General features: G+C 38.6%; 54 protein-coding genes, 2 tRNA genes and 1 pseudogene. 3 read left to right on the top strand and 54 right to left on the bottom strand.

Annotated elements, in window-relative coordinates:
• Window positions 1–235 precede the first annotated feature (235 nt).
• The 17 genes and pseudogenes from lysS to spoIIE all read right to left on the bottom strand — a co-directional run bounded on the left by lysS (window position 236) and on the right by spoIIE (window position 17,374).
• Window positions 236–1,720, bottom strand: a complete 1,485-nt coding sequence (gene lysS / locus RGU12_RS13485; protein ID WP_309536574.1) for a lysine--tRNA ligase — start codon at window positions 1,718–1,720, stop codon at window positions 236–238.
• Window positions 1,721–1,871: 151 nt separating this feature from the next.
• Window positions 1,872–2,306, bottom strand: a pseudogene (locus RGU12_RS13480) (tRNA-dihydrouridine synthase); the annotation flags it as partial.
• Between the two features lie 144 nt (window positions 2,307–2,450).
• Window positions 2,451–2,663: a helix-turn-helix domain-containing protein gene (locus tag RGU12_RS13475; RefSeq protein ID WP_116354389.1), complete on the bottom strand. Its 213-nt coding sequence runs from the start codon at window positions 2,661–2,663 to the stop codon at window positions 2,451–2,453.
• Window positions 2,615–3,139, bottom strand: a complete 525-nt coding sequence (folK, locus tag RGU12_RS13470) for a 2-amino-4-hydroxy-6-hydroxymethyldihydropteridine diphosphokinase (RefSeq protein ID WP_309536573.1) — start codon at window positions 3,137–3,139, stop codon at window positions 2,615–2,617. Before folK ends, RGU12_RS13475 begins: the two co-directional genes overlap by 49 nt.
• Complete coding sequence (folB, locus tag RGU12_RS13465) at window positions 3,132–3,500, bottom strand: dihydroneopterin aldolase (RefSeq protein WP_116354391.1); 369 nt, start codon at window positions 3,498–3,500, stop codon at window positions 3,132–3,134. The genes folK and folB overlap by 8 nt, the downstream gene beginning before the upstream one ends.
• Window positions 3,501–3,502: 2 nt before the next feature.
• Window positions 3,503–4,348, bottom strand: a complete 846-nt coding sequence (gene folP / locus RGU12_RS13460) for a dihydropteroate synthase (RefSeq protein ID WP_309536572.1) — start codon at window positions 4,346–4,348, stop codon at window positions 3,503–3,505.
• A 39-nt stretch (window positions 4,349–4,387) separates the two neighbouring features.
• Entirely contained in the window at window positions 4,388–4,987 is a 600-nt protein-coding gene (gene pabA / locus RGU12_RS13455; RefSeq protein WP_309536571.1) for an aminodeoxychorismate/anthranilate synthase component II, read from the bottom strand.
• Window positions 4,988–5,171: 184 nt separating this feature from the next.
• Window positions 5,172–6,101: a cysteine synthase A gene (cysK, locus tag RGU12_RS13450; RefSeq protein WP_309536570.1), complete on the bottom strand. Its 930-nt coding sequence runs from the start codon at window positions 6,099–6,101 to the stop codon at window positions 5,172–5,174.
• Between the two features lie 114 nt (window positions 6,102–6,215).
• Window positions 6,216–7,136, bottom strand: a complete 921-nt coding sequence (locus RGU12_RS13445) for a peptidyl-prolyl cis-trans isomerase (protein WP_309536569.1) — start codon at window positions 7,134–7,136, stop codon at window positions 6,216–6,218.
• A gap of 20 nt (window positions 7,137–7,156) precedes the next feature.
• On the bottom strand, window positions 7,157–8,035 hold the full coding sequence (gene hslO, locus RGU12_RS13440) for an Hsp33 family molecular chaperone HslO (protein ID WP_309536567.1): 879 nt from the start codon (window positions 8,033–8,035) through the stop codon (window positions 7,157–7,159).
• 40 nt (window positions 8,036–8,075) lie between these two features.
• Window positions 8,076–8,849 (bottom strand): type III pantothenate kinase, encoded by a 774-nt coding sequence (locus RGU12_RS13435; RefSeq protein WP_309536566.1) that lies wholly within the window; start codon window positions 8,847–8,849, stop codon window positions 8,076–8,078.
• Window positions 8,850–9,006: 157 nt separating this feature from the next.
• Entirely contained in the window at window positions 9,007–10,944 is a 1,938-nt protein-coding gene (gene ftsH / locus RGU12_RS13430) for an ATP-dependent zinc metalloprotease FtsH (protein WP_309536565.1), read from the bottom strand.
• A 129-nt stretch (window positions 10,945–11,073) separates the two neighbouring features.
• Entirely contained in the window at window positions 11,074–11,613 is a 540-nt protein-coding gene (gene hpt, locus RGU12_RS13425; RefSeq protein WP_309536564.1) for a hypoxanthine phosphoribosyltransferase, read from the bottom strand.
• Between the two features lie 14 nt (window positions 11,614–11,627).
• A complete protein-coding gene (gene tilS / locus RGU12_RS13420; RefSeq protein ID WP_309536563.1) occupies window positions 11,628–13,019 on the bottom strand; it encodes a tRNA lysidine(34) synthetase TilS in 1,392 nt (463 codons plus the stop codon).
• A 57-nt stretch (window positions 13,020–13,076) separates the two neighbouring features.
• Window positions 13,077–14,105, bottom strand: a complete 1,029-nt coding sequence (gene prkT / locus RGU12_RS13415; RefSeq protein WP_309536562.1) for a serine/threonine protein kinase PrkT — start codon at window positions 14,103–14,105, stop codon at window positions 13,077–13,079.
• Window positions 14,071–14,811 carry a vWA domain-containing protein gene (locus RGU12_RS13410; RefSeq protein WP_116354402.1) on the bottom strand — a complete coding sequence of 247 codons (741 nt, stop codon included), beginning with the start codon at window positions 14,809–14,811 and terminating at the stop codon, window positions 14,071–14,073. Before RGU12_RS13410 ends, prkT begins: the two co-directional genes overlap by 35 nt.
• A gap of 76 nt (window positions 14,812–14,887) precedes the next feature.
• Window positions 14,888–17,374, bottom strand: coding sequence for a stage II sporulation protein E (gene spoIIE, locus RGU12_RS13405; protein ID WP_309536561.1), 2,487 nt, complete (start codon window positions 17,372–17,374; stop codon window positions 14,888–14,890).
• A 341-nt stretch (window positions 17,375–17,715) separates the two neighbouring features.
• On the opposite strand from spoIIE, the gene RGU12_RS13400 reads away from it, so the two are divergent.
• A tRNA-Met gene (locus RGU12_RS13400) sits at window positions 17,716–17,792 on the top strand.
• Window positions 17,793–17,801: 9 nt separating this feature from the next.
• Window positions 17,802–17,873: transfer RNA gene (locus RGU12_RS13395), tRNA-Glu, on the top strand.
• A 169-nt stretch (window positions 17,874–18,042) separates the two neighbouring features.
• Here RGU12_RS13395 and RGU12_RS13390 read toward each other — a convergent pair.
• From RGU12_RS13390 to metG, 26 genes are all read right to left on the bottom strand, one after another.
• The gene (locus RGU12_RS13390; RefSeq protein ID WP_309536560.1) at window positions 18,043–18,474 is read right to left on the bottom strand and encodes a S1 domain-containing RNA-binding protein; all 432 of its coding nucleotides are present in this window, start codon (window positions 18,472–18,474) and stop codon (window positions 18,043–18,045) included.
• A gap of 81 nt (window positions 18,475–18,555) precedes the next feature.
• Window positions 18,556–18,930 (bottom strand): FtsB family cell division protein, encoded by a 375-nt coding sequence (locus RGU12_RS13385; RefSeq protein ID WP_116354405.1) that lies wholly within the window; start codon window positions 18,928–18,930, stop codon window positions 18,556–18,558.
• Window positions 18,931–18,945: 15 nt separating this feature from the next.
• A complete protein-coding gene (yabQ, locus tag RGU12_RS13380) occupies window positions 18,946–19,581 on the bottom strand; it encodes a spore cortex biosynthesis protein YabQ (RefSeq protein ID WP_309536559.1) in 636 nt (211 codons plus the stop codon).
• Window positions 19,578–19,883: a sporulation protein YabP gene (gene yabP, locus RGU12_RS13375; RefSeq protein WP_116354407.1), complete on the bottom strand. Its 306-nt coding sequence runs from the start codon at window positions 19,881–19,883 to the stop codon at window positions 19,578–19,580. The genes yabQ and yabP overlap by 4 nt, the downstream gene beginning before the upstream one ends.
• Window positions 19,884–19,990: 107 nt before the next feature.
• Window positions 19,991–20,251, bottom strand: a complete 261-nt coding sequence (locus RGU12_RS13370) for an RNA-binding S4 domain-containing protein (RefSeq protein ID WP_116354408.1) — start codon at window positions 20,249–20,251, stop codon at window positions 19,991–19,993.
• Window positions 20,252–20,469: 218 nt separating this feature from the next.
• Window positions 20,470–21,918, bottom strand: coding sequence for a bifunctional methyltransferase/pyrophosphohydrolase YabN (gene yabN / locus RGU12_RS13365; RefSeq protein WP_309536558.1), 1,449 nt, complete (start codon window positions 21,916–21,918; stop codon window positions 20,470–20,472).
• Window positions 21,915–23,540 carry a putative polysaccharide biosynthesis protein gene (locus RGU12_RS13360; RefSeq protein ID WP_309536557.1) on the bottom strand — a complete coding sequence of 542 codons (1,626 nt, stop codon included), beginning with the start codon at window positions 23,538–23,540 and terminating at the stop codon, window positions 21,915–21,917. Before RGU12_RS13360 ends, yabN begins: the two co-directional genes overlap by 4 nt.
• Window positions 23,541–23,907: 367 nt before the next feature.
• On the bottom strand, window positions 23,908–24,444 hold the full coding sequence (spoVT, locus tag RGU12_RS13355) for a stage V sporulation protein T (RefSeq protein ID WP_309536556.1): 537 nt from the start codon (window positions 24,442–24,444) through the stop codon (window positions 23,908–23,910).
• 232 nt (window positions 24,445–24,676) lie between these two features.
• Window positions 24,677–28,213 carry a transcription-repair coupling factor gene (gene mfd / locus RGU12_RS13350; RefSeq protein WP_309536555.1) on the bottom strand — a complete coding sequence of 1,179 codons (3,537 nt, stop codon included), beginning with the start codon at window positions 28,211–28,213 and terminating at the stop codon, window positions 24,677–24,679.
• Between the two features lie 126 nt (window positions 28,214–28,339).
• Window positions 28,340–28,570, bottom strand: a complete 231-nt coding sequence (gene fin, locus RGU12_RS13345; protein ID WP_309536554.1) for an anti-sigma-F factor Fin — start codon at window positions 28,568–28,570, stop codon at window positions 28,340–28,342.
• A gap of 219 nt (window positions 28,571–28,789) precedes the next feature.
• On the bottom strand, window positions 28,790–29,356 hold the full coding sequence (gene pth / locus RGU12_RS13340) for an aminoacyl-tRNA hydrolase (protein ID WP_116354414.1): 567 nt from the start codon (window positions 29,354–29,356) through the stop codon (window positions 28,790–28,792).
• Window positions 29,357–29,458: 102 nt separating this feature from the next.
• A complete protein-coding gene (locus tag RGU12_RS13335; protein ID WP_309536553.1) occupies window positions 29,459–30,088 on the bottom strand; it encodes a 50S ribosomal protein L25/general stress protein Ctc in 630 nt (209 codons plus the stop codon).
• 113 nt (window positions 30,089–30,201) lie between these two features.
• Window positions 30,202–31,155 carry a ribose-phosphate diphosphokinase gene (locus tag RGU12_RS13330; RefSeq protein ID WP_116354416.1) on the bottom strand — a complete coding sequence of 318 codons (954 nt, stop codon included), beginning with the start codon at window positions 31,153–31,155 and terminating at the stop codon, window positions 30,202–30,204.
• An 18-nt stretch (window positions 31,156–31,173) separates the two neighbouring features.
• A complete protein-coding gene (gene glmU / locus RGU12_RS13325; RefSeq protein WP_309536552.1) occupies window positions 31,174–32,553 on the bottom strand; it encodes a bifunctional UDP-N-acetylglucosamine diphosphorylase/glucosamine-1-phosphate N-acetyltransferase GlmU in 1,380 nt (459 codons plus the stop codon).
• Window positions 32,554–32,933: 380 nt separating this feature from the next.
• Window positions 32,934–33,224, bottom strand: coding sequence for a septation regulator SpoVG (gene spoVG / locus RGU12_RS13320; protein WP_010285377.1), 291 nt, complete (start codon window positions 33,222–33,224; stop codon window positions 32,934–32,936).
• 142 nt (window positions 33,225–33,366) lie between these two features.
• Complete coding sequence (locus RGU12_RS13315) at window positions 33,367–33,741, bottom strand: RidA family protein (protein ID WP_116354418.1); 375 nt, start codon at window positions 33,739–33,741, stop codon at window positions 33,367–33,369.
• Complete coding sequence (gene purR / locus RGU12_RS13310; protein WP_309536551.1) at window positions 33,738–34,598, bottom strand: pur operon repressor; 861 nt, start codon at window positions 34,596–34,598, stop codon at window positions 33,738–33,740. The genes RGU12_RS13315 and purR overlap by 4 nt, the downstream gene beginning before the upstream one ends.
• A 242-nt stretch (window positions 34,599–34,840) precedes the next feature.
• Window positions 34,841–35,707 carry a 4-(cytidine 5'-diphospho)-2-C-methyl-D-erythritol kinase gene (ispE, locus tag RGU12_RS13305; RefSeq protein WP_309536550.1) on the bottom strand — a complete coding sequence of 289 codons (867 nt, stop codon included), beginning with the start codon at window positions 35,705–35,707 and terminating at the stop codon, window positions 34,841–34,843.
• Between the two features lie 177 nt (window positions 35,708–35,884).
• Entirely contained in the window at window positions 35,885–36,073 is a 189-nt protein-coding gene (locus tag RGU12_RS13300; protein WP_309536549.1) for a small, acid-soluble spore protein, alpha/beta type, read from the bottom strand.
• A 241-nt stretch (window positions 36,074–36,314) separates the two neighbouring features.
• Window positions 36,315–36,584 carry a biofilm formation stimulator Veg gene (gene veg, locus RGU12_RS13295; RefSeq protein ID WP_116354422.1) on the bottom strand — a complete coding sequence of 90 codons (270 nt, stop codon included), beginning with the start codon at window positions 36,582–36,584 and terminating at the stop codon, window positions 36,315–36,317.
• A gap of 247 nt (window positions 36,585–36,831) precedes the next feature.
• Window positions 36,832–37,719 (bottom strand): sporulation peptidase YabG, encoded by an 888-nt coding sequence (yabG, locus tag RGU12_RS13290; protein ID WP_309536548.1) that lies wholly within the window; start codon window positions 37,717–37,719, stop codon window positions 36,832–36,834.
• 613 nt (window positions 37,720–38,332) lie between these two features.
• On the bottom strand, window positions 38,333–39,226 hold the full coding sequence (gene rsmA, locus RGU12_RS13285; protein ID WP_309536547.1) for a 16S rRNA (adenine(1518)-N(6)/adenine(1519)-N(6))-dimethyltransferase RsmA: 894 nt from the start codon (window positions 39,224–39,226) through the stop codon (window positions 38,333–38,335).
• The gene (gene rnmV, locus RGU12_RS13280; RefSeq protein WP_309536546.1) at window positions 39,223–39,783 is read right to left on the bottom strand and encodes a ribonuclease M5; all 561 of its coding nucleotides are present in this window, start codon (window positions 39,781–39,783) and stop codon (window positions 39,223–39,225) included. The genes rsmA and rnmV overlap by 4 nt, the downstream gene beginning before the upstream one ends.
• A gap of 249 nt (window positions 39,784–40,032) precedes the next feature.
• Complete coding sequence (locus tag RGU12_RS13275) at window positions 40,033–41,229, bottom strand: resuscitation-promoting factor (RefSeq protein ID WP_309536545.1); 1,197 nt, start codon at window positions 41,227–41,229, stop codon at window positions 40,033–40,035.
• 225 nt (window positions 41,230–41,454) lie between these two features.
• Window positions 41,455–42,222, bottom strand: a complete 768-nt coding sequence (locus RGU12_RS13270; RefSeq protein ID WP_309536544.1) for a TatD family hydrolase — start codon at window positions 42,220–42,222, stop codon at window positions 41,455–41,457.
• A 175-nt stretch (window positions 42,223–42,397) separates the two neighbouring features.
• On the bottom strand, window positions 42,398–44,401 hold the full coding sequence (gene metG / locus RGU12_RS13265) for a methionine--tRNA ligase (protein ID WP_309536543.1): 2,004 nt from the start codon (window positions 44,399–44,401) through the stop codon (window positions 42,398–42,400).
• A 419-nt stretch (window positions 44,402–44,820) separates the two neighbouring features.
• Between metG and abrB the strand changes: the two genes are divergently transcribed.
• On the top strand, window positions 44,821–45,105 hold the full coding sequence (gene abrB, locus RGU12_RS13260; RefSeq protein ID WP_229142056.1) for a transition state genes transcriptional regulator AbrB: 285 nt from the start codon (window positions 44,821–44,823) through the stop codon (window positions 45,103–45,105).
• Window positions 45,106–45,150: 45 nt separating this feature from the next.
• Here the strand turns inward: abrB and rsmI are convergent, their stop codons facing one another.
• From rsmI to RGU12_RS13205, 11 genes are all read right to left on the bottom strand, one after another.
• Window positions 45,151–46,026, bottom strand: coding sequence for a 16S rRNA (cytidine(1402)-2'-O)-methyltransferase (gene rsmI, locus RGU12_RS13255; RefSeq protein ID WP_309536542.1), 876 nt, complete (start codon window positions 46,024–46,026; stop codon window positions 45,151–45,153).
• Window positions 45,992–46,291, bottom strand: a complete 300-nt coding sequence (locus RGU12_RS13250) for a GIY-YIG nuclease family protein (RefSeq protein WP_116354431.1) — start codon at window positions 46,289–46,291, stop codon at window positions 45,992–45,994. Before RGU12_RS13250 ends, rsmI begins: the two co-directional genes overlap by 35 nt.
• Window positions 46,278–47,021 carry a tRNA1(Val) (adenine(37)-N6)-methyltransferase gene (locus tag RGU12_RS13245; RefSeq protein ID WP_116354432.1) on the bottom strand — a complete coding sequence of 248 codons (744 nt, stop codon included), beginning with the start codon at window positions 47,019–47,021 and terminating at the stop codon, window positions 46,278–46,280. The genes RGU12_RS13250 and RGU12_RS13245 overlap by 14 nt, the downstream gene beginning before the upstream one ends.
• Before the next feature lie 305 nt (window positions 47,022–47,326).
• On the bottom strand, window positions 47,327–47,680 hold the full coding sequence (gene yabA / locus RGU12_RS13240; protein WP_116354433.1) for a DNA replication initiation control protein YabA: 354 nt from the start codon (window positions 47,678–47,680) through the stop codon (window positions 47,327–47,329).
• Between the two features lie 13 nt (window positions 47,681–47,693).
• Complete coding sequence (ricT, locus tag RGU12_RS13235; RefSeq protein ID WP_116354434.1) at window positions 47,694–48,521, bottom strand: competence/sporulation regulator complex protein RicT; 828 nt, start codon at window positions 48,519–48,521, stop codon at window positions 47,694–47,696.
• The gene (holB, locus tag RGU12_RS13230; protein ID WP_309536541.1) at window positions 48,514–49,518 is read right to left on the bottom strand and encodes a DNA polymerase III subunit delta'; all 1,005 of its coding nucleotides are present in this window, start codon (window positions 49,516–49,518) and stop codon (window positions 48,514–48,516) included. The genes ricT and holB overlap by 8 nt, the downstream gene beginning before the upstream one ends.
• Before the next feature lie 19 nt (window positions 49,519–49,537).
• A complete protein-coding gene (locus RGU12_RS13225) occupies window positions 49,538–49,978 on the bottom strand; it encodes a YaaR family protein (protein WP_309536540.1) in 441 nt (146 codons plus the stop codon).
• 210 nt (window positions 49,979–50,188) lie between these two features.
• Window positions 50,189–50,518, bottom strand: a complete 330-nt coding sequence (darA, locus tag RGU12_RS13220) for a cyclic di-AMP receptor DarA (protein ID WP_077620134.1) — start codon at window positions 50,516–50,518, stop codon at window positions 50,189–50,191.
• A gap of 165 nt (window positions 50,519–50,683) precedes the next feature.
• A complete protein-coding gene (tmk, locus tag RGU12_RS13215; protein ID WP_309536539.1) occupies window positions 50,684–51,316 on the bottom strand; it encodes a dTMP kinase in 633 nt (210 codons plus the stop codon).
• 16 nt (window positions 51,317–51,332) lie between these two features.
• Window positions 51,333–52,766 (bottom strand): aminotransferase class I/II-fold pyridoxal phosphate-dependent enzyme, encoded by a 1,434-nt coding sequence (locus tag RGU12_RS13210; protein WP_309536538.1) that lies wholly within the window; start codon window positions 52,764–52,766, stop codon window positions 51,333–51,335.
• Between the two features lie 123 nt (window positions 52,767–52,889).
• Window positions 52,890–53,108, bottom strand: a complete 219-nt coding sequence (locus RGU12_RS13205; protein ID WP_309536537.1) for a sigma factor G inhibitor Gin — start codon at window positions 53,106–53,108, stop codon at window positions 52,890–52,892.
• Window positions 53,109–53,653 lie beyond the last annotated feature (545 nt).

The raw sequence follows: 53,653 nt of genomic DNA, 5'->3' as shown, positions 1-53,653 counted from the left end.
AAGAAATTATTAGCGTTGCTCTCTCGAAGCAACTTTATAATAATATCATCTTTCGTTTTGTTAGTCAATAACTTTTTTGTTTCTTTTTTACTCCATCGCCACATCTCAGCGGCAGGTACTTAATATACCACCTATTAAATATTTAGGCAAGACTTTTCGACAAAAAAATTATACTAGGAAAGTTTTTTAACAAAAAAGCATAAAAAAGAGTGGAGATCCACTCTTTTTCAAAAAATTACTTATGGCGCATTTGTGGGAAAAGTAATACATCTCTAATTGATGGAGAATTCGTTAAGAGCATAACAAGTCTGTCTACTCCGATTCCTAACCCGCCTGTCGGTGGTAAACCGTATTCTAGTGATTCAACAAAATCTTCATCCATCATATGTGCCTCGTCATTTCCTTGCTCTCTTTCTTTGAGCTGAGCTTCGAATCTTTGACGCTGATCAATAGGGTCATTTAATTCTGTAAATGCATTGGCGTGTTCTCTACCCACGATGAATAGCTCAAAGCGATCTGTAAATCTAGGATCTTCAGGATTTTTCTTTGCAAGTGGTGAGATTTCTACTGGATGTCCATAGATGAATGTTGGTTGAATAAGCTTGTCTTCGATTTTTTGTTCGAAGAACTCATTCACAATGTGACCATATTGCATATTATCGTTAATTTCAACATTATTTTCTTTCGCAAGTTGTCTAGCTTCTTCAAGGCTCATTTCCTTCCAGAAGTCTACCCCTACGTATTCTTTAATTGCATCTACCATGTGAAGTCGTTTCCACTCAGGCTTTAGGTCAATTTCATGTTCACCATAGGTTATCGTTGTAGTGCCTAATACTTCTTGAGCAATATGAGCGACTAGATTTTCAGTTAGGCTCATGATGTCTTTATAATCTGCATAAGCTTCATACAATTCGATCATTGTGAATTCAGGGTTATGACGTGTAGAGACACCTTCATTACGGAATACACGGCCAATTTCATATACCTTTTCTAATCCACCTACGATTAGACGCTTAAGATGTAGTTCAATCGCAATACGCATATATAATTCGATATCTAGTGCATTATGATGGGTAATGAACGGGCGTGCGGATGCACCACCAGGAATAGAATGCATCATTGGCGTTTCTACCTCTAAATAGCCATGATCATCTAAATAACGTCTCATTGCTCTGATGATTTTACTTCTTGTAATAAAGGTTTCTTTACTTTCCGGGCTCATAATTAAGTCCAGGTAACGTTGACGATAGCGTTGCTCAACATCTTTTAATCCATGAAATTTGTCAGGTAATGGACGTAGTGCTTTTGATAAAAGTTCTAAAGAACTTGCTTTAATTGAAAGTTCTCCTACTTTTGTTTTGAAGACAGTACCCGATACACCGACAATATCCCCAAGATCCGCAAGATTGAATACTTCATACGGTTCTTCTCCAACTGCATCAAGACGTACATATAGTTGAATTTGACCAGTTAAGTCTTGGATATGAGTAAATCCCGCTTTACCTTTACCGCGCTTTGTCATAATACGACCCGCAATGGTTACACTAACCTCTTTTTCGTCTAATTGTTCCTTTGTAAATCCATCATATAAATCGATAAGCTCACGTGTACTATGTGTTCTTTCGAATCTTTTACCAAATGGGTCTACTCCCATTTCACGCAATGTATGTAACTTTTCTCTTCTGACAATCAATTGGTCATTTAATTCCTCATGATTCATTTTTATCAACTCCTATATTGTTACATGATCTATCATAATACGAATACCTATAACTTGTCCTATTCCAATATAAACGTAAAGCAGAAAAACTGCCAGCAAAAAACTGGCAGTGGGCTACTTACGGGTATTATAGAGTAGGGAACTTTTGATGTCAAACAACCATCTCACTGTTTTGTTGCTTTTCTTCTATTACTTCAACAAAGTTTTGTAATAGTGATACCAATTCATTTCGAGTGTTGCAGCTGTTAATCCCATTCCGGACTATTGCATTACCGCAGATTCCTTTTAGATACCAAGCGGCGTGCTTTCTAAATTCCCTTACTGCAATATCCTCATTCTTCAAAATTATTAATCGATCTAAATGAAGAATAGAAACATCAATTTTCTCTCTTACTCCTGGCTCCTCAGTTAGTTCACCGGTTTCTAAATATTTCACTGTTTGATAAATCATCCATGGATTTCCTAGTGCTGCACGGCCAATCATGACACCGTCACAACCAGTTTCATCTAGCATCCGTCTTGCATCCTGTGGAGACTTAACATCTCCATTGCCGATTATAGGGATTTTTACAGATTGCTTCACCTGTGTGCACCAAATTCCTTAACAGTTAGACGGAATGCTGAGTTACATACGCCAGCCATCGGAGCAAGAACTACTTGGTTTTTCATTTGGATATCGCCAATTTTTAGCACAGTTACCCTCCCTCTTCATTTAATAAAAATCCGTATACTAATCTAACCCTTTTGGGGTTAAGTCTTCAATTGGTACTTTCAGTATATCTGAAACTTTCTCTAAAAACGTTTTACTTGGCATTCGTGTTCCCCGCTCAACTTCCCCAACCAGGGATACGGATACTCCAAGGTCTTTTGCTAGACCTTCTTGTGTATATCCTTTTAATTTTCGAAAAGCACGAATACGTCTTCCCCACTTCTCCGCTTCCATATACGTACACCTTCTCTGTCTTGTAATTCGTCTAGTAGTAAGGATATTGGCTTCGTTACTGCTGGAATTTGTAGATTCTGGTCGATTTCAACCAAAGGCACTAGCACAAAGGCCCGCTCTGTCATTCGGGGATGTGGAATGATAAGACGCTCTGTTTCAACATTTTCATGATTATAAAGCAAGATGTCAAGGTCTAACGTTCTTGGACCCCATCTTATTTTCCTTTCCCTTCCTGACTCAAGCTCAATTTCTTGTAAAACCTGCAATAACTCAAATGGTGATAAATCAGTACTTACTTTGATTACCATATTTAAAAATAAATCCTGATCCTCATATCCAACGGGGTCTGTTTCAAAAATGGATGAAAAATCAATTATCAGAACACCCCGTTCTTGAATCCCCTTTAATGCAAAACGCAAATACTCTTCTCTTTCCCCTATATTCGTTCCAAGAGCGATATATGCTGTATTATTCATGTTGTCGACTCCTTGAGATTTCCACAGCAACTGATTGAAGTTGCCCAGGTATAGGTGGGTCTGGTTTAATGACTTTAATGGTGCAACTTGAGACCAATGAAAAGTGCCTTAAAATTTCCGCGGCAATTTTTTCAGCTACAGCTTCTAATAGTTTATATGGTTGTCCCTCTACAATTTCCTTACATAGGTTATAAAGCTCTCCATAGTGAACGGAATAATCCAGGTTATCGGTTTCCCCAGCTTGTTTGACATCCACTTCCACCATCAAGTCGACAAAGAAACGTTGACCTAATTTGGTTTCTTCCGAAAACACTCCGTGATAGCCGTAAAATTGCATTTGGTTCACATAGATTTTGTCCATTTTCACACTTCACCTTTACCAACAAGGACATCCATCATTTTAGCAAGCCTTGCGTTCATCTTTACATTATGGACACGGACAATATCGCAGCCTTTTTGAATTCCAAGGCAGGTAGTTGCACCGGTTGCTTCATCACGTTCCTGTGGTGGCATATCAAAAATATGACCGATAAAGGATTTCCTTGAGGTTCCAAGCAAAACTGGATAGCCAAGTTCTGAAAAACGGTCTAGTTGACGAATTGTTTCGATATTATTCTCAAAGGTTTTGGCAAATCCTACTCCGGGGTCTAGAATAATATTTTCATCCTTCACACCGGCTGCCTTTACAATTTGAATGCTTTCTTTTAAATCGCTAATCATATCATCGATAAGATTCGTATAGTTTTTATTATCCCTGTTATGCATCAGAATAATTGGGACATTGTAAGCCGCCGCAACCTCGGCCATTTTCGGATCTGCTTTGGCACCCCAAATATCATTAATAATATGCGCTCCGGCTTCAATGGCTTGCTTTGCTACCTCGGATTTATAGGTGTCAATGGAAATGGGTACGTGAACTTCCTTAACCAATTCCTTAATGACAGGCACTACTCTAGCAATCTCTTCTTCATCAGAGAGTCTTTCATATCCAGGTCTGGTCGATTCACCGCCCACATCAATCATATCTGCACCTTCAGTGACCATTTTTTTCGCATGATTGATAGCGGCCCCTAAATCAGTATAAGAGCCGCCATCTGAAAAGGAATCAGGTGTGATATTGAGAATTCCCATAATCATTGTTTTCTTGGAAAAATCTAATTGATAGGGACCACATGTTAGCGATGGTCTTGTTATTCTGTCTTGATTCATTTTCAATCTCCTTTTACTCTGTTTACCAGTAAGTCGATCTTATTTGGGTAGTACTGATTCATTTTTACTTCTGATATATAATTCAATTACATTATTAATTAATTGTTTACCAGCTGTCGTCATAATTGATTCAGGATGAAATTGAACACCTTCAATAGGATATTCCTTATGGCGAATTGCCATGATTTCTCCAGCATTTGTTTCAGCTGAAATCTCAAAACACTCTGGAAGTGTCTCTTTTTTTACGATTAATGAATGGTAACGTGTCGCAATAAATGGTTGTTCCACCCCTGAAAAGATGGTCTTACCATCATGCTGGATCTCTGATGTTTTTCCATGCATAAGTCTTTCAGCTTTAATCACATCCCCACCAAACGCTTGGGCTATCGACTGATGACCAAGGCACACACCAAAAATCGGGATTCGCCCTGCAAAGTGAGAAATGGTCTCTAGGCTTATTCCTGCTTCATTTGGTGTACAGGGGCCTGGCGAAATCATAATTAAGTCGGGATTTAGTTCCTCAATTTCTTGAATCGTGATCTCATCATTTCTTTTGACGATGATAGCTTCTCCTAATTCTCCAACATATTGTACTAAATTAAATGTAAACGAGTCATAATTATCAATCATTACGATCATTCTAGCTCACCTCATACTCAAATTTTTCTACTCAACTTGCTCAACTCTTTGTTTTCTACTCTAGATCGGCTATTTTAGTACCTTTGACTCTATTTCTATATTTTACATGATATACAATTTTCAGTACACCTTAGATAAAAAAAGAGTCTAACCCAGAAGGATAGACTCTTTGAGACATTTATCATTATTGCTCGTCAAATTGATAAAGAACTGTACTTAGGTACCGCTCACCATTGTCCGGAACAACTGCAAGGACTTTTTTGCCTTTACCTAATTTTTTCGCAACTTGTAGTGCTGCGTAAATAGCTGCACCTGAGGAAATTCCTACAAGGAATCCTTCTTCTTGACCTGTACGGCGTGCAGTATCAATTGCTTCCTCGTTTTTAACTGTAAACACTTCATCATAAAGTTCTGTGTTTAATACACTCGGTACAAAGTTTGCGCCTATACCCTGGATTTTATGTGGGCCCGGTTTTCCACCAGATAGAATTGCTGAGTCAGCTGGTTCAACCGCTACAATATGGATGTCTGGATACTTCTCTTTTAATACTTGGCCAGCTCCAGTGATTGTTCCACCTGTTCCAATTCCAGCCACAAACGCATCTAATTGATTACCCATTTGCTCAACAATTTCCTTACCAGTCGTTAAACGGTGAACCTCAGGGTTTGCTGGATTGTCGAATTGTTGTGGCATGTAATAGCCCTGTTCTTTTACTAGTTCTTCTGCTTTGTTAACGGCACCTTTCATTCCTTCGGCACCAGGTGTTAAAACAAGCTCAGCGCCGTATGCACGTAAAAGATTACGGCGTTCCATACTCATTGTATCTGGCATTACTAAGATTGCTCTATAACCTTTAGCAGCTGCTACCATTGCTAAACCAATACCAGTGTTTCCACTTGTCGGTTCAATGATCGTGTCGCCAGGCTTTAAATCACCATTTTTCTCAGCAGCTTCAATCATCGCTAACGCAATTCTATCCTTTACACTGCTTCCTGGGTTAAAGAACTCAAGCTTTACATATACATCTGCACTATCTTCATCAACTAAGTGATTAAGCTTTACAACTGGCGTTTGACCGATTAATTCATATATTGAATTCGCTACTCTTGTCATGATTCCACCCTCAATCCCTACTATTTTTATTGGTTTTATCTACAATTTAGCAATTCCCATCATAAAAGTCAACGAATTTACTACTACCAAATTGTGAATTTTTCCCTAATAATTTTATTGGTGATTTTCAAAGAACCACTTAACGCCAAGTTCTTTCCAGAACGGTTCTACTGATATAGCTCCATTCATCTGGTCTATTGCAATTTGACGCTTTATTTGACCCTTAACATCGTCATATGAATATGTTACTGCATCAATTACCTCATGTAGGATAATAACCGCATAGCCACCTTCAACCTCTACAGGCTCACTCCATTCATTTGGCTTTAATTGTTCAGCCACATCTAAATAATGATCGGGAGCATATCCATTTTCCGCATTGACAAATCCGAGTTCCCCACCCCGATTTGTAGAAAACTCATCCGTTGATTTCTCCATAGCAAGCGCAGCGAAGCTTGAACCATTATCTAACTCTTGTCGTACTTGTTCAGCAGCTTCTTTCGTTTTCACGACAATATGAGAAATGTGGTACGACTTTGGAATTTCGTATAGATGCTTGTTTTCCTCGTAGAAATGTTTCATTTCTTCCTCAGATATGATCGCATCCTTTGTTAAGAGCTCTTCTAATAAAATACTTAACTCAATTTGCTCTTGCCAATGCTTATCATCAATATTTTCATTATCGATGGTATTATACATGGTCTTAATTAACGTCAATTCACGTTCAACGGCATCCTCTGACAAAGTGATGTCATACTTTTTGGTCATTTGACGAACAACTTCCTCATCAATCATTCCCTCTAAAATTTGTTTCCCATATCTGTCTTCAAGTTCATGTAACCATTGTTGTCTTGTAATGCCTGTTTCTCCAATTGTAGCTACTACCTCTTCTTCACCACTAGCGACAACGGGTTTGGATGCTTCAATCGTCTTTTCCTGAGACATCCCTGATTTATCAGTCATAAAGTACACAACCGACAAACAGTTTGTGATAACGAGAGCAATTATAACTGACCATAATATCTTTTGATTCATTTTTCCCATCTCCCATTACCTTACTTTGCTTGGTCTTTTAATTCTATTAACTCTTCTTTTGAAAAATGATATTTTTCGTTACAAAAATGGCATTGTGCCTCTGCTTTTCCATCTTCCTCAATCATCGCTTCAATTTCTTCTGTACCTAGACTAATAATGGCACTTTCAATTCGTTCTCTAGAGCAAGGACAAACAAAAGATACTGGCATCTTTTCAAGAATTTTAAGGTTTCCTTCGCCAACAATCTCTTTTAAAATGGCTTCAGGTGTAAGACCTTTTTCAATCATTTTAGAGATCGGTTCGATTTCTTGAAGTCTTTTTTCAATTTGCGAAATGGTTTCCTCATCTGTACCAGGCATAAGCTGAATCAGGAAACCACCAGCAGCTAAAATGGAGTTGTCTGGGTTCACTAAAACACCTACGCCAACAGATGAAGGTGTTTGTTCAGAAGAAACAAGATAATACGTAAAATCCTCTCCAAGTTCTCCTGAAACAATCGGTACCTGTCCGGAGAATTGGTCTCTCATTCCAATATCTTTTACAATTGTTAATGTTCCGTCTGTTCCGACTGCTCTTCTCACATCAAGTTTCCCATGCTCATTTAAATCAAAATGAGTTTGAGGGTTGGTCACATATCCTCTTACTTCCCCTTTTGCGTTTGTATCTACCAGAATAACGCCGATTGGTCCTCCACCTTCAACCTTGATGGTGAGTTTTACATCGCCCTTTAGAGTGGCTCCTAACATGACCCCTGCTGTCATCGTTCTACCAAGAGCTGCTGACGCAGTAGGCCATGTATAATGGCGTCTTTGGGCCTCGGCAACTGTTTCTGTTGAATTAATTGCATATGCACGAACCTGTCCATCAAAAGCTAACGCCTTAACTAAATAATCACTCATTTTTTTACTCCTTTTCGTGTCATCACATCTGATGTTATTTTCATTTTGTTTCTTTATTGCGCTGATAAATAAGCTGTAGCCCTTTTAACGTTAATAATGTGTCGACAATATCAATCGCGGTTGATTCTCCAGCAATCAGTGAAGCAAGTCCTCCTGTTGCAATGACTTTTGGCTTTTCCACAGCTTGGGCTTTTATGCGACTGACGATACCCTCAACTTGACCAACATACCCATATAATATACCTGCCTGCATCGCACTAACAGTGTTTCGCCCAATAACACCTTCTGGACGAGCTATTTCGATTCTTGGTAATTTTGCAGCCCTTGAATATAAAGCTTCAGTTGAAATGGCAATTCCTGGTGCAATCGCTCCACCCATGTATTGCTTTTTCTCATTTATGTAACAGTATGTAGTGGCAGTACCAAAATCAACAATGATAAGTGGACTTCCATACAGATGGATTCCTGCAACAGCATTGACAATACGATCTGCACCCACTTCTTTTGGATTGTCGTATTTAATGTTTAATCCCGTTTTCATACCTGGTCCTACGACTAACGGTTTAATTCCAAAATACTTTACACACATTCGTTCAAGTGCAAACATAATCGGTGGAACGACAGAAGACATAATAATCCCATTAATATCTTTAAAAGTTAATCCTTCGTGTGCTAATAGTGATTTTATAACGAGACCATATTCATCCTCTGTTTTATTTCGGCTGGTTTCTATTCTCCAATGATGTTTTAGCTCATCATTTCCATATACCCCTAAAACCATATTTGTATTCCCAACATCAAAAACAAAAATCATGTGGTACCCCCTACCCCCAAATGCAAAAGCACAGTTACGAATTTGCGACTTAATGCAAACATCATACCATACCTCGTTTTTATTATTCCACAATTAAAGAATCAAAAACGACACAAAAAAGGTGCCTACGATAGGGTGTAGACACCTTTTGCTGTTACTATTCTTTATCTTTATTTTCGCCTTCCGTTACATCCTCTTCTTTTTTAGAGTTAATCGTAACTTTTACATCGTCTTTTGGTTTAACTGTATCCTCAGAAGCTTCTGGTCGGTCAGGTAGTTTACCTTCTTCGAACAAGCTCTTAATTTGGGCAGCATCTAAGGTTTCAACCTCAAGTAATGTTTCTGCGATTAGTTTAAGTTTATCTTGATTCTTTGTAAGAATTTGTCTTGCTTTTTCATAGCTTTCTTTAATAAAGCGTTGGATCTCAAGATCAATTTCATGCGCAATTGCGTCACTATAGTTTTGCTCGTTGTGGATATCGCGTCCTAAGAACACTTGACCACCTTGTGCTTGACCGAATTGGAGTGGACCTAACTTTTCACTCATTCCATATTCGGTAACCATTTTACGAGCAATACCTGTAGCACGTTGGAAGTCATTATGAGCACCTGTGCTCACTTCTCCAAATGTGATTTCCTCAGCCACACGACCTCCTAAGAGACCTGTAATTTTATCCAATAGTTCAGGCTTTGTCATGAAGTAACGGTCTTCCTTAGGAAGCATTACTGCATAACCACCCGCTTGACCACGTGGGACAATTGTAACCTTATGAACCATATCCGCTTCATCAAGCACCATTCCAATAACAGTGTGCCCTGCTTCGTGGAAGGCCACGATATTGCGTTCTTTTTTCGAAATAACACGATTCTTTTTAGCTGGACCTGCAATGACGCGGTCTGATGCTTCATCCAGATCCGTCATATCAATTTTCTTCTTGTTCCGTCGAGCAGCAACAAGCGCTGCTTCATTCAGTAAGTTTTCTAAGTCTGCCCCAGAAAACCCTGGTGTTCTTGCTGCAATTGCTTTTAAATCTACCTCTTCAGCAAGAGGCTTATTACGGGCGTGAACATGTAATACCGCTTCTCTTCCTTTGACATCTGGACGATCGACTGTAATTTGACGGTCAAAACGTCCTGGACGTAAAAGGGCAGGGTCTAGAATGTCTGGGCGGTTTGTTGCAGCAATGATGATGATTCCTTCATTTGCACCGAATCCGTCCATCTCAACTAGCAATTGGTTCAAGGTTTGTTCGCGCTCATCATGACCGCCTCCAAGACCTGCACCACGCTGACGTCCAACTGCATCAATTTCATCTATAAAAATGATACATGGCGCATTCTTCTTTGCATTCTCAAATAGGTCACGTACACGTGAAGCACCAACCCCAACGAACATTTCAACGAAATCCGAACCACTGATGGAGAAGAATGGAACTCCCGCTTCACCAGCACACGCACGGGCTAGCAATGTTTTACCTGTACCAGGAGGACCAACAAGGAGGATCCCTTTTGGAATTCTTGCACCTAGTTCAGCAAACTTACGTGGGTCTTTTAAGAAATCAACCACTTCAATAAGTTCTTGCTTCTCTTCATCCGCACCTGCAACATCTTTAAATCGAACCTTTTTCTTTTCTTCGCTATATAACTTTGCTTTACTCTTACCAAAGTTCATAACCCTACTACCGCCGCCTTGGGCTTGATTAAGTAGGAAGAAGAATAAAATAAAGATAATAACAAATGGAATAATCGACGTAAAGAAGGTTACCCAACCACTTGTTTCCTTTGCTTTAAGTATATCTACGTCTGCGGCTTTTGCAGCCTCAGTAATCCGATCAACTTCATTTTGGCTACCGATAATGTTAGTGACAAAGAATTTATCTTTATCGTAGGAATTTAACTGACCTCTAACCTCATAGACGCCTCTTTCAGGTTGTATCGTAATATTTTTTACATCTCCGGCTTCGAGATGTTGAACAAACTTGCCATATTTCATCACTTCAGGCTGGCCACCTGCTCCTTGGAAAAAGCTAACCACACCGATAATGACTAAAAATATGAGTAAATAGAATATGACATTTCTAAAAATTCGATTCATCCCTTACCTCCTCCCGCGGTGAACAAACTATAGTAAATAGTATCATAGATAATTATGGCTATTCAAATGATATACGTGTTTTCAACAAAAAGGTTTCAAAAATGTCCGAGTTTTTCTCTCGGAATGTGACTATTCTGAGTAGACCTCGGGTTTTAACACACCGATATACGGTAAATTACGATATTTTTCAGCAAAGTCTAGACCATAACCTACAACAAACTCATCGGGAACAATAAACCCAACATAGTCTGCCTGAATATCCGCTTTTCTTCCTGATGGCTTATCCAAAAGTGTAACAATTTTAATGGACTTTGCTTTACGGTAACGGAATAATTCAACAAGATAGCTTAGTGTAAGACCACTATCAATAATATCTTCAATGACAAGAATGTCTCTTCCTTCTACAGATGTATCTAAGTCCTTAATGATTTTTACTTCACCGGATGAAACCGTTGAGTTTCCATAGCTTGACACATCCATAAAATCCATTTCTAAGTATGTATCTACTCTTTTTAACAGATCGCCCATGAAAGGCATAGCTCCTTTTAAAATTCCAATTGCTAAAGGAAATTTGTCTTTATAGTCCTCTGTTAAAGTATTACCTAATTCCTTGATTTTTTTCTGAAGTTCTTCCTCACTGAATAAAACCTTCTCGATATCCTGCTTCATTCTTTTAAAGCCCCCTAAACATTCTGCGTGTATTGTAATACGATATAGTGCGATTTTGTTTTACATGATGCTTCATATGATGATTTTTTCAATCCTGGAAGCCACAAAATCTTTCCTTGTTCATCCTCAACAATTGGCCAATGGTCACGTCTGTTAAGTGGTATTTTTTCATCAATGAAAATATCCTTCACTTTTTTTGAACCATTCATTCCTTTTAGCCTCATTTTATCTCCAATTTTTCTCGTTCGGACATAAATTGGTAATTGGATATTGTCTGGGTCAATGACGAAACAATCATTTCCGACCAAGTCATTAGGATAGTTCTTCCACACTTGACTCTTTATTTCACTACCATCTTCAAGTTTATAAAGCCCAGGTGTATCAATGTGAAATCGATAGGGGCTTACGTTTTCCTTACGATCTGTATAAGTATATGTACAACTCTCATAAGATTTTACAATTCGCAAACCAGCTGGAAAATGCAATTCTCCAGATGGATGATTATTCGCCAAGAAGGTTAACAAATTGTCGATATGTACGGCAGAAAGAGAAGGAGGAAGTTCTTTGTAGAGATAGTTTAATATTAGTTGAATCCCTCTTCTTTGTAAAGATTTTGGCATCGCTAATAAGGGGGGAATTTCAATCTCTATTTCATTGTCTTCATTCCTTTTCATTACTTTATTCATTTTTTCGATGGTTAATTCATCTAAAACTTCATTGTCCTCTGTCATGTACTGGTTAAACTGTAGAAAATGTTCATGTACTGCAGGATTTTCTTGTTTTAAAAATGGAAGAACATGATGCCTGAATCGGTTCCTTGTATAGTCGTCTTTTTCATTTGAAGGATCGCGTCTTGGAGATAACCTCCATTCCCTGCAGTATTCTTCAATATCAGCTTTTGTCACAGATAAAAACGGGCGAATAATTTCCCCACATGAAAAAGGGCGTTTTATCTGCATGCCCGCATAGCCAATTCCCTTACTACCTCGAACTAAACGCATTAATATCGATTCTATTTGATCATCTCCATGATGCCCAAGTGCTAAATAATCTGCTTTATGTTTTTGCATGACTTCATTAAAAAATTCATACCTCACTTCCCTCGCGGCTACTTGGGAACTTAAACCATGTTCCTTTTTATAGGATGTCACATCAATTTGGATTGATTCAAAAGGAATCTGAAATGATTCACAAAAATCTTTTACATATAATAAATCCTCTTCAGACTCTTTCCCACGAAACATATGGTCAACATGGGCAGCGATTAGAGTTACTTCTTTATAGTGGTGAAATAAATAATGAAGTAAAGCGAGGGAATCCGGACCACCGGACACCCCTACTATTATCGTTGAGCCTTTTTTAATTAATTCATGCTTTTTTATAAACCTGTTTACCTTTTCGATCATTGTCGGACCAATCCTTTTTATAAATCTAAATATATCGTAGCATTTTCCTATTTATTTTTACAGAATTTGTCCATACAGATAAAGCAAATACCCAAGTGATACAAATAGCAGTAATAGTACAGTTTCAAGTACCCCGCCTTTTTGTTTCTTCGGTTTTAGCCGGCTATTTGCCCGTAATACATTAGATCCAGCTTGGGATTGGCTAGTTGCCTTTGGCCTAGCCTGTGACTTTCTTGCTGCACGTGTTTTTTGTACAGGTGTGTGGTCCTTATTTGCTTGACTTAACTTCATAACTAAATCTTTACGCATTTCAGCTGCTCGCTGATACTTCCCATCAATCGCATGATATAGGACAGTATCAAATTTTCTTAGCGAATCCGTATTTGCAATAATAGATTTTAATTGTTTCACCGGTTGATCTGTTTTTGTAAATCGGTTTGGGTAGGCAGCATTGATGATAATCATTGCAACTGCAAATAAGTCATAGGAGGCTTCCGCTTTTCTTGAGCCTGCTCCCCAATAGCCACGATCAAAGAATTCAGTAAATTCTTTGATTGCCCTTCCTTGTACAGTTGTTCCACCGACATCAATACAGCGGATTTTTGGCGGATTTCCCGCAACCAGTAGATTATCAGGTTTTAAGTCACCAAAAACCCAGCCTTCCTGATGGAGCCTGTCTAAATCAGAAAGCAATTGTAAGCATAAGATGCCTGTCCATTCTTTTCCCCTTTTTTCAATAAAAGATAAAAAGCTTTCACCACGAATATATTCCATAACGTAAAAGGAAATAGGACTTGAAAATCCAGGTCTAATCCAATCATCGACATCTATAAAAGAAGGCCCAAGGGCAGAGCCTTGGACCTTAGAGAAGTGTTTTAGTACATTTACTTCCGACGTAATTGTCACGCCATTTTCACTAATTTTTAACGCCACAGGGCCATCAATACTTTCAGCTAAGTAGACAATTCCATTGGCACCTTGTCCTAAAGGTCTCACAACGCGATATGATTTTTTATGCCACTTTCCTGTAATAACTGTACCAGGGGAAACCTTACATACCTGACTCTTCGTAGTATTGTTCATCATCACGAGACAACAAACTCCTTAATGATCTTTTTTTCTTGAAGTAGGTAAGTGCCTCACGGATTGCCGGACCTGTTGGTGTAATTCCACCAGTTGTAAGCTTTGGAAAAATACTAGACAAGGATTCTAGTCTCGGCGTCCAATCTAATACCCTTTCAACTTCAACTCTTTTCCCCGGAAATACGAAAACAGAAAATTGATTGTCTCCCATTCTCGCATTTAAGCTTATTGATAGGTCCAACAAGGCTTCTTTTACAGTTGGTAATTTATGCTTCATACTCGCGCTTGTATCCACTAGAACGAGAACCTCTAAATCAACCGTTTCTCCAAGTTCATCTACAACCTCCATTACTTCTCCGCGTTTTTCCGGAGGAAGGTCTTCCATTGATGTCTTAGCTCCCAGGATTTGCTGGAGCTCCTTGTTGACGACCCCTTGTAAAGTTTGGGTCATTGCTTGTCTTGTTACCATTTGAACCGTTTGAGACAGTTGAGTAGAATAAACGATTTGGCTCACTCCACCACCAGCCGTAGCGATTCCTTCGATTTCCTGCATACCTTGTTCATCAATCGTATCCTGCTCCACTACGCCAATGACATTGATCGTTACGCCTTGCTCTCTAGCAAGTGCAGCCATTGCAATCGGATCTTCCCCTTGATTTGAGCAACCGTCTGTAATTAATAGAATTTGCTTCAATGTGCCTTTTTGCACGTTTCATCCCCTCCAACTAGGTAAAATTAGTATAAGGATGGACGAAATTATTACTTTTTAAACCCTTTTAATAGAATCAAATTGCCTTCCTTTTCGTTTTATGATACCCGTACGCAGGGATGGCTGCCCATTTTGGTGTATTATGATTAATCTTTGTCACAACAACAGTCATATCATCTTCAATTTGACCAGATCTTGTGCGAATGACCTCCTCCATAATGAGATCCGCTACCTCTTGAGGATCTTTTGTCTGAATCTCATTGATTTTACGTTTCATCCACATATCATAGTTTTCAACATGCTTTGGCCCTTCGAAAATCCCATCACTCATCATGATTAATAGGTCTCCTGCCTTCAATTGTTCATCAACTACCTCCACTTCAAAGTCTTCAATGATTCCCATCGGTAGATTACTTGCCTGTATTTTACTAATCTTATCTCCTCTCTTAATATAACTTGGCGTAGAGCCTATTTTTAAGAACTTCGCACTTGCATCCTGTAAGTCAATTACTGCTAAATCGAGCGTCGAGAAAATCTCATCTGTTGTACGTAAGGAGAGAATGGAGTTAACGGATTTAATCGCCACCTTCTCTTCAATGCCTGATTGAAGAATCTTCTTTAACAACTCCAAGGTTTCATTGCTTTCATAGTGGGCTCGTTCACCATTCCCCATTCCGTCACTAATGGCAACCGCATGTTTTCCAACGCCTAACTCAATTGTTGAATAGCTGTCCCCTGATACTAATCCGCCTCCCTTAGCAGCGTGAGCGACACCTGTTTCAATGACATATGCCTTTGCCGAACCAAGTGTCACATGACAATACCCATTTGGATAGGCTGAGCATTCTTCATTTTTCACGAGAATGGTTTCCTCCAAAATATCCGATAGCATCGGCGCAATTAATTTTTCACACTCCCCACTTCCATTGCAATATGGAATACTCAATTCAATATCTACATTTCCTTGTTCCACACTGTAAATTTCTACATGCCCAATTTGAATACCAAACGACTGCAACGCATCTAGGATTTGTTCTTCCAATACATGATGGTTTTCACCTTCACGTTGAATTTCCTTGGCAAAATCACTCATGACCTGGGAAACGCCTAATAATTGTTCTGCTACTAGTTTTCGACTCTCCTTTACTTGTTTTTTTAGTTTTTGGTTTGCCTGATAATAGGTCAGCTCCTGTTCAATGGCATCGATTACTTTTTTCGAGCGTACACAATGCTTGTCCCAGTCTCTTGTAAGCTTGTGGTTGTACTGAAGCGAATTTGTATCACATCCATGCATAATATCTTTCATATAGTCATATGTTTTATTAAAGTTCTTGGACCAACACGCCTCCTTTTTAAAACACGATTGACAGGTCTTTTCTGTTACATTGCTTAAAAACAGATCGACTTCACGGTCTTTGTCCTCTTCATCAATGGGGTACCCATATTCCGAAAAACTATTGGATAAAGCCTCAAAAACTGTTGAAAACTGTGAAACTCGATTTGCCGTTACATCGCGAACTTTACGTAAATATTGCTGCTGTTCTGCATGATGCTCAGGTGTTCCTGGAATATTTTTAGCCACTTTACTTATTAAACTCCTAGGCGTTAATAAAAATAAGAGAATGGCTACAACAGATTCATATAATGTAGGAATGATTTGACTTGCACCTTCTCCGTAAAGGCCAATTAAAAGCGTTCCTACAATGAGACCAAGTGCAACTCCGCCTTTTTTGCCTTCTTTTAGAAGACCGCCTAATAATCCAGAAAAGGCAAGAAGACTCATTTGGTACAAGCTCGTTACATTGGCTAAACTTAAAATAAGTCCGGTTACAACTCCTACGGTTGATCCAATCGTTGCACCTGCAACAAATGCAAACAAGAGGACAACATATCTTGAGAGTATATTGGAAATGGACATCTCATAAACGAGCCATCCCATGGTACCTGTTAACACAGAGGCAATTAAGATAATCAAACAAATAACTTCTTCTGTTTTAAAGGATTGTCTCCTTCGTCTCTCTGTTAACAATGGTACGCTTTGTAGGAAAATTAAGGTTAAAATAAAGGCTAAGCCGGATCCGACACCAAGCATTACTCCGTCATGGACGGTGACTGTTCCTTGAGTAACATAGAGAACACTTACCTTCGCAATGGCGGATGCAATTAACACCAGAACTGGTAATGCTTTGATTAGATCTACTTTAAACCTTTGAAGAACTTTATAGATTACTAGAAAAAAGGAAATTGATAGAAATGTAAAAACAGTGACATCTGCTGAAAGGGTAAATGATCCCGCGATAACAGCTGCCATCGCAAGTCCAGCTTTTCCTTTTTTCATCATAAATACGCTTGCGAAAAATGGTAATGCAAAGGGGGTTAATTCATTCAGGATGAGGGCCCGCCCTAATAAAAATCCAACGACTACTAGTAAAAGCCCTTTTAGTAGAAATAGATTTACAAGCTTAGCTTGAAAACGATGAAACCATCTGGACAAAGTGTCCTGTGTTTTTCCAATGTCTACCTCTGCGATTGGTCCGCTCAGATTTCTCTCTATTCTTTCCATATATAAACACTCCCCGTATTTAATAGTTGTCTGTTATTATACAGTTGCAAGAATTCGTATTTTGTCAAAACAACAGAAGCGAAAAAGAAAAACATTCGACTGCTTGTCCAGTTTTCCAACAAAATAAATGTCATATGGCGAATTTTAGAATTGTAATTTGATAGGTTTGCCAAAAATTTCATAAGTTTGTTGTGTATATAGTGCGAATTTTTGTATTTTTTACCTTCCATACAAAATATATTGACGAACGAATAGACAGAAGGTATTATATTACTTGTGCTTACTTACTAGAGTTTGAGACAGAGATTGTCGAACACTTTTTTATTGCATTTTTTATCCATGGCGGTGTAGCTCAGCTGGCTAGAGCGTACGGTTCATACCCGTGAGGTCGGGGGTTCGATCCCCTCCGCCGCTACCATAATTTAAAGGCCCGTTGGTCAAGCGGTTAAGACACCGCCCTTTCACGGCGGTAACACGGGTTCGAATCCCGTACGGGTCATACGAACGTGCGAGTAAAACAAATGTTTTATTCGCACTTTTTTTGTGCCCATTTTAGATAGCCTTTTTACTTTTACCTTTTTGTTCTTCATCTGTATTAAAAAACAGCACACAAAAAAGCACCCGAACTCGGGTGCTTTATCTATATATATTTAAGCTACAGCAGCAGGTTATCCTCTTCTCGCTCCACGCCCACCACGTTTTGACTCAGTGTGACGCTTTAAGGAAGATAGACGATCTTCACTGTCCTTCAGAAAGCGATTCATTTTTTGTTCAAAGCTTTCAGTTTTGTTTTGATTACGTTGGTCGTTTCTGTTATTGCGTGGACCATTGTGTCGTGGACGTTGTGGTTGTTGTTGTTGTTGTGTTTCTTTTGCTTTTTTAATGGATAAACCAATTTTTCCATCTTTCTCAACATTGATAACCTTGACCTCAACTTGGTCGCCAACTTTTAAATGCTCATTAATATCTTTAACATAATTGTCAGCAACCTCACTAATATGGACAAGACCAGTTGAGCCCTCTGGCAGCTCCACAAACGCTCCGAAATTCGTAATACCTGTTACCTTCCCTTGAACCTTGCTGCCTACTTCGATTGACATAAAAAAAATGCTCCTCCTTAAATTTGAAAAAAAATCAATTTATTATATTATACATAATTTAAAAATCAAGTGTCAATAAGACTAAGACCCATCCCCAACTTTAAAGATGATTTCTCCTTCCTTAGATAGAAAATAATCCCTGCGAATTATTTTTTCGATATACTCATCACTGTTGAGTTTTACGACTTCCTCTTCAAGAAGAACTTGCTCATCTTTTAATGCGGTGAGCTGCTCTTGTAATTGTTCCTTTTTAGCAGCCTTTTCATTCATCGTCTTATGTTGGGATACAACCATTGAAATGAGCCCATAGGAAATAATGACAACCAAAACGAAAAAGGCAATCAATCTTCTAATCAAGCCTTTTCGTTTGATTTGAATGGCTTCTTCTTGTTGCTTATATTTTTCCATATAGGTCGATTGTAATTGTGTTACATTTTTCTTTCGTACTGCACTCATTGTAGAGAATGCCTCCTATTGTTTCCTTATCTTCTTCCACCATTTTATCAATATAGGTTTGATATTCTCTACCTTTTTCAAAAATCCTGCACATTTTCGAAAAATCTTTTCAACATTTTTCGTAACAGCGGATGGCAACAGCCTCCAGATCATGATTCCAATCCACTTTAGTGGGGCAAAACAAATTTTAACGATTATCCAGCAGATCTTAAGAAGGAGTCTCCCAAATACCAAAAGTACATTGAATATCCCCAAAAGAATCACAATAATAAGCTGATAGAGCATTTTTATAGGTCGAACGATGAGAAACTCTCCAGTTCGAAGTAAAAATTCATAAAAGCGTATAATAGCTTGAATAATACGTTCTAGTATCCTCACATACATTGTTTTTAAGAGGCTTTGGTATGCGGCGAATCCACATAATATCGCGATAAAGACATAAAATCGCAATTCACCCTCATTTACCAACAAAAGCGTGTAAAAGAACAACAGGCCTTGTACAATCCAAAACAGAATGTCATTGATAAAAACGAAGAAATACTTTCGTCTTGAACGTTTTAAAAAACGTTGATACGTATCAAGAGAGGCTCCTAGCCAACCCCCCATGCAAATCATTGCGAGTAATGTGTAAAACTGGGTTGACAAGGTCATCTAAATAACTTGCTAAAGAACCCTTTAGCCTTCTCCGTGGAGTGTTCGTCCAAATAGCTAATATCATAGACCCTTCCTTTGATTGAAACGATGCCTTTTTCCACATCTAGATTTTTCATTTGCAGATTTTGGCCACGAATTGCTAGGAAGCCCATAACGGTTTCAAGTAAAAACTCCTCATTATCAAAGCTTTCTACCTGTTTTACACCTGTTATGTCAAGAAGCTTGCGACTTCTCATGATCACATCATGCTCTTGTACGGTTCCTCTATTAGATGGTGTTCCATCATGATATTGGTTCATCTTTTAACCCCCACATTCATACTTTGGTAAAATAACCAATGGTTTAATAGTAAAATGTATGAATTTGTGGTGGAATTTAGAACAAGCCTTACTGAGATTATCGAATATTAAGCTTCTACTTTTTCCTCTTTCACTACAGAGTAAAGCTTATTGGCATCTTCTTTTTTTGTTGTTTCTTGAAGATCCTCAATTTTAACAGTTACAATTTTCTGGCCAAAACGGATGGTTAACTCATCCCCGATTTTCACATTGCTGCTTGCTTTTGCAGCTAGGCCATTAATCAAGATTCTCCCCTGATCTGCAACCTCTTTTGCTAGAGTACGCCTCTTAATTAATCGGGAAACCTTCAAAAATTTATCTAGTCGCATCTACCTTCACCTCTTTCTATCAAATGGACCTTGGCATATTTGCGCCTGATTTTTAGCCCCACAGGAAGTGGCGTTCTTAGTCTTCGTTCACTTTATCGGGCATTTACTGGTAGTTGCCATCCTAGAGGGCTTAATACCAGTTAATGGGGGAAAACTTCCTTTGAAAAATCATGGCATCCGCCAGAGGCTCTATAACTTTATTCAGAAGGAACTCCTACTTATAGTCCGCTTTGTTTGGCTTTCTCCCAGATGGCATCGAGTTGTTCAAGGCTTTGCTCTTCAAACGTTAACCCTTGTCTTCTGAGTTCTTCTTCTATAAATTGAAAACGTCTTGCGAACTTCTGATTGGTCATCGCAAGTGCTTCTTCTGGGTCAAATTTATAAAACCTCGCGATATTGGCTAAAGCAAATAGGATATCGCCGAATTCTTGAACAGCATCTCCTTTTTCTTTCCCAGCTACCGCTTCCTTGTATTCTTGTATTTCTTCAAAAACCTTTTCCCACATAGGTTCGACAGCATCCCAGTCAAATCCTACCTTGGCAGCCTTTTTTTGATACTGAACGGCCTTCATTAAACCTGGCAAACCCTTTGTAACTTCGTCTAAAATTGACTTTTCTTCAGCAACATTGCCTTTTTCCATTCGTTTAATTTGCTCCCAATTGGTCACGACTTCCTCTGCTGTATCAGCTGATACTTCTCCAAATACATGCGGGTGTCTTCGAATCATTTTTTCAGAAATTCCACGAATGACACCATCAATGGTAAACATTCCTTCATCCTCACCAATTTGGGCGTGAAGGAGAATTTGAAGAAGCACATCCCCTAGCTCTTCTGCTAAATGGTCATCATCTTCACTGTCAATTGCATCAAGAACCTCATAGGCTTCCTCTAGCAAATATTTTTTTAACGATTCATGGGTTTGTTTTTGATCCCACGGACATCCGCCAGGGCCTCTTAACGCTGCAATAATTCTTCTAAACGTACGAAAATCATGGTAAAGCAACTCTTCCTCTTTCACAGGCGGGACATAGACGCTTGTCAGATTATTCACTTCTCCCCCTCTATCTAATTCATATAGAGGAACTTTCGTGATTTTTTCATCTTTACTACCCGCTGCAGTTACGATATACACTTCATACTCATCAGGTAATTGCTCCATTAATGTTAACTTCACATTTGATGCAATGTATTGGTCATACACCTGACAAATGATGAGATGCTGGGTAAGCTGTAGTTCATCTTTTTCAAAGGATAAGGCATCAAGGAACTGAAACCCTTCGATTGGATCAATCTTCAACGACCCCAATAACGGGTCAATAAAGCTTTGGCCACCCTCAATTTGAACCTCGAGGTTTTCGTCTTCAAGTAAAAGTTGAGTTGTCTTTTCTGCTACCATTGGATGTCCCGGTACGGCATAGACAATATCCTTTGTTTTCGCTTCATCTTTTAAAATTGCAACAATTTCATCATAAACTGACTCAAACTGCTCATGTTTTTCGTAAATCTCATCGAACGATTGATAGGAAATTCCCTCTGCTTCTAATTCCTTAATGACAGGATGCTCCTTCGTCCGAAGAAACAAATGTTCCGTTGCTAAAAGTTTACGATAGATCCCGAGTGGGAGTTGTGATAAATCCCCCGCTCCTAATCCGATAACTGTAATCATATTCTTTTCCCTCCCTTAAGTAACCTAATAAAAAAGGTTCCTTTTGATCCTATTGGGATTTCTGAGAGCTCTACTTTCGTAAATACGCTCCCTCTTAAAATAAAAAATAGATAGGTCAACCCTCCGATAAAAACAGAGGATAATGCTTCAAAGCTTGCAAATGTTCGGGTTTCTCCTAGTACCGGGAAAAGGTGATGCAAGACCCAAGAATAACAAAAAATAACGAACGCCATTGCACCTGTTGCAAAAAGGACATGATAAGCAAATGTCCAATTGCCCAGTACCCCTGGTAGCTTCCTTTTTACGATCATCATTTGTATAACTGCAATTACCCCAAAAGCAAACAAAGTTGCAACGGCTGCCCCACTTGTTTCATATGTAGGGATAAGTAGCAGATTAAGAATCCATTTTAAGAGCATTCCACCTATAATGACGATGGCAGGTATAAAAGGGTGACCTAGCCCTTGTAAAATCGCAGTAATGGATTGCGATAATGTCGTAAATAAAATTGAAAAACCGAAGACCATTAGGACATTTGTTCCATAGTCATTTCGAAATAGCATAATATTTGTTGGCTCAAGGACACAAGCAAGCCCTACCGCCGCCCCAAGTCCCACAACAACACTTAAACGGAACGTTAAATCGACCTTTTTTTGAATAAAGGCCATATCGTTTCTTGCCTTTGCACTTGCGATTAGTGGGACAAGTGATAACGCCAAGGATGTAGCCACTATTGTTCCAAGCTGAAGCAAAGGCTGACCTCTATCATAAATTCCTTTTACCTGTTTTGCCGCCTCCTCATCCATTCCACCGGAAACTAACAAGGAATACACAGTGAAGGAGTCGACCAACTGAAAAAGAATTAACAATAACGCACTGATACAAATCGTCATTCCTTGAGTGAAAAGGATTTTGACAATCTCCATTGTGTGAATGGAAGCTTTTTTGTAGAGTCGTTTTTGATCGACTTTCTTCCTTTTGAGTAAATAAAACAACAGTACGGATATTGCTGCAACCCCACCTGTAACTGAACCAAATATCGCCCCCGCTCCTGCCTCATATACTCCATAGCCATAATCCAAGAGAATAAATGACATGAGCAGAATGGTGACAATGCGAATCAATTGTTCTGTTACTTGTGAAACGGCTGTTGGAATCATATTCTTATGCCCCTGAAAATACCCACGAAAGATAGAAATAAACGGCAGGAGTAAAAAGGAAAAGGAAATCACCTTTATTAGGGATGAAAGCTCTTTGTCACCCATCCAGCCGGCAACCACATCTGCCCCCCAATATAAAAAACTAAATAGGACAATCCCCATTCCGAGTAATGTCAGTAAAGTGATATAAAGTATTTTCACAACTGATGCTTCATCCTGTTGTTCCAACTTCTCTGCAAGAAGCTTTGAAATAATCACTGGAAATCCATATGTCGAAAACACGAGGACAATTCCGTAAATCGGATATGCCTGTTGATATATGTAAAAGCCGATATCCCCCGCAATATTTTGATATGGGATTCGGTAGCCTGCACTTAGTATCTTGGTGATCAAACCTGCAAGGGTAAGGATAAATGCCCCTTCCCAAATTTGTTTTGACCGCTCTGCGGATTGGACGTCCATCGCCCATCTCCTTCCCTCAAATCAAATACACCTTGGCGTATTTGCGCCCAGATTTTTTAGGCCCACACGAGGTGGGTTGCAAAGACGTTGCCATAGGATGTGGCGTTGTTAGTCTTTGATCTTATGCGCGAAAAGCTACCTTTGAAAATCTGTGGCATCCGCCGGAGGATTTTAACATTATTCAACTTGGTTTAAATCACTACCCAAGTTTTATTCACTTCTTAAAAATAATTGACTATTACTGAACAAAGTTAAATAATTTCCAGTGTATTATAACATACTTAATGTTCTACGTTAGACAATTCCTTCCTAACGGAAGAAAAGGCAGCTACGATAGCTACCTTTTCCATCTATTCATGCTTTTATATTACTGTTCCATTTGACGCGCTAGGAATCCAGCTGCAGTTTCGACTGCTTTTTGTTCTACTTCTCCAAGCGACTTTTCTTTTGATAAAATCACAACTGCACCGATTGGATCTCCGTTTGCAATGATTGGACCGATTGTATATGATGAGATTGTTTCATCAGCACCTTCAACAATGGATACCTGACGTTCTTCTGTTTCTAAAATAGAGGATCTATCCTCCATCGCTTTTTCGACTAGCTCACTAATATTTTTATTTAAGTATTCTTTTTTGGAGCCTCCTGCAACCGCAATAAATGCATCACGGTCACAAATAAGTACTTGATGCCCAAGGCTGTCAAAAAGAGCCTCTGCATATTCCTTTGCAAAATCGCTTAGTTCACTAATCGGAGAATATTTCTTTAAAATGACCTCACCATCTCGATCAACGAAAATCTCTAATGGATCTCCTTCTCTAATACGTAACGTTCTCCGGATTTCTTTTGGGATAACTACTCGACCTAAATCATCAATTCGACGAACAATTCCAGTTGCCTTCATTCTTATGATGCCTCACTTTCATCTGATGATTAAAGAATAGTGGTGATTAATGTACAATTTGTCTGGATTTGAATAAATCACCATTTGTTGTTGAGTTTAGTATCTTACACCATCAGAGTTCTATTCACGATGATCGTGATTTTTCATCAGAGGGAAAATTAACCATACGTCAGAACTATTGGTCACTCAGACTTTGGTATTATTCGTCAAATTGTTTTGCTAGGCCAATGAGTTAAACCGCATTTACATTTTCTTTTTTCACATCTTGTAATCCTTTAACCATATCATGGATTATACCTAGCCATTGGTTTACATCTAGTCCTTTTGTTTGGATGACAATTTTTAATTTACTGCCTTCCATCCCAAGACCGACCATTCGGCCAAATGTATTCCCTAATTTAAAGATCTTTCCACCATCAATGTGACTGCTTGCTTCTTCAGATAAAAGAATTGTAATCTCCTGTTTAACCTGTTTAATTGAGATGACTTGCTCTGCTAATGCATACACCTTTATTTGGGCTATCTTAAATAGATAGTCCACCTCAACCGGGTATTCACCAAAACGATCAACCATCTCTTCTTGAAGTTCTTCTACATCCTCCATTGAAGAGATACCTCTAAATCGCTTATACATATCAATTTTTTGGCGACCGTCTGAAATGTATGCATCTGGAATATACGCATCCACTTCAACGTCAATTTCCACACTCGTTTGTTTTACAGCTGCCGGATCCCCCTTACGTTCCTCAATTGCCTCTTTCAGCATTTGTGAGTAAAGGTCAAATCCAACAGAATCTATAAACCCGTGCTGTTGGGCTCCTAAAATATTTCCTGCACCACGAATTGATAAGTCGCGCATCGCGATTTTAAATCCTGAACCGAGTTCTGTAAATTCCTTGATTGCTTGTAGTCGTTTTTCGGCGACTTCATTCAATACCTTATCCTTCCGGTACGTAAAATACGCATATGCTACACGATTCGAGCGTCCTACACGACCTCTCAACTGATAAAGCTGAGAAAGACCCATTCGGTCCGCATCCTGAACAATCAATGTATTCACATTTGGTATATCGACACCTGTTTCAATAATAGTTGTCGTCACAAGGACATCATATTGACCATCTAGGAAATTTAAAATCACTGATTCAAGTTCATTCTCGGTCATTCTTCCATGGGCATACGCAATCCTTGCATCAGGAACCAGCATGGAGATTTCTTCTGCCTTTCGCTCGATATCCTCTACACGGTTATATAAAAAGTATACTTGACCATCCCTTGCCATTTCCCGTTCAATCGCTTCTCTTATTAGTTCACCATTGTATTCAACCACATAGGTTTGCACTGGGAATCGATTTTCAGGTGGCGTTTCAATGACAGACAGGTCGCGAACACCTAGCATGGACATGTGAAGCGTCCGTGGGATCGGTGTAGCGGTCAATGTGAGAACATCAATATTCGCTTTTAATTGTTTGATTTTTTCCTTATGTGTTACACCAAAACGTTGTTCTTCATCAATAATTAAAAGACCTAAATCTTTATACGTAATATCTTTAGATAAGAGACGATGTGTACCGACGACAATATCAATTGTTCCTGCTTTTAGCCCTTTCATAACCTCTGTTTGCTGTTTCTTGGAACGGAAACGACTTAATTGTCCAATTGAAATCGGAAAGTCCTGGAACCTTTCACGGATGGTTTCATAATGCTGTTGCGCCAAAATGGTAGTTGGCACTAGGATGGCAACCTGTTTTCCATCCATAATCGCCTTGAATGCTGCACGAATTGCAACCTCTGTCTTTCCATAACCTACATCTCCACAAAGGAGACGGTCCATTGGACGCTCGCGTTCCATATCCTTTTTAATTTCATGGATCGACCTTAGCTGGTCCTCTGTTTCTTGATATTGGAAAGAAGCTTCAAATTCTCTTTGCATTTCTCCATCTGGAGAGAATGCAAATCCCTTACTTGCTTCACGCTCCGCATATAGCTTAATTAAATCTTCCGCAATATCCTGTACCGACGATTCAACTTTCTTCTTAACACGTTTCCAGTCAGTACCACCTAATTTGTAAATCTTCGGTTCCTTGCCTTCAGAGCCAACATACTTTTGTACCTGTTCAATTTGATCTACAGGCACGTAAAGTTTGTCGTTCCCTTGATAGCGAATATGCAAATAATCTTTATGAATTCCATTGATTTCTAATGTTTCAATTCCTAAATACTTTCCAATCCCGTGGTTGATGTGAACAACATGGTCTCCGACATGCAATTCGGAATAGCTTTTGATCCGCTCAGCATTTGAAAGCTTTTGCTTTCGCTTGGACTTTTGCATTTTTTTCTTAAAAAGCTCTTCCTCAGTGATGACTGCGATTCGTTGTAATGGCAATTCAAAACCATCCTGTAAATCTCCAAGCATGATTTGTGCTTTTCCTAGCAAAATATCTCCATCTGTTTTACTAGGAATTGCTTTAATCTCATAGTCAGACAAGACCTGCTCCAGTTTTTTCACCCGCTCCTCATTTGAACCGATGAAAATAACAGAGTAATTCCCTTTTTGCCAGCGTTCAAGCTCTGTTTTTAGAACATGCATTTGACCGTGGAAATTTTGCATCTGTTTACAGGACATATTTAAAATGTTCTGTGGACTCGTATGTGGCACATGTCTTAGAAATAGAGATAAATACACATAAGGATTGGTTGATTGTTGAAGAAGCTTTGTAAACGAATGTGACAGAGTCATATTATGAATAATCTCGCCTTTTGATAATAGACTTATCACCCATTCGGCTTCTTCTTTATCTAGACTTTCTGCCATCTCCTGGATTCTACTAATTTCATCTAACAATACAAGCCCATTTTTAGGTAGATAGTCTAGCAAACTAGCAGGCTGGTCGTAGATAAGAGATAGGTATTTGAACATTTGCTGCAAAGTTTGCCCATTTCTCAATTGTTCAAGTTCGTAAGAAATATTCTCTACAAACAGTTCCTTTACTTTTTCATCCTTAACCTTTTTTAAGCTTTTCGCTAAACCTTCTTCTAATGCACTTGCACCTTTTTTCAAATGTGTGGGCGTCAATAGAATTTCAGTTGCCGGCCCGAGCACAACCGTGTTTATTTTTCCTTGTGAACGCTGATCTTCAAGTGAGAATGTGCGGATTGAATCTATTTCCGTATCAAATAACTCAATCCGTACTGGATTTTCCTCGGTTAACGGGTAGATATCTAGAATTCCACCTCTTACACTATATTCGCCAGGCGCAGATACCATTGACACCCGCTCATAGCCCATAGCAACGAGCTTTTCCAATGTTTCTGACACTTCAATATCGTCACCTACCGTAAATGTCAACTGACTTTCAGTCCATAGTTTTTTAGGTGGAAGAAGCCTTTTTAATCCCGCTATCGGAGCAACAATGACCCCTTTGGATTGATGGCTCCAATAGTTCAACGCTTCGATTCGTTGCCCTTTAAGTTCAGGGCTCGCGATTCCAATTTCTGATGCAATTAATTCATTCACTGGATAGAGGAAAACCTCGTCTTCATCTAAAAGCCCATTTAAATCTTCATAAATTTTTTGAGCCTGAAACAAATTATGTGTTACGACTAAAATTGGTCGTTTTGTTTGCCTATATAAAGCTGCTGTCAACACGGTGCGAGCAGAGCCCGATAAACCAGCAATTAACTGTTCTCGTAAGCCCTCTTCTATTCCATTTATAATTGATTTTAACTCATCATTATTTCCAACATATTGCTGTAGTCCCTTAAGCAACTCGGTTACCCCCTCTCTAAGTTCGTATTGTTTCCTTTGGTTAACCGAACTTAGGAATCTCAAGTCTCTATCTTAAAATAAATAGAAAAACGCTTTGGTGTGTGGGCCAAAGCTCTTTCTATTATTTTATTGAATAAATGATTCATATTGATGAAAATCAGGATTACGGTGTAATGCTTCCTGACAATCCTCACATATTGTCTTCACATGAATGTCCCCATTTGATTGGTATGAAATCATTTCTTGTCGCTCTTGGTCTGTTAATTGATGGAACCCGAGACTTTCGCTATGTAGGGACAAGTTATCAATGCTACCAACCTTCACACCACAATGTCGACAATGGTAATGTAGTGTCATAAGAATCCTCCTCGTGAGATTACGACTCAAAAGTTTACACTTTCTAGTATAAACCGGGAAGAGATTCTTTATTCACAACGACTTACCTTATCATACTATATTATTTCATAATCAAATATGCCTTGGCGTATTTGTGCCCGATTTTTAGCTCGAAAAATTCCCTTTGAAAGATCGTGGCATCCGCCGGAGGCTTTAACGCTACTCAGTAGAATTTTTACTTTACTGAGTAGCGTTAAATTCGTTCATTATCTGTAAAAATGGTGTTGATACCCACTTTTCTGCTGCCTCTGCTGACTTTTGAATGGCATCCTTTATATCTTGTGACTCTTCTGGTTGAAAACGTCCTAGGACATAGTCAGCGATCTTCATGCCATTTGTTGGACGGTTTATCCCAATTCGGATACGTTTAAACTCTTGTGTTCCTAAATGGTTGATAATGGACTTCATGCCATTATGACCACCTGCGCTTCCTTTTTCACGAAGCCTGATTTTTCCCACAGGAAGATCCAACTCATCATAGACAACTAGTATATCATCTACTAGAATATCATAATAATCCATAAGTGGCCTGATACTTTCTCCCGATAAATTCATATATGTAAGAGGCTTTAAAAGTAGAACCTTCTCCCCATTTACTATGCCTTGACCAAACACCCCGTTGAATTTTGCCTTATCTAGCGAGATATGTAATTTACCGGATAGTTCGTCAATAACCTTAAAGCCGACATTATGTCGTGTTTCCTCATACTGCCTTCCTGGATTTCCTAATCCAACAATTAGCTTCATGTTATTTCCCCCATTTTTTCGAATCAAAAAATTAGTGTACCTGTTACAAAAGGACGTAACCGTTTTGGTTACGTCCAACCTTTTTGTCCTTTATTTACTGCTTTACTCAGATTCGTTTGTTTCTCTGCCTTCTAGATTATCTGGTTGGCCAGGCTCTTGTTCTTCACCTGTGCTAATCTCTTCTTCCTGTCTTGGAGCTAGAACAGATGCCACAACCTGTGAAAGGTCTTGATTAATGGTATATTTACCATTCGAATCTATATCCTCGAGTTTAATAACATCCCCAACCCCTAAATGTGTCACATCGACATCAATGGTTTGTGGAATGTCTGTTGGTAGGGCTGAGATCGATATCTGATGAATTGACTGCTGAAGGACTCCACCATCCTTCACACCCACTGCTTCCCCAACTAAATTAAGATTTACGTCAACCGTTACCTCTGTTGACATATTAACAATTTGAAAATCTGCATGAATGACTTCACTTTTAATCGGATCTGTTTGAACATCGTGGAGCATGACTGAATGCTGGTTATTATTTATTGAAAGCTTAATAATCCCGTTTCGCCCAGTTTCCCGAATCGTCTTTAAAAAATCTGTACTACTTACGTAAATTGGCTGACTTTGATTTGGACCATTTAAAATGGCTGGAATATTCCCTGCTTGTCTGATTTTGGTAAGTGTTGAATTTTTATCTTTTACTCGTTCTGTCGCTTCTAAAACTGCAGACATGTTATACCACCATCCTTGGAAGATTTAGTCATATTACTAAATTTCCCCTAAAGATGATGAAGTAAACCTTATTTTTAAAAGAAAAAGCCTCTTTCGCTATTTGCACAGTTGTATTAATCAAATAGGGTACTGACAGATTGTTGCTCGTGAACCCGGATGATTGCTTCACCAATTAATGGAGCTACTGAAAGCTCTTTGATTTTATCAATCTTTTTCTCTTCAGGTAAACGAATCGTATTGGTGACAACCAATTCTTTGATTTTTGAATTTTGTATACGTTCAATCGCCGGCCCTGAAAGAACCGGATGTGTGCAACAAGCATACACTTCTGAAGCGCCGTTTTCGACTAATGCATTTGCAGCTAATGTAATTGTTCCTGCTGTATCGATAATATCATCGATTAGAATTGCGGTTTTACCTTCGATATTCCCCACAATGTTCATGACTTCAGCCACATTTGGTCTTGGTCGGCGCTTATCAATAATCGCAATTGGAGCTTTTAGACGATCCGCCATTTTACGAGCACGGGTAACCCCACCATGGTCAGGAGAAACAACGACAATGTCTTCAAGGTTTTTGCTCTTGAAATAATCTGATAGGATTGGTACACCCATTAGATGGTCAATTAAGATATCAAAAAAGCCTTGGATTTGTGGAGCATGAAGGTCTAATGTAATCACGCGGTCTGCCCCTGCTGTTTCTAATAGATTGGCGATAAGCTTAGCTGTAATTGGCTCACGTGCACGTGCTTTACGGTCCTGTCTTGCATATCCGTAATATGGCATGACGATATTAATCGTTTTTGCAGATGCACGTCTAAGTGCATCAATCATTATCAATACTTCCATGATATGCTCATTTACAGGTGCACTCGTTGATTGGATGACAAAAACATCACATCCACGAATACTTTCTTCAATGTTAATTTGAACTTCTCCATCGCTAAAACGTGTAACTGAGCATTTTCCAAGCTCAACACCAATCGACTTAGCAATTTCCTCAGCCAAAGGTGCATTCGAATTTAAGGAAAACACCTTTAAACTTGAGTCTCGGTATTCTTTAGACATGATCTTACCCGACCTCCATTAGGAATTTTTCTTTTGATTTAGACGTTCTACATAGTTCTCTTTATTAACCTGACGTGCTCTTGCAATGGCGAGGGCGTCGTTTGGCACTTCACTTGTAATGGTTGATCCTGCTGCAACATATGCTCCTTTACCGATCGTTACTGGAGCCACAAGATTTGAATTACAGCCAATAAAGGCATCATCTTCAATTTTCGTTAAAAATTTATTTTTTCCGTCATAGTTTACAGTGATAGAGCCACACCCGATATTTACGTTTGTGCCGACCTCTGCATCCCCAATATAGCTTAAATGTGATGCTTTACTTCCTTCGCCGAAAACAGCCTTTTTCAATTCAACAAAGTTTCCTACCTTTACTTTATCACTGATTTGTGATGCAGGACGGATATGTGCAAATGGTCCAATTGCTACATCATTTCCGATACTACTATCATGCGCAACTGAATGGCGGATTACTGTTCTTTCACCAATTTTACAATTCTTAATTTCTGAATTTGGACCAATCTCACAATCAGATCCAATTTCAACATCTCCAATAATCACTGTTCCTGGGTGTATCACAGTGTCTGATCCAATTTTAGAATCTGCTGAAATGTACGTATTGTCAGGGTCTATGATTGTAACACCGTTTATCATATGTTGTTTATTAATTCTTTGTTTCATTAGCTTTTCCGCCTGTGATAATGCATAACGATCATTTACTCCAAGCGTTTCCTCAAAAGAAGCTGTTTGAAAGGCAGTTACAATTTCACCTTTGTTTTTCAGAATTTCAATCACATCTGGAAGGTAATACTCGCCCTGCACATTATCATTCGAAACATTTGAAAGTGCCTTAAACAAAGCTTCGTTATCGAAACAATATGTACCTGTGTTAATTTCGGCAATCGTACGCTCTTCTTCTGTTGCATCTTTATGTTCAACAATTCGCTCAACATGTCCTTCTACATTGCGGACAATTCTTCCATATCCAGTAGGATCCGCTGCCACAGCTGTTAAAATGGATGCTTTTGCTCCAACACGCTCATGCTGTTCAAGTAAGGCTTCCATTGTTTCCGCTGTAATAAGTGGTGTATCACCACAAACAACCAAGGTTATACCCTTTGCATTTGCCAAGTGATTTGCTGCCTGCATAACCGCATGTGCAGTACCTAATTGCTCTTCTTGAAGGGCATATTCACTTTTATCTCCGATTTGTGCTTTTACTTTTTCCGCTCCATGTCCAACGATTGTCACAAGCTTTTGAAGGGATAGTGTTGAGAGTTGATCCACTACATGCTGTACCATTGGTTTTCCACATACAGGATGTAGAACCTTATAAAGCTTTGATTTCATGCGCGTTCCTTGCCCTGCGGCCAAAATTACGCCATATCGATTTGTCATGTTAGGCCTCCATATCAATTTCGCCTCGGCGATTTTACATCCAGATCGTTTCGAGTAAACTCGAAACGATTCCTTTAAAATCGCATTTATCCGTCGGCGGCTTTCATTATATCCAGTCGAGGTTTAAACCTCGATTAAATAAAATTAACCTTAATATCCATTTCGAATATATCTTAAAAACAGACCATTTTCAAGAAAACTAACGAAAGTACATGATTTTTTTGATTGGAAATTTTTATTTGGGGTTATGTTATTGCGAAGGTACATACACTATGCTTGTTAGTAGGGGATTGTACAGCAAGAAAGATTATAGTTTCTTTTTTTCATAGAAAAAGAGCCTATCATGTATGTAGGCTCTTCGATGTTATATACGTTTATTTTTAAGATGCTCCTGCTTCCTCAAACTCAACCTCAACCTCACCTAAACGATGATACTCAGCTAGTACTGCATCTTGAATCTTTCCACGTGTACTTGAGTTAATTGGATGAGCGATATCCCTAAACTCTCCATCAGGAGTCCGTTTGCTCGGCATAGCAACAAATAAACCATTGTTGCCATCTATTACACGGATGTCATGAACAACAAATTCATGGTCTAACGTAATTGATGCAATCGCTCTCATTCTACCTTCCGTATTAACGCGGCGTAATCTAACGTCTGTCACTTCCATTCTGTTCACCACCTTTATAACTATATAAAAACTTAGTTATTCATATTCAACGGAAAATCGGAATCTCCTGCTAAATATTAAATATTTTTTTAAAAAGATTCATACTTTTTTGTGAATGAACAGAATATTAGTGAAAAAAGTCTTATTTTACAAGTGCAATTACTTCGATTTCAACCAAAACATCCTTAGGAAGTCTTGCTACTTCTACAGTTGAACGAGCTGGTTTATGTCCAGCAAAGAATTCACCATAAATTTCATTTAGTTCTGCGAAGTCATCCATATTTTTGATGAATACGGTTGCTTTTACAACTGTATCTAATGATGCACCTGCTTCAGCCAAGACAGCTTGAAGGTTTTTAAAAACCTGTGCTGTCTGTTCTTTAATTCCTCCGCTCACTAATTCACCAGCCGGTGTTAACGGAATTTGGCCTGAACTGAAAAACATGTTGTTTACAACGATTCCTTGTGAATATGGTCCTATTGCTGCCGGAGCCTGGTTTGTTTGAACTTGTTTCATTCCTCTTCCCCCATCTCATCTTCAATTTCAACTTGCTTTAGGTACGATTCATAATTACCTACTGTTACTTTTATTTGCTTTTCCTTCACATCAACATCTGTTAGCTTTACTAAAGATATGTATTCATCCACAAGTCTCTCTTCGACTCCTTCAGACTCAACGAGAACACCAATCCCTTTTAGGTTTGCATTGAATTCTTCAAGAATACTAACCATACCATTTACAGTACCGCCAGCTTTCATAAAGTCATCAATAATTAAAACATTAGAACCCTCTTTCAAGCTTCTTTTTGCCAATACCATCGTCTGGATTCTCTTTGTTGATCCAGAAACATAATTAATACTTACAGTTGAGCCTTCCGTCACTCGATTACCATGCCTTACTATCACTACAGGCACATCTAGGTAAGATGCTACTGCGTATGCAAGAGGAATTCCCTTTGTTGCAACAGTCATAACAACATCAATCTCATGATTAGAATAAATAGAGGCAAAAACTTTCCCGATTTTATTTACAATTCTCGGATCTCCAAGTATATCCGTTAAATATAAATAACCGCCTGGAAGAAGCCGATCAGGGTTAGCTATAACCTCACAAAGCTCATTAACAACCTCACTTGCTTCTTCTTCCCCAACCATTGGAATAAATTTCACACCACCAGCTGCTCCCGCCACTGTGATTAATGTACCAATTCCCTGTTGCTCAAAGGTCTGTTTGATAATCGCTAAATCTTCACTAATTGAGGATTTCGCAGAATCATACTTTTCAGCAAAATAAGAAAGAGATACAAGATGTTGTGGGTGTAAAAGCAAGTGATTTGTCATATCAACAAGTCTACTACTCCGTCTAAATTTCATGGCTTGCCTCCAAAAACCGAATGTTTTATTGATAATATATCATTAACGTACGTTATAAATCAAATGCACCTTGGCCTATTTGCGCTCGATTTTTATGCCCGCAGGAAGTGGGTCATAAAGACGTTGCCACAGGATGTGGCGTCTCTTGCCTGAGTTGCTTCATTTCTGTTAGGTTTTGAATCGCCAACCGATGTTTTTATCTTTATTTCCCACTCAAAATAAAGTAGTCCTTCTGAAAAAAGCTAAACTTTATTTCGTTCACCTAGCAATCGAACCGCATAAACTTGGTCACAAAAACCACGTAATCCATTATATATTCGATTCAATCTCGATTCTCTTTGAACAAGTCCAAAAACAGTTGGACCACTGCCGCTCATTAAAACGGCATCTGCACCAAATCGTTTCATTTGATCTTTAATATGAGCTACTTCTGGATGAAGTTTTAAGGTTACATCTTCTAAAACATTTCCGACTCGATTGCAAATTCCTTCAAAGTCCTTCATTTCGATTGCACGAATCATCCCATCCACATCCGGATGGTTTATTTGATCAATAGACAGATTTCGATACACTTCTGCTGTCGAAACACCAATTGTAGGCTTTGCTAAAATGACCCAACAATGTGGAGGTGTGGGTAATTCTGTTATAATTTCCCCTCTACCAGTAGCTAGAGCCGTCCCCCCATATACACAGAAGGATACATCTGAACCAATTTCAGCTCCAATTGATGCTAGTTCATCCAAGCTAAGTCCTAATCCCCAAAATTCGTTCAACCCTCGTAAGGTAGCGGCTGCATCACTGCTTCCACCCGCAAGCCCTGCAGCCACAGGGATTGTTTTTGTAATCGAAATGACCACGCCTCTTTTTACACCGTATCGTTTTTTTAGTAAATGAGCTGCTTGGTATGCCAAGTTTCGGCTGTCATCTGGTACAAAGCGATTATGAGAGATGACCTTAATCTCATCTCCTTCATAATCGGATAATTCAAGCCTGTCCGATAAATCAATGGTTGTCATAATCATCCGTACCTCATGATAACCATCCTGGCGTTTATGCAAAACATCTAGCGCCAAATTGATTTTCGCTGGGGCCTTAACTAATAATTTCATGAAAACACCTGCTTTAAACGTAAATTCAATATTGCCATTGTACCATAAAGTAAACGTCGTAAAACAGTGATACAAAAGTGTCTACGCTGTTTTTTTATAAATTGTTCTTTATGACCTTTTCCCTAGAGAATTTTGGATAAAAAGAAAGCCGAAGCAACTCTGCTCCGGCGTCGTAGTTCACAATTGGTTTTGCTCTTTATTGGCAAGCTGCTGTTGTCCAATTTCAATTGCACGTTTTACCATATTTCCAGCATCTCGTGATCGAATTGCACCCCAACCTTCATTTTTAACGGTATCGTAAAAACCAAGTTCTTTTGCTAATTCTTCTTTAAAGGCTTCTGACATGATACCACGACGTCTTCCCAATAACTACAACCCCTTTCTACATCTACGACATCCATAGTATTTGATTATGAAGGGGTAGTTATATTAACAATTTTTAGGCTCCGAAGGCTTAATTTTATTCATTGTTTACATATGTTACGAGTAATATACCTTCATTTGTGCAAACTGGGGCTACAACTGAATAATTTTTAAACAAAAAAAGGGGTACTTTTGAAAAAGCACCACCTTTTTAGACAAAATAAAAAGCAGCAAACGTTGAAGTTTACTGCCCACTTATAGCTACGTTCCCGGATGTCTCATCAAAGAAGGTTAATTGAACGGTTTCTGTAAGGATATCAGCATAGCTGTATGAAACTCGCTCAAAAGAATTCTCATCCTGGTCTAGTTCAATTACAAATACAGAGGGGTACGTTTCAGCGAGCACTCCTGAGCGCTCAATTGTCTTTCTACGACCACCATTAGCCTTTAACGTAAGTCGCTTACCTAAATTAGTATCTAGAGACCGTTTAATATCAAGCAAAGTTTTTGCCATTTCACTCCACCTCACTATGTATTAGTATACCAAAAAAATCACCGAACGTCAAACAAAACTAAAATTATAACAATGATACAAAATACTTGTCAATAAATTTTTTCTTACAAATTTCTCAGCACACAAGCGATAGTATGCTCAAAAGTGAAGCCAATATGTATATAAATCAAGATTTCTTTTCATCGACAAATTTTTCACTAATTTTTATATGTAATAAAATACCAAAGGGACCTCTAGCGAAATTCCGTTAGAGATCCCCATTTACCTCTTCAACATCCAATCTTTGAAAAGGCATACCGGTTCGTAATACACCCTTTGTTTCAATCCCACCAAGACCTTTTTCTCCTGTTAACGTATTGCGAAGAACATCCCATACGTTGATTCGTTCATCAAATGGAGTAAAACTAATTTTTGCTACAATATATACAGGATCTAATGCGTGTATATTGACTCTAGAAGGTGAACTTGCATAATTTGCCCCCGCCCGTATCAAAGACTCAAAATGCGACTGACAGGCGCCAGCGAAGATGACAAGTTGATCTAAATGCGGGAATTTTTTTCGGGCTTGCCGAACCGTTTGAGCAAAATGGCGGGAATGTCGGTATGCTTTTAGCTCCGTAACCTTTCCTTTTGATTTTAAATATGCATCATGACCTGTTATAACAAGAATATCCGGCCTGAATTTATCAAGTAATCCATCTATCCTATCAGGCATTTCTTTTTCATGACAATGTACCCCATATACAGGAATACCAATTTTTTCATATAACATCAAACATTTTCTTAAATAGTTAGGGTCACCATCAATATGCAGAACTCTACCCGGGATTTGAAAAAACTCTGCATTATTTGTATACCCACCTGTAGCATGATATTCACTTTTTTGTCTAATTAGCTGATAATCCTGCCGAAAAAGTCGATATGAATGATCAACTTTTTCTCGATCAGTTCGTTGTCTTTTCTGTCTTTCATCTTCATCCACTAGCACTAAGTCATCATACGGAGCATCTGCAATCAACCTTACATCCTCACCATATAAATAAACAGTTTGATTATGTGTAATTTCTGTTACTTTGAACAATAAGTCAAACTGATGTGATTTACGTGCAACAATATCGCCAACCTTTATTTCCATCCACACCCACTCCAACTTTCGAGGTTATTTCGCTATTGATGTATGTTCAAAAAGGAGGATGAAAAGGACCACGTCGACAAGAACGCCACGTCCTGTGGCATTGTCGACACTAGCACATCCTGTGCGTCGAAAGTTCGAGGCGGTGAAGCTTTGAGCACCGGAACGTATGCAATTAATACGTGAGGAGCAGAAAAGCAAACCAACGAACTTCCACAGGACGTGGTGACTTCGACGTTCGACACAGGACGTGTCGGTCTTTAGTCGAAGTTCCTCTTGCGATGTGTCATTTTCACCGGACTTTTTGAACATCTGCTATTGAGATGCCTCTTGTTAGCCTATGCAGTATCACCCAAAGTGGTGAGGAGAAAGAAGGTCGCAAAAAAAGACCTACTATTTAGTAGGTCCCAGAGTGTAGACAAAGTCAGTACTGACTTTGTCTACACGTTTTTTTACAGGATATCTAGATGCAAATTATTCTCCCCAGACTGTCTTGAAAACGCTTGTCAGACAAGGCGCGCAGCCGATCGAAGACGCGAATAGAAGTTGCCTTCATGAGCGGACGAGAGAGGCAAGCAACGAAGTATGCGAGCGTTTGTCAACAGTCTGAGACCTACTATTCAGTATGTCCTTCGTTAAAAGTTCGATATAATTCATCACTTAAACGTCCAAATTCCTCAATTGATAAAGTTTCACCCCGGCGTCTTGGGTCGATATCTGAAGTGGCTAAGCATCCTTCAATCGCTTTCTTAAACGCCTTCCCATTTGGCAGGTTAGAGGTCAAGTTATTTAAAATGGTCTTTCTCCGTTGTCCAAAAGAAGCACGAACAACATCAAAAAAGAATTGCTCATTTTCTACTTTAACAGCCGGTTCCTTTCTTCTTAACAAACGAATCACTGCTGAATCTACATTTGGCTGAGGAACAAATACAGTTTTAGGTACTGTCATGACTGTTTCAGCGGTTGTGTAGTATTGGATGGCAATCGACAAGGAGCCATAATCCTTTGTACCAGGAGCCGCTGAAATACGGTCTGCCACTTCCTTCTGAAGCATGACCACGATCCCCCTTAGTGGGAGGTTTTCCGTTAGCAACTTCATTATAATTGGCGTTGTTACATAATAAGGGAGATTTGCTACCACCATAATATCTTCGATTCCCTGCATTTTTTCATTAATAACAGACTGGACATCTGCCTTTAAAACATCCTCATGGATAATTTCAACATTTGGATATGGAGATAGGGTGTCTGCTAAAATCGGCAAAAGTCGCCCATCAATTTCAAACGCAATCACCTTTTTTGCGCGCTTAGCAAGCTGTTCAGTTAATGCACCGATTCCTGGCCCAATTTCAATTGCAGCCGTATCTTCTGTAACATCCGCATGGTCGACAATGCGATGTAAAATATTTGTATCAATTAAAAAGTTTTGTCCTAGGCTTTTCTTAAAAGAAAAACCGTGCTTTTCCAAAATGGCTCTCGTTCTTATAGGTGTGGCTATATCTTTCATCACTTTGCCTTTTCCCCCTGTAACACTTTTTCAACTGCCTGGTCAAATGCCTCTTTTGTAATTTGGAACATCTGTAGACGCTTATAAAGCTGTTTTCCGTTAGTATAACCAATTTTTAAAAGAACGCCTAGCTTTTCCCTCCGTTCCTTCGCCTTCGTCCCTCCGATTAATCCTGCGTCCACTAGAGCGTCAAAATCAATTTCCGAGTGAAAGTCCCCTTGTTCCTCTTTAACGTCTGCTAGGGCCTTTCGAATCGCCTCTGGAGTGGCATGCTCAACGCCCACCTTTTTACCCGACTTTGCTAACGCCTCATTTTTAGGTAAAAACGCATGCTTACATCCTGGAACGGCTTTTGCGACAATCTTACGGATTCGTTCACCAGGATAGTCTGGGTCAGTAAAGACAATAACTCCTCTCACTTCATAAGCATGTTTGATTCGTTCTAATACTTCTTTATTAACAGCTGAACCGTTTGTTTCAATGGTATCGGCATCTACCGCTCGTTGGATGGCGACTGTATCATCTTTTCCTTCAACAACAATTATTTCTTTTATTTTCATTTTTTATGAAACCTTTCTGGATTTAATTCGTCTAACAATATAGATACAAATATTACATAAGTATAACAAAAAAAGACAAAGACATAAAAAGAAATGCTGAAGCGCCTTGCCCAGCCCCGACAAGCATAAGAAAAGCCGGCGAGAAGGATGCCGTTTATCCTTCTTGACGGGTTGGCTTATGACCTCGAGGGGCTAGGCGCTGAAGCTAGACATAAAAAAACAGAGGAAATCTCCTCTGTTATGTGCAAGTTAATTTAAGATTTGGATTTTGACCTTTCGTTGCCCCCAGCGAAAGGCTTGAGATTTTTCTGAGAAAAAGACATCAATTTTATAACCCTTAATATCAGTGCCCTTATCGGCAGCTATTGCATAGCCATACCCTTCGACATAAACTTTAGTACCTAAAGGAATGATACTTGGGTCTACTGCAATAACCTTAACATTTGGATTCGCACGAAGGTTTATTCCTGTAGCGGTTGTTCCTGAACACCCACTACAATACGCTGTATAAGCAGTAGATGATACATAGAATTCCTTCGCTACATTAGCTGTACCACGGGAAACCTGTTGCACGATTTCACGTGTACCAACTGCAACAACCTTATCCTTACTATCCGCTAAGGTTTCGGTTTTTATCAGATCTCTTGAAACTTCTTTTCCATTTTCAAGAACAACTTCATAGTGCTTTGCAACTTTACCTTCTTGACCAGGTGTTACAACTTTTTCCTTGCCTTTATCAATGTTGTTGTCCTTTTTACGTACAACCCCAAAGGCAACGGATTCTTCCACTACATCGGTGACTTTTTCTACTCGTACAACATTAACGACACTATTTGCTGTAATCTGTTCTTCCATTCCTGGCTCTACTCGATCCAATTCATTTAGTGCAACATTTTGACCTTTTAAAAAGTCAGCGACAGTAGTCGAAGTGGACCAAACTTGCTTTTCAGTACCGCCGTCATTAAGCGTCAGTTGAAAAGCTTTTTCAACTTCAACTTTCATATCTTTTGTTAACTTTGTATCTAAACTTGGATTGACTTTATCGTGTTCTGTTATTTCTACCTTCGCATCTTTGAAAAGATCTTCCACGTTTTTGACTGTTGTCCAGACCTTTTGCGGTTGGTTATCGACAACAATTTCAACCGGAATGGCCTCTTGCCACGTTACTTTCAAATTGTCCTTGATTGCCGTATCCATAGATGGTGAAAGCTCGTCATGTTTCGAGACATCAATCTCTAAATCTTGTAGAACTTCAGCAACCGTTTTTGCGTGCGTCCTTATAACTTGCTCTTTTCCATTTAATGATAGTGTAACTGTATCCTTGGTTGTTTCATATGCAGCATAACCTGAACCGGCACCTACTAAGACTATAAAACTACTTATCGAGACTATTAATCTCTTTTTGTGCTTCGACTCGGAAAACAGTTTTTTCATGTTTGTAAGCAAACGAAAAACGCCTCCTTCTCTCAGTGGATTATATAAAGGATATAATAATCTGTCAACCCCACCCCTTCTTCACGTCACCGTTGTAAAATATTATGCAAGAAGAGTTTTTAAAAAGAAAGAATTAGTTGTCGACAAAGATATATATGAGACGAAGGAGACATGTAGAACTTTTTCTAATCAACTTACCATCGGACAAGCTACCCTACTATTTGACAAAAATTGCTATCATTTTATGCCGAAAAATCGCATCGCATTGTCGGATGTTTTTTGTGCAATTTCCTCAAATGAGACCCCTTTAAGCTCCGCAATTTGCTCTGCTACATATTTCACATAGCTTGGTTCATTTCGTTTTCCTCGAAAAGGATGTGGTGTTAAATAAGGACAATCCGTTTCAATTAAGAGGCGATCGAGCGGAATCTCCGCCGCCACTTCTTTTGGCTTTTTTGCGTTTTTGAAGGTAACAGGCCCGCCAAATGATATGTAAAAATTCATATCAATACATTGTTTAGCAACTTCTACACTACCCGTAAAGCAGTGCATAATCCCCCCCACTTCACTTGCATTTTCTTCTTGTAGAATTTCAATAATATCAGCCGTAGCTTCTCGATTATGAATAATAATAGGTAGTTTTACTTTCTTTGCTAACGCAATTTGCTTCCTGAAGACTTCCTTTTGAATATCCTTTGGAGACTTGTCCCAGTGGTAATCAAGTCCCATTTCTCCTAATGCCACTACCTTCGGATGGGCACTAAGCTCTTCAATCCATGTAAGATCTTCATCCGTCATATCAATTGCATCAACTGGATGCCATCCGACTGTTGCATAGATAAACTCATATTGTTCTGCTAGCTCAATCGCTCTTGTAATCGTCTCTCGGTCAAAACCGACGACAACAATTCTTTCAACACCTTCACTCAGTGCCCTTTCAATTACCTCTTCTAAATCTTCTTGATACTGTATTGCATTTAAATGTGCATGTGTATCAATTAACATTGTAAAGACTCCTTTATTGATTTCTTGTATGTAAAAAGGACAGATGACTCTGTCCTTTTCGTGTCTAGCTCAAGAGACCATCGGCTCTCTGGTCTAAGTCACGTATAATGCACTTTCTGTCAGCGCTCGTCTAATGCTTGTCGCCGACAGACGTTTTCGCTTAGCACTTTTCTTGTTATTTTACTTTAGCTCCATTTGGTAAGCTTTGATCAATCGTTGCGACTGATAGCTTTCCATCAACAGATCCCGCTAAAATCATCCCTTGTGATAGCTCACCACGAAGTTTTACAGGTTTAAGGTTTGTTACGCAAATCACTTTTTTACCTACTAGTTCATCTGGAGTATAATACTGAGCAATCCCAGAAACAACCTGACGTTTTTCAAAGCCTAAATCTAATTGAAGCTTTAAAAGCTTATCAGCTTTTTTCACTGGCTCTACTTGAAGCACCTCAGCAACACGAAGCTCAACCTTCATGAAATCATCAATTGTGATTTCATCTGCTTGTTCTACTTCCTTTACAGGCTCTTCTTTTTTTGTACCGCCCTGCATTTTCTCTTTAATATATTCAACTTCCTCAGCAATTTCTAAACGAGGGAATATTGGCTCACCCTTTGAAACCTGAATTCCTTCTTGCTTTATTCCAAACTCAGCTAAGCTTTCCCAAGTTTTTAATGCATCATCTTTCATTCCAAGTTGTGCAAAAATTTCTCCTGGCGTTTTAATTAAAAATGGTTCAAGCATAATAGCCGCAAAACGTAAGGATTCCGCTAAGTGACTCATGATAGAGCCTAGTTCATCCTTTTTCGCCTCATCTTTTGCAACAACCCATGGTTGAGTTTCGTCAATGTATTTATTTGTACGGCTAATAAACTGCCATAGGGCTGTTAGTGCAACAGAAAACTCCATTTTTTCCATTGCTTCTTCATATTTTGCAACAGTTTCTGCCGCGAAATTCGCTAGTTGAGTATCATATTCTGAATGATGTCCTTGATACGTTGGAACAGTACCATCAAAGTAACGCCCAATCATCGCAACCGTTCGATTTAATAAATTTCCTAGGTCATTTGCTAAGTCAAAATTGATTCTTTCAACAAATCCTTCTGGAGTGAATACACCATCAGCACCAAAAGGAACCTCACGTAATAAGTAATAACGTAGAGAATCGAGTCCATAACGGTCGATTAATGTGACCGGGTCCACGACATTTCCCTTTGATTTTGACATTTTGCCATCCTTCATTAACAACCAACCATGAGCAAATACTTTTTTCGGTAATGGTAGGTCTAATGCCATCAGCATAATTGGCCAATAAATAGTATGGAAACGAACAATTTCCTTTCCGACTAAATGAACATCGGCTGGCCAATATTTTTGATATTTAGAATCATCTTCTGTTCCGTAACCTAAAGCTGTAATATAGTTTGATAACGCATCAATCCATACGTATATAACATGCTTTGGATCGCCAGGTACTTTTATTCCCCAATCAAAGGTTGTTCTTGATACAGCCAAATCCTCAAGTCCAGGTTTAATGAAGTTATTAATCATTTCATTTTTGCGAGACTCAGGTTGGATGAATTCTGGATTTTCTTCATAGTACTTTAGTAGACGGTCTACATATTTACTCATTTTGAAGAAATAAGATTCTTCCTTCACCTTTTCAACTGGACGTCCACAGTCCGGGCAATTGCCATCAACTAATTGTCTTTCCGTAAAGAAGGACTCACAAGGTGTGCAGTACCAGCCCTCATACTGATCAAGATAGATATCTCCTTGCTTTACAAGTTGATCAAAAATCTTTTCAACAACCTTCTTATGACGATCTTCTGTTGTACGAATAAAATCATCATAGGATATCTCAAGCTTCTTCCATAGATCCTGAATGCCTGAAACAATCTCATCAACATATTCTTGTGGTGTAACGCCTTTTTCCGCTGCAGAGCGTTGAATTTTTTGACCATGCTCATCAGTTCCTGTCAAAAACATTACATCGTATCCACGAAGCCTTTTATATCGAGCCATAGCATCTGCTGCTACAGTTGTATAAGCGTGTCCTATATGTAGTTTCCCACTTGGATAATAAATGGGAGTGGTTAAGTAAAATGTTTTATTTTCTTGAGCCATCTCCGTAAACCTCCTCTTAAAAGTAACTCGAATAAACAAGACTTTCCTATTCATCTATTCCTATTATATCTTCAAAATATACCTAAAGCACAAGAGTAATGTCAATTTATACAGATTAATATCTATATGATAATTAAAATAAAGAGTTACAATTCGACAAATACAGTTAATAATTATTTTTTTCGACAAAACTCGGCTGGTGTTTGTAGAATTTTGTCGAATGGATTTTACAATTTTTCCTCTAATATGGCACAGGTTTTTTCAAGAAAAAGTAGATTGATAATGTAAATAATCTCATGAAACCCTTCTGTTATAAGACACAGTGTGCCAATTTTATACAAATTTTAAAAGAATTGTAGTTAAAAATGATTGACGTTAAATGGAAATCTTGATATTATTATCTAGAAATCAATTTGTCGAAAATTGACGATAGAGAGAGATAAATAATACAAATATTGAGAGGAGAAAAACAAATGAAATCTACAGGTATTGTTCGTAAAGTTGATGAATTAGGTCGTGTTGTTATTCCTATCGAGCTTCGTCGTACATTAGACATCGCTGAAAAAGATGCTCTTGAAATTTATGTTGACGATGACAAAATCATTTTAAAGAAATACAAGCCAAATATGACTTGCCAAATTACTGGTGAAATTTCTGATGACAATTTCACTCTTGCTAATGGTAAGATCGTTCTTAGCCGTGAAGGTGCTGAACAAATCTTAAAAGAACTTCAAGATAATCTTACAGCTGTAAAATAATAGATGTTATAAAAAAGCTTCTCTAAACGAGAAGCTTTTTCGTTTTTACAAACCGTGATATTCTTGGTAAATTTCTCTTTTTTGTTGATTCCTGTCTTTTGCCACTTGTTTAATGGCTTCTTTCGTTGTCATGGCCCCTGTCTCAACATAGTGGTTTACATGTTGTTCGATTGATAGATGCTCCCACCAAACCTCAGAAGACACCAACTCGCTTTGCTGGGCTCCTTCCACAACAAGACAAAATTCACCGCGAACTGTATCCTCCTCCGTCCATGCAAGGACTTCATCCAAGTCGCCACGAATAAACTCTTCAAACTTCTTCGTTAATTCTCTGGAAACGGTGATTTGGCGATTTCCTAATACCTCTTTTATCAACTTCAACGTTTCTTTTAAGCGATGTGGTGCCTCATAAAAAAGCATCGTGGCTTGAATATGCGCTAAGCCTTCCAACTGCTTTCGCTTCTCTTTCTTATTTCGATCTAGGAAACCATAAAAATAGAAGGGTTGAGTAGGGAGTCCAGACGCAATAAGAGATGTTAATGCAGCGTTCGCTCCTGGTAGTGGAACGACATACATCTTTTCTTGAACCGCTTCGACGACTAATTCATAGCCAGGATCAGAAATTGTCGGCATACCTGCGTCACTTACAAGCGCCACATCTTTTCCTTCACGTAATAATGACAGAATTTTGTCCCCGCTCACCTTTTTATTATGTTCATGATAACTAATCACAGGTGTTTCAATTTCAAAATAATTACAAAGCTTTTTCGTTTGTCTTGTATCCTCTGCTGCAATATAAGCAGATTCCTTCATAATCTTAATTGCACGGAAAGTCATATCCTCCAAATTCCCAATTGGAGTTGGAACGAGATATAAAGTTCCATATTCATAATTTGGTTGAAAGCTTTTTTGCTGCCACATAGCGTTCCTCACTTTCCATTGCCAGCAACCGTTCCTTCTCAGGCCGCTTTAAACGTTTAAATCTATATTCTGCGCGCATCGCTTCTTCTTTCGTTTCAAATTCCTGCGAAAATAATAACGTAATCGGACCTCTGCCTCTTGTATATTTGGCGCCTTTTCCCTCATTATGCTTTTTCATCCTCTGATGAATATCTGTTGTATAACCTGCATAATAGGTTCCATCCTTGCACTCCACGACATACAAATAATGCTTATTCGTCTCCATAAAGAATCGTCCTTATCTCTTTTGTATACTCATTGTGTTCATCATATACATATAGTGGAGGTAAAATTTTCAGATCAGCATTACCTTGTTTGATCCCTTCAACTAAAATCGTATTTGCCTCTTTACCCAACCTTGGATGTACAAATTGTAATCGCTTTGGCTCCACCCTGTATTGTCTCATCAAGGTAAGAATATCCATTAATCGCCCTGGGCGATGAACAAATGCAACCTTTCCCCCTTGCTTAACCAATTGACTACTTACACGGACAACATCCTCTAATGTACAATATATTTCATGTCGAGCAATCGCAAGATGTTCATTTTTATTCATTTCATCTGCCTTAGGTGTTGGAAAATACGGTGGATTACACGTCACCACATCAAATTTTCCACGTCCTAATTTTTCAGGCATGTCTTTAATATCCCCATGAATAATTGAAAGTTGTTTTGAAAGATCATTATACTCAATGCTGCGTTTTGCCATATCATAAATACGCTCTTGTATCTCTACGCCGGTAATCTCAGCCTTCGATCTCCTACTTAATAATAATGGGATTACCCCATTACCTGTACATAAATCAATGATTTTCCCTTTTTGAATGGGCACATACACAAATCTTGCTAAAAGCACTGTATCCAATGAAAAAGCAAAGACAGAAGGACTTTGGATAATTCTTAAGTTCTCTGCTAATAAATGATCTAATCGTTCACCATCATGTAATTGAACCATTGCATTCTGTTCCTTCCCTACAGTTATCTATGTATCATTATAAGGCTTTTCCTTAAGAGGATGTTCAAAAAGTCGGCTTAAAATGAAACATTGAATTTCTTCGTTGGCTTGCTTCTCCGTTCCTCACGTATTAACTGCATACGCTCCGGTACTCAAAGCTGCACCGCCTTGAAATTTCGACGCACAGGATGTGCTAGTGTCGACAAGACATGAGGACGTGGCATTTTTGTCGACGCGGTCCTTTTCACCCTCCTTTTTGAATTTGTACTTAAAAGATGAAAAAGTCCTTCCCGGTTGGAAAGGACCTATTTCTTATTTAAAAAGGAGAGACAAAATAAGCAATCACCATCAGTACGGACACTTCCATAATGAACATTACAAATATGAAAGCCCTCTTGATAAAGTCTAGCTAAATTATCATATCCCTCTCCGATGTCAACTAGTCTAGCTTCTGGTAAAACCTTATCGTTTTTTTCCTCTTTTTTCTTTGAAATGGATTGATCAAGTCGGCGCCGTAAAAGGTCGTTCTCCATTTTCAGATTGTGATTCTCTTCAAGTAATTGCCCAAGATGTTCTTTCAATTCTCCTAGCTGTTTGTACAGATTTCCAATTTGAGTCTCCATACTACTAACAGATTCAAAAATATCTTTTTTGTCCACGCATTCCACCTCGTCATTCTGTGGCTTGAATCGAAATCGCTCCTTCTTTCAGTAGTTCCTCCCACGTATATTCGACAACTCGTTCACGGCCAATTAATTCTAACTGAAGCACTCGTTCTAAAATATTAAGTCCAACGACCTTCCCAGCACCACTTGTCGTTTCAATCACATCACCAAGGTCTGGAAGTTGTTCTTTTGCACTTTCGTACTCATCATTCTCATATTTTAGACAGCACATTAATCGACCACATAAACCTGATATTTTAGTAGGGTTTAATGAAAGGTTTTGATCTTTTGCCATCTTAATGGAAACCGGCTCAAAATCACCTAAGAAGGTTGAGCAACAAAGCATTCTTCCACATGGACCAATTCCACCAAGCATTTTGGCTTCATCACGTACCCCAATTTGTCTTAATTCAATTCTCGTACGGAAGATTGCCGCTAAATCCTTTACTAATTCGCGGAAATCAACGCGTCCATCCGCTGTAAAATAGAAGATTACTTTATTTCTATCAAACGTATATTCTACATCAACAAGCTTCATATCAAGGCTATGTTCCGCTACTTTTTCCTGGCATACATTATACGCTTCAATAGCCGCTGCTTTATTTTCTTCTACAATTAATTTATCTTTTGAATCCGCGATGCGGATGACCTTTTTCAATGGAAGTACGATGTCATGTTCATCGACTTGCTTTTTATTTATAACAACCTTGCCAAATTCAATTCCTCTTACCGTTTCGACAATAACAAATTCGCCATCAGGAATTGTAAAACCATTTGGGTCAAAGTAATAGATTTTACCCGCTTTTTTAAAGCGTACACCAACTACATCATACAAGCTTATATCCCTCCTGTAACTTTATTACCAATTGCTCCATTAATAAATGTGGGTTCATGTTGGTGTATAGACGACGTTTCGCCTCTAATACCGCTGCTATTTGATCACTCACACGTCGTGTTGACGTCTTAAGCGCATGTTGTTTAAAGCTCGTAATCTGGTCATGAAAAATAAGCTTTTCTTCATCACCAAGCTGTATATATAATAAATCCTTAAAAATAAGCAATAATATATCTAAACCAAAGCTAAGCTGCTCTTTCTCTTTAAAATGAGGCAACCATTGATCCTGCAGAAAAAAGAAAGCATGAGTTGGCCTTGTATGGATTACTTCATATAATTGTAACACTATTGAACGGGACTGTCCAAACCATGCGTCCTCACTTAATTCGCGCGCATCTTCTAAATTATTGGTTGTATGAGCAACAAGTGAAGCAATAGTAGGAGATATTCCTTCATCAATCAACCGCTCAGAAATGACTTTTGGAGCGAGTGGCTGAAACGATAAAACCTGACATCTGGATAAAATCGTATTTAAAATCCGATGGATTTGTTCAGTTAACAAAATCGCTACTGTTTGACTTGTCGGCTCCTCTAGGAATTTCAACAAACTATTTGCAGCATTCGTTGTCATTTTATCAGCATGATTAATCAAATACACTTTACGATTTGACTCCACACCTGTTTTTGAGAATTCTTCCTGCAAGGCTTGAATCTGCCATTTTTTAATCGATTGACCATCCGGCTCAATAATATGAACATCAGGATGGTTACCCGATGAAATCCTGCGGCAATTTGTGCAGTCATTACACGGTTTATACCCATTTAGTTGCTGGCAAAAAAGACTTTTTGCTAAAAGAAAGCCTACATCCTTTTTACCTGTCCCTCGACTTCCTTCAAATAAGTAAGCATGGGCCACTCTGTTCTTCCTGAGACTATTTTCAACCACTTTTAGTACAAGTGGTTGATATTCCTGCAGTTGTTCCCATGTTTTTTCCACTCTATATCACTCTTTCAAATCACGTATATAAATTGATTAATAACCCTTTTATTAATCCAACTTTTCCAAGAATATCGATTGACCCTTTTTCTTGATTAACCATTTGTTCTGTTAAATCCAATAGTTCCTTGTCAATTGTCTCAACAAGTTTGTGCGTTCTCCCTTGTCCATTAAAATTCCAGCTATGGGAGTCTTTAATATCCATCCCATACTCTACAGCCTCATGGATAAAGCGTTTTACAAGGGATTTATAGGAAGCCAAATCCTGAAAAGTTTGAGAGCGAGAGAGTCGTTCTCCCGCCATGTCAATTTGAGAAAGTAGTTTCGTCAATTGTTCCATTTGAAGCTTATTTCCTTCTTGATGAACAATTTTGCTGAAAGTAAAATTTCCCGAAACCTTATTGGCTGCGTTTGGCTGATTTTTATCTATATTGACACGAAAATCCTGGTTTATTTTCATAAGACGTTAAAACACCTCACAATCAAATACGCCTTGGCGTATTTGCGCCCGATTTTTAGGCCCACAGGAAGTGGGTCATAAAGACGTTGCCACAGGATGTGGCGTTTTTAGTCTTTGATCTTACTGCTCGAAAAATTTCCTTTAAAAAAATCGTGGCATCCGCCGGAGGCTTTAACTTTATTCATTGGGTTTAACCCCCAATGAATAAAATTAAAATTGATGGAACTCATCAATTGGCAATACAAACACAGTAGCTCCACCCACTTCAACCTTCACTGGAAATGGGACAAAAGAATCTGCATTTCCACCCATTGGTGAAACAGGGGCAATCATCTGCTCCCGATGCTTGCAATTATCCTTGATAATGTCTAATAATTTATTTACGCGGATGTCCTCTGTTCCTACAAGGAACGTAGTGTTACCTGATTTTAGAAATCCACCTGTTGTAGCAAGCTTCGTTGCTCTAAAATTATGTTCAACTAATGCCTGTGACAAACGGTTGCTATCCTTATCCTGCACAACTGCAACAACTAGCTTCATCGTTTTGCCTCCCTTTATTTTATCACTTTTACGTGTTCCTTCATATTACGAAATTTGGTAACTAAATGTGCGAATGTCCATGTTTGTCTTTATTCTATAACAAGTATAGCCAGAACGAAAAGAAAAACCTCAAAAATCATCTGACTTTTGAGGAAATTCATACAGTTAACCTTTATTTACATGTTTTTCAATCATTTCAAGTGCTTCCTTCGCGACTACTTCAAGTGAGTTCTCCGCATTAATGGTGTGAAATCTGTCCTTAAAACGATCCGCAACCTTTAAATATCCTTCATACACCTTTTGATGAAATGAAAGTTTCTCAAGATCTAATCGGTTTACTTCTCTGTCATCATTCTTTCTTATTCTTGTGATACCTTTTTCAGGCTGAATATCAAAGAAAAGCGTTAACGATGGCATAAGTCCATTAATCGCAAATTCATTAATCGATAGAACCTCATCAATTCCTAATTCACGTGCATAGCCTTGATATGCTAGTGAACTATCAATAAATCGGTCGCACAAGACGATTTTTCCTTCGTCCAACGCCGGGATAACTTTCTCGACTAAATGCTGGCGGCGAGAAGCTGCATATAAAAGCGCCTCCGTACGTCCATCCATTTTTGTATTGTTCTTATCTAAAATGACTGAACGTATTTGTTCAGCAATATCGATTCCACCAGGTTCTCTTGTAGAGACGACATCATACCCTTTTTTTGAAAGTTCTTCCTTAAGGATTTCTAAAACGGTTGTTTTCCCCGCACCTTCAGGACCTTCCAATGTTATAAAATAACCTGTCACTTTTCGTTCAAGCCCCTTACTTATTTAATATCTTAATATATTTTCCTCTCATATCTCCACCTTGGAAGTGTGCACCCGTCTCTATATACATAGTAAGGATTTCAATGTGCCGTTCAGTTACACATTCTCCTTCCATTAGAACCGGGATTCCTGGGGGATAAGGAATAATCATTTCTCCGGAAATGTTTCCGATTGCGTCTTTAAAGGAAACAACCTTTTTATTGTACCCTTTTATTTCATTATAGCAAAGTGCTAGCGTAGAAACGGTCTTTCCTTCATCATGTAAAGTAATAAATCTCCGTTTCATCGGTGTAAATTCTTTAATAGCACTCCTTATTTTTATAAAAATTTCATCAGCATCAAAACTTTGTGATAATGGTAATACAAAAAGAACATTATTTGGGTCTGCCATTTCTGTAAAGAGACCTTCTTTTTCAAAACAACGTTGCAACTCATATCCATTCAACTCACACTGTGATTGAATGGTAAGTTTTAATACATCTGTTTGTACATCTTGATTTTCTGAAGTCACAACTTTTATATGCGGTATTGCCTCAAGTTTTTGAGTAAATGCAACAATCTTTTCAATGATTTGGTTTGTCCCCTTCTCCTTCACAGCAGCAAGATAATGCCTAGCAAGATCAAGAGAAGCCATAATTGGATAGGACGGACTACTCGATTGTAACATTTGAAGATAATACTCAACCTCTTCATGTTTAATGAGCTGACTATTTATATGTAAAAAGGAACCCATCGTCATTGCCGGGAGAGTTTTATGCGCAGAATGCACCACAATATCAGCACCTAATGAAACAGCAGACGAAGGAAAACCTTCAAGCAAAAAATGGGCTCCATGGGCCTCATCGATTAAAACTGCTGCACCTTTCTTATGTGCATACGTAATAATTTGGGCTAATTCCTTTTGATTCGCCATTCCAAAATAGTTGGGGTTCGTTAAAATAACGGCTTTTATTTGTGGGTGTGTATCAAATGCCACTTTTACCGTGTTAAAGGAAACATAGGAGGCAACCTGTACTTCATCATCATATGTAGGATGAATAAAAACAGGTCGTGCACCCGCCATTTTTAATCCATTTAAAATGGATTTATGAGAATTTCGTTGCACAAGGACTGTATCGTTTTCAGAACATGCCGCCAGAATCATTGCTAAATTACCCACCGTTGAGCCATTTACTAAAAAGTAGCTTTTTTCGACTCCATATAGATCTGCCACTAATTTCTCCGCTTCTAAAATGGCACCTTCAGGATGATGCAGATCATCAAGCCCGGTTATCTCTGTCGCATCAATTTCTAAGACTTTACGAAAATAGGGATACCCCTTACTTGAAAACACTTGTCCATATTTATGTCCAGGTACATGCATCGATTGAGGTCTCATCTGTGAATGATGATCGAGTGCATCAAACAATGGAGTTTTTTGTTGATTCATAGTTATATATACCTTTCTAATGTATTTAAACCTATTATAAAGCAAAAAAAGGGACCTATTCCACTAGGTCCAACTTCAACTTGGGATTGCACCTAACGCAAAGCAATACCAAGTAGTTTAAAACTATGAATATATCTCTGGGGTTGATACTTTCTTAAGCCGATCTAAATAATATTGATACTTAGGATCACTTGTTTCCGTACGAATGATGTCTTGCTCGCAATCCAAACAAATGAATCTGGTATAAAGGTGTATGCCTCTTTTTTTCTCTTGCTCACATATAATACACGTTTCCCCATATTGATTTCTATTTGCGAGTGAACTCACAGCCTCCACCTCCATACACATATTTTGCCCGGATTTCTAAAATGTATACACAATTATAAAAATAACGAACAGTTGTAATTTAATTTATTTAGCAGTCTATGAAAATCCGGGGCTAGTTTGTGTATGTCTTAGTTTAAAAAGTTGGTAACTGATGCTGTGTTTTGTGGTAAGAGGATTAATGCTTTTTCGGTTTTTATGAGGTGATATACGTATACACTGTTTGCGGGTTGCCATTTATCGTTTTACAGCACGGTGGTATACCGTTTAGGCTGTTTGTGGGTTTGGCATTCCCTAACTTTTGCTGTTATTAAAAATGACAATCTTTTGCTGTTATTAAAAATGACAATCTAAAAAAGCTTGTATATTGGCTTCCGTTACCTATTCTTTCATCTAAACCATGAATCGGCACTTTTCGTTACCACTTCCGTCTTCATATTCCTCAAAGTGTATCGATTTCACCCTTTTCGTTACCCTTTATTTAAACGTAATCTCAAAGGTAACGATTCCACACATTCCACACTTTACGTTACATTTCTCAACAATTGCGCTCAAAAAACAAT

This window comes from Ferdinandcohnia sp. QZ13, from assembly GCF_031324165.1.
Classification (GTDB): domain Bacteria; phylum Bacillota; class Bacilli; order Bacillales; family Bacillaceae_L; genus Ferdinandcohnia.
This window is presented reverse-complemented; position numbering and strand designations above follow the sequence as displayed.

What these genes read in the sequence shown, in the direction of transcription:
- lysS (WP_309536574.1), bottom strand. Translation starts at nt 1,720, where the DNA reads ATGAATCATGAGGAATTAAATGACCAATTGATTGTCAGAAGAGAAAAG.
- RGU12_RS13475 (WP_116354389.1), bottom strand. Translation starts at nt 2,663, where the DNA reads ATGGAAGCGGAGAAGTGGGGAAGACGTATTCGTGCTTTTCGAAAATTA.
- folK (WP_309536573.1), bottom strand. Translation starts at nt 3,139, where the DNA reads ATGAATAATACAGCATATATCGCTCTTGGAACGAATATAGGGGAAAGA.
- folB (WP_116354391.1), bottom strand. Translation starts at nt 3,500, where the DNA reads ATGGACAAAATCTATGTGAACCAAATGCAATTTTACGGCTATCACGGA.
- folP (WP_309536572.1), bottom strand. Translation starts at nt 4,348, where the DNA reads ATGAATCAAGACAGAATAACAAGACCATCGCTAACATGTGGTCCCTAT.
- pabA (WP_309536571.1), bottom strand. Translation starts at nt 4,987, where the DNA reads ATGATCGTAATGATTGATAATTATGACTCGTTTACATTTAATTTAGTA.
- cysK (WP_309536570.1), bottom strand. Translation starts at nt 6,101, where the DNA reads ATGACAAGAGTAGCGAATTCAATATATGAATTAATCGGTCAAACGCCA.
- RGU12_RS13445 (WP_309536569.1), bottom strand. Translation starts at nt 7,136, where the DNA reads ATGAATCAAAAGATATTATGGTCAGTTATAATTGCTCTCGTTATCACA.
- hslO (WP_309536567.1), bottom strand. Translation starts at nt 8,035, where the DNA reads ATGAGTGATTATTTAGTTAAGGCGTTAGCTTTTGATGGACAGGTTCGT.
- RGU12_RS13435 (WP_309536566.1), bottom strand. Translation starts at nt 8,849, where the DNA reads ATGATTTTTGTTTTTGATGTTGGGAATACAAATATGGTTTTAGGGGTA.
- ftsH (WP_309536565.1), bottom strand. Translation starts at nt 10,944, where the DNA reads ATGAATCGAATTTTTAGAAATGTCATATTCTATTTACTCATATTTTTA.
- hpt (WP_309536564.1), bottom strand. Translation starts at nt 11,613, where the DNA reads ATGAAGCAGGATATCGAGAAGGTTTTATTCAGTGAGGAAGAACTTCAG.
- tilS (WP_309536563.1), bottom strand. Translation starts at nt 13,019, where the DNA reads ATGATCGAAAAGGTAAACAGGTTTATAAAAAAGCATGAATTAATTAAA.
- prkT (WP_309536562.1), bottom strand. Translation starts at nt 14,105, where the DNA reads ATGATGAACAATACTACGAAGAGTCAGGTATGTAAGGTTTCCCCTGGT.
- spoIIE (WP_309536561.1), bottom strand. Translation starts at nt 17,374, where the DNA reads ATGGAAAGAATAGAGAGAAATCTGAGCGGACCAATCGCAGAGGTAGAC.
- RGU12_RS13390 (WP_309536560.1), bottom strand. Translation starts at nt 18,474, where the DNA reads ATGTCAATCGAAGTAGGCAGCAAGGTTCAAGGGAAGGTAACAGGTATT.
- RGU12_RS13385 (WP_116354405.1), bottom strand. Translation starts at nt 18,930, where the DNA reads ATGAGTGCAGTACGAAAGAAAAATGTAACACAATTACAATCGACCTAT.
- yabQ (WP_309536559.1), bottom strand. Translation starts at nt 19,581, where the DNA reads ATGACCTTGTCAACCCAGTTTTACACATTACTCGCAATGATTTGCATG.
- yabP (WP_116354407.1), bottom strand. Translation starts at nt 19,883, where the DNA reads ATGAACCAATATCATGATGGAACACCATCTAATAGAGGAACCGTACAA.
- RGU12_RS13370 (WP_116354408.1), bottom strand. Translation starts at nt 20,251, where the DNA reads ATGCGACTAGATAAATTTTTGAAGGTTTCCCGATTAATTAAGAGGCGT.
- yabN (WP_309536558.1), bottom strand. Translation starts at nt 21,918, where the DNA reads ATGATTACAGTTATCGGATTAGGAGCGGGGGATTTATCACAACTCCCA.
- RGU12_RS13360 (WP_309536557.1), bottom strand. Translation starts at nt 23,540, where the DNA reads ATGGACGTCCAATCCGCAGAGCGGTCAAAACAAATTTGGGAAGGGGCA.
- spoVT (WP_309536556.1), bottom strand. Translation starts at nt 24,444, where the DNA reads ATGAAGGCAACTGGAATTGTTCGTCGAATTGATGATTTAGGTCGAGTA.
- fin (WP_309536554.1), bottom strand. Translation starts at nt 28,570, where the DNA reads ATGACACTACATTACCATTGTCGACATTGTGGTGTGAAGGTTGGTAGC.
- pth (WP_116354414.1), bottom strand. Translation starts at nt 29,356, where the DNA reads ATGAAGCTAATTGTTGGATTAGGAAATCCAGGAAGGCAGTATGAGGAA.
- RGU12_RS13335 (WP_309536553.1), bottom strand. Translation starts at nt 30,088, where the DNA reads ATGTCTGCAGTTTTAGAAGCGACAGAACGAGTAAAAGATAAAAATTCA.
- RGU12_RS13330 (WP_116354416.1), bottom strand. Translation starts at nt 31,155, where the DNA reads ATGTCTAAAGAATACCGAGACTCAAGTTTAAAGGTGTTTTCCTTAAAT.
- glmU (WP_309536552.1), bottom strand. Translation starts at nt 32,553, where the DNA reads ATGACAAATCGATATGGCGTAATTTTGGCCGCAGGGCAAGGAACGCGC.
- spoVG (WP_010285377.1), bottom strand. Translation starts at nt 33,224, where the DNA reads ATGGAAGTGACAGACGTTAGATTACGCCGCGTTAATACGGAAGGTAGA.
- RGU12_RS13315 (WP_116354418.1), bottom strand. Translation starts at nt 33,741, where the DNA reads ATGAAACAAGTTCAAACAAACCAGGCTCCGGCAGCAATAGGACCATAT.
- purR (WP_309536551.1), bottom strand. Translation starts at nt 34,598, where the DNA reads ATGAAATTTAGACGGAGTAGTAGACTTGTTGATATGACAAATCACTTG.
- ispE (WP_309536550.1), bottom strand. Translation starts at nt 35,707, where the DNA reads ATGAAATTATTAGTTAAGGCCCCAGCGAAAATCAATTTGGCGCTAGAT.
- veg (WP_116354422.1), bottom strand. Translation starts at nt 36,584, where the DNA reads ATGGCAAAAACTTTGCTTGATATTAAACGGTCTCTAGATACTAATTTA.
- yabG (WP_309536548.1), bottom strand. Translation starts at nt 37,719, where the DNA reads ATGGAAATAAAGGTTGGCGATATTGTTGCACGTAAATCACATCAGTTT.
- rnmV (WP_309536546.1), bottom strand. Translation starts at nt 39,783, where the DNA reads ATGAAAATAAAAGAAATAATTGTTGTTGAAGGAAAAGATGATACAGTC.
- RGU12_RS13270 (WP_309536544.1), bottom strand. Translation starts at nt 42,222, where the DNA reads ATGTTAATTGATACACATGCACATTTAAATGCAATACAGTATCAAGAA.
- metG (WP_309536543.1), bottom strand. Translation starts at nt 44,401, where the DNA reads ATGAATAGGAAAGTCTTGTTTATTCGAGTTACTTTTAAGAGGAGGTTT.
- abrB (WP_229142056.1), top strand. Translation starts at nt 44,821, where the DNA reads ATGAAATCTACAGGTATTGTTCGTAAAGTTGATGAATTAGGTCGTGTT.
- rsmI (WP_309536542.1), bottom strand. Translation starts at nt 46,026, where the DNA reads ATGTGGCAGCAAAAAAGCTTTCAACCAAATTATGAATATGGAACTTTA.
- RGU12_RS13250 (WP_116354431.1), bottom strand. Translation starts at nt 46,291, where the DNA reads ATGGAGACGAATAAGCATTATTTGTATGTCGTGGAGTGCAAGGATGGA.
- RGU12_RS13245 (WP_116354432.1), bottom strand. Translation starts at nt 47,021, where the DNA reads ATGGTTCAATTACATGATGGTGAACGATTAGATCATTTATTAGCAGAG.
- RGU12_RS13225 (WP_309536540.1), bottom strand. Translation starts at nt 49,978, where the DNA reads ATGAAAATAAACCAGGATTTTCGTGTCAATATAGATAAAAATCAGCCA.
- darA (WP_077620134.1), bottom strand. Translation starts at nt 50,518, where the DNA reads ATGAAGCTAGTTGTTGCAGTTGTGCAGGATAAGGATAGCAACCGTTTG.
- RGU12_RS13210 (WP_309536538.1), bottom strand. Translation starts at nt 52,766, where the DNA reads ATGAATCAACAAAAAACTCCATTGTTTGATGCACTCGATCATCATTCA.
- RGU12_RS13205 (WP_309536537.1), bottom strand. Translation starts at nt 53,108, where the DNA reads ATGGAGGTGGAGGCTGTGAGTTCACTCGCAAATAGAAATCAATATGGG.